This is a genomic window from Streptomyces sp. DvalAA-43 (assembly GCF_900091725.1).
GTDB lineage: Bacteria > Actinomycetota > Actinomycetes > Streptomycetales > Streptomycetaceae > Streptomyces > Streptomyces pulveraceus.
Window position 1 is genome coordinate 277,925 of sequence record NZ_FMBW01000031.1, and the last position, 55,477, is coordinate 333,401.

51 protein-coding genes and 2 pseudogenes (2 of these 53 cut by a window edge) are annotated in these 55,477 nt (G+C 72.4%); 26 read left to right on the forward strand and 27 right to left on the reverse strand.

The features are described from left to right. From GA0115234_RS09335 to GA0115234_RS09345, 3 genes are all read right to left on the reverse strand, one after another. A protein-coding gene (locus tag GA0115234_RS09335) for an RloB family protein (protein WP_093540402.1) crosses the window boundary here: on the reverse strand, nt 1–527 show its 5' portion. Its footprint begins 97 nt before the window's first position; the window shows 527 of its 624 coding nt (coding positions 1–527); the start codon lies at nt 525–527; its stop codon lies beyond the left edge, outside the window. Further along, nucleotides 496–1,686 carry an AAA family ATPase gene (locus GA0115234_RS09340; RefSeq protein WP_256088688.1) on the reverse strand — a complete coding sequence of 397 codons (1,191 nt, stop codon included), beginning with the start codon at nt 1,684–1,686 and terminating at the stop codon, nt 496–498. Before GA0115234_RS09340 ends, GA0115234_RS09335 begins: the two co-directional genes overlap by 32 nt. Before the next feature lie 297 nt (nt 1,687–1,983). Continuing rightward, nucleotides 1,984–3,093: a citrate synthase 2 gene (locus GA0115234_RS09345; protein WP_093540404.1), complete on the reverse strand. Its 1,110-nt coding sequence runs from the start codon at nt 3,091–3,093 to the stop codon at nt 1,984–1,986. Between the two features lie 209 nt (nt 3,094–3,302). On the opposite strand from GA0115234_RS09345, the gene pdxH reads away from it, so the two are divergent. Further along, nucleotides 3,303–3,929, forward strand: a complete 627-nt coding sequence (gene pdxH / locus GA0115234_RS09350) for a pyridoxamine 5'-phosphate oxidase (protein ID WP_093540485.1) — start codon at nt 3,303–3,305, stop codon at nt 3,927–3,929. 370 nt (nt 3,930–4,299) lie between these two features. On the opposite strand, the gene GA0115234_RS09355 is transcribed toward pdxH, so the two are convergent. Genes GA0115234_RS09355 through GA0115234_RS09370 form a run of 4 tightly spaced genes read right to left on the reverse strand, consistent with a single transcriptional unit; the run spans nt 4,300 to nt 7,881 of the window. Continuing rightward, nucleotides 4,300–5,535, reverse strand: coding sequence for an ABC transporter permease (locus GA0115234_RS09355; protein WP_093540405.1), 1,236 nt, complete (start codon nt 5,533–5,535; stop codon nt 4,300–4,302). After that, nucleotides 5,532–6,299: an ABC transporter ATP-binding protein gene (locus GA0115234_RS09360; RefSeq protein ID WP_237541176.1), complete on the reverse strand. Its 768-nt coding sequence runs from the start codon at nt 6,297–6,299 to the stop codon at nt 5,532–5,534. The genes GA0115234_RS09355 and GA0115234_RS09360 overlap by 4 nt, the downstream gene beginning before the upstream one ends. Further along, nucleotides 6,296–7,336, reverse strand: a complete 1,041-nt coding sequence (locus GA0115234_RS09365) for a peptidoglycan-binding protein (RefSeq protein WP_176729116.1) — start codon at nt 7,334–7,336, stop codon at nt 6,296–6,298. The genes GA0115234_RS09360 and GA0115234_RS09365 overlap by 4 nt, the downstream gene beginning before the upstream one ends. A 14-nt stretch (nt 7,337–7,350) precedes the next feature. Continuing rightward, nucleotides 7,351–7,881, reverse strand: a complete 531-nt coding sequence (locus tag GA0115234_RS09370) for a hypothetical protein (RefSeq protein ID WP_093540407.1) — start codon at nt 7,879–7,881, stop codon at nt 7,351–7,353. Between the two features lie 127 nt (nt 7,882–8,008). On the opposite strand from GA0115234_RS09370, the gene GA0115234_RS09375 reads away from it, so the two are divergent. After that, nucleotides 8,009–8,761 (forward strand): response regulator transcription factor, encoded by a 753-nt coding sequence (locus GA0115234_RS09375; RefSeq protein ID WP_093540408.1) that lies wholly within the window; start codon nt 8,009–8,011, stop codon nt 8,759–8,761. Continuing rightward, nucleotides 8,758–9,939, forward strand: a complete 1,182-nt coding sequence (locus tag GA0115234_RS09380) for a sensor histidine kinase (RefSeq protein ID WP_093540409.1) — start codon at nt 8,758–8,760, stop codon at nt 9,937–9,939. The genes GA0115234_RS09375 and GA0115234_RS09380 overlap by 4 nt, the downstream gene beginning before the upstream one ends. A 92-nt stretch (nt 9,940–10,031) precedes the next feature. Here GA0115234_RS09380 and GA0115234_RS09385 read toward each other — a convergent pair whose 3' ends face one another. After that, nucleotides 10,032–10,787 (reverse strand): SIS domain-containing protein, encoded by a 756-nt coding sequence (locus GA0115234_RS09385; protein WP_093540410.1) that lies wholly within the window; start codon nt 10,785–10,787, stop codon nt 10,032–10,034. 217 nt (nt 10,788–11,004) lie between these two features. On the opposite strand from GA0115234_RS09385, the gene GA0115234_RS09390 reads away from it, so the two are divergent. Continuing rightward, entirely contained in the window at nt 11,005–11,697 is a 693-nt protein-coding gene (locus GA0115234_RS09390; RefSeq protein ID WP_093540411.1) for a metal-dependent transcriptional regulator, read from the forward strand. Between the two features lie 928 nt (nt 11,698–12,625). Further along, nucleotides 12,626–13,519: an alpha/beta fold hydrolase gene (locus GA0115234_RS09395; protein WP_093540412.1), complete on the forward strand. Its 894-nt coding sequence runs from the start codon at nt 12,626–12,628 to the stop codon at nt 13,517–13,519. 78 nt (nt 13,520–13,597) lie between these two features. Here GA0115234_RS09395 and GA0115234_RS09400 read toward each other — a convergent pair whose 3' ends face one another. Genes GA0115234_RS09400 through GA0115234_RS09410 form a run of 3 tightly spaced genes read right to left on the reverse strand, consistent with a single transcriptional unit; the run spans nt 13,598 to nt 16,785 of the window. Further along, nucleotides 13,598–15,244 carry a transporter gene (locus GA0115234_RS09400; RefSeq protein WP_093540413.1) on the reverse strand — a complete coding sequence of 549 codons (1,647 nt, stop codon included), beginning with the start codon at nt 15,242–15,244 and terminating at the stop codon, nt 13,598–13,600. Next, a complete protein-coding gene (locus GA0115234_RS09405; protein WP_093540414.1) occupies nt 15,241–16,074 on the reverse strand; it encodes an ABC transporter ATP-binding protein in 834 nt (277 codons plus the stop codon). Before GA0115234_RS09405 ends, GA0115234_RS09400 begins: the two co-directional genes overlap by 4 nt. A 39-nt stretch (nt 16,075–16,113) precedes the next feature. Then, entirely contained in the window at nt 16,114–16,785 is a 672-nt protein-coding gene (locus tag GA0115234_RS09410; protein ID WP_093540486.1) for a bifunctional DNA primase/polymerase, read from the reverse strand. 352 nt (nt 16,786–17,137) lie between these two features. Here GA0115234_RS09410 and GA0115234_RS09415 point away from each other — a divergent pair, with 352 nt between their 5' ends. Further along, nucleotides 17,138–18,520: a transcriptional regulator gene (locus GA0115234_RS09415; RefSeq protein ID WP_093540415.1), complete on the forward strand. Its 1,383-nt coding sequence runs from the start codon at nt 17,138–17,140 to the stop codon at nt 18,518–18,520. A 249-nt stretch (nt 18,521–18,769) separates the two neighbouring features. After that, on the forward strand, nt 18,770–20,290 hold the full coding sequence (locus tag GA0115234_RS09420) for a hypothetical protein (RefSeq protein WP_093540416.1): 1,521 nt from the start codon (nt 18,770–18,772) through the stop codon (nt 20,288–20,290). Nucleotides 20,291–20,347: 57 nt separating this feature from the next. Here the strand turns inward: GA0115234_RS09420 and GA0115234_RS09425 are convergent, their stop codons facing one another. Further along, nucleotides 20,348–21,631, reverse strand: a complete 1,284-nt coding sequence (locus GA0115234_RS09425; protein WP_093540487.1) for an ABC transporter substrate-binding protein — start codon at nt 21,629–21,631, stop codon at nt 20,348–20,350. Nucleotides 21,632–21,748: 117 nt separating this feature from the next. On the opposite strand from GA0115234_RS09425, the gene GA0115234_RS09430 reads away from it, so the two are divergent. Further along, nucleotides 21,749–22,252 carry an SCO4402 family protein gene (locus GA0115234_RS09430; RefSeq protein ID WP_093540417.1) on the forward strand — a complete coding sequence of 168 codons (504 nt, stop codon included), beginning with the start codon at nt 21,749–21,751 and terminating at the stop codon, nt 22,250–22,252. A 28-nt stretch (nt 22,253–22,280) separates the two neighbouring features. Continuing rightward, complete coding sequence (purU, locus tag GA0115234_RS09435) at nt 22,281–23,159, forward strand: formyltetrahydrofolate deformylase (protein ID WP_093540418.1); 879 nt, start codon at nt 22,281–22,283, stop codon at nt 23,157–23,159. Nucleotides 23,160–23,195: 36 nt separating this feature from the next. On the opposite strand, the gene GA0115234_RS09440 is transcribed toward purU, so the two are convergent. Further along, nucleotides 23,196–24,551 (reverse strand): zf-HC2 domain-containing protein, encoded by a 1,356-nt coding sequence (locus GA0115234_RS09440; RefSeq protein ID WP_093540419.1) that lies wholly within the window; start codon nt 24,549–24,551, stop codon nt 23,196–23,198. Next, nucleotides 24,548–25,120, reverse strand: a complete 573-nt coding sequence (locus tag GA0115234_RS09445) for an RNA polymerase sigma factor (RefSeq protein ID WP_093540420.1) — start codon at nt 25,118–25,120, stop codon at nt 24,548–24,550. Before GA0115234_RS09445 ends, GA0115234_RS09440 begins: the two co-directional genes overlap by 4 nt. A 372-nt stretch (nt 25,121–25,492) precedes the next feature. Between GA0115234_RS09445 and GA0115234_RS09450 the strand changes: the two genes are divergently transcribed. Beyond that, complete coding sequence (locus GA0115234_RS09450; protein ID WP_093540421.1) at nt 25,493–25,855, forward strand: STAS domain-containing protein; 363 nt, start codon at nt 25,493–25,495, stop codon at nt 25,853–25,855. A gap of 60 nt (nt 25,856–25,915) precedes the next feature. Here the strand turns inward: GA0115234_RS09450 and GA0115234_RS09455 are convergent, their stop codons facing one another. Further along, nucleotides 25,916–27,370 (reverse strand): glycoside hydrolase family 76 protein, encoded by a 1,455-nt coding sequence (locus GA0115234_RS09455; RefSeq protein WP_093540422.1) that lies wholly within the window; start codon nt 27,368–27,370, stop codon nt 25,916–25,918. A gap of 224 nt (nt 27,371–27,594) precedes the next feature. Here GA0115234_RS09455 and GA0115234_RS09460 point away from each other — a divergent pair, with 224 nt between their 5' ends. Beyond that, on the forward strand, nt 27,595–28,116 hold the full coding sequence (locus GA0115234_RS09460) for an EF-hand domain-containing protein (protein ID WP_093540423.1): 522 nt from the start codon (nt 27,595–27,597) through the stop codon (nt 28,114–28,116). A 55-nt stretch (nt 28,117–28,171) separates the two neighbouring features. On the opposite strand, the gene GA0115234_RS09465 is transcribed toward GA0115234_RS09460, so the two are convergent. Continuing rightward, nucleotides 28,172–29,710: a class I adenylate-forming enzyme family protein gene (locus GA0115234_RS09465; protein WP_093540424.1), complete on the reverse strand. Its 1,539-nt coding sequence runs from the start codon at nt 29,708–29,710 to the stop codon at nt 28,172–28,174. 144 nt (nt 29,711–29,854) lie between these two features. On the opposite strand from GA0115234_RS09465, the gene GA0115234_RS09470 reads away from it, so the two are divergent. From GA0115234_RS09470 to GA0115234_RS09485, 4 genes are all read left to right on the forward strand, one after another. Continuing rightward, nucleotides 29,855–31,060 (forward strand): amidohydrolase family protein, encoded by a 1,206-nt coding sequence (locus GA0115234_RS09470; protein ID WP_093540425.1) that lies wholly within the window; start codon nt 29,855–29,857, stop codon nt 31,058–31,060. Nucleotides 31,061–31,067: 7 nt separating this feature from the next. Next, nucleotides 31,068–32,228, forward strand: a complete 1,161-nt coding sequence (locus GA0115234_RS09475) for an acyl-CoA dehydrogenase family protein (protein ID WP_093540426.1) — start codon at nt 31,068–31,070, stop codon at nt 32,226–32,228. A gap of 7 nt (nt 32,229–32,235) precedes the next feature. Further along, a complete protein-coding gene (locus tag GA0115234_RS09480; RefSeq protein WP_093540427.1) occupies nt 32,236–33,195 on the forward strand; it encodes an acyl-CoA dehydrogenase family protein in 960 nt (319 codons plus the stop codon). Between the two features lie 507 nt (nt 33,196–33,702). Beyond that, a complete protein-coding gene (locus GA0115234_RS09485; protein ID WP_093540428.1) occupies nt 33,703–34,209 on the forward strand; it encodes an ATP-binding protein in 507 nt (168 codons plus the stop codon). 85 nt (nt 34,210–34,294) lie between these two features. Here the strand turns inward: GA0115234_RS09485 and GA0115234_RS09490 are convergent, their stop codons facing one another. Next, nucleotides 34,295–35,221 carry a cyclase family protein gene (locus tag GA0115234_RS09490; RefSeq protein WP_093540429.1) on the reverse strand — a complete coding sequence of 309 codons (927 nt, stop codon included), beginning with the start codon at nt 35,219–35,221 and terminating at the stop codon, nt 34,295–34,297. Nucleotides 35,222–35,304: 83 nt separating this feature from the next. Here GA0115234_RS09490 and GA0115234_RS09495 point away from each other — a divergent pair, with 83 nt between their 5' ends. Both GA0115234_RS09495 and GA0115234_RS09500 read left to right on the forward strand, forming a co-directional pair. Further along, nucleotides 35,305–36,219, forward strand: a complete 915-nt coding sequence (locus tag GA0115234_RS09495) for an SDR family oxidoreductase (protein WP_093540430.1) — start codon at nt 35,305–35,307, stop codon at nt 36,217–36,219. Between the two features lie 144 nt (nt 36,220–36,363). After that, a complete protein-coding gene (locus GA0115234_RS09500; RefSeq protein WP_093540431.1) occupies nt 36,364–37,413 on the forward strand; it encodes a Zn-dependent alcohol dehydrogenase in 1,050 nt (349 codons plus the stop codon). Nucleotides 37,414–37,433: 20 nt separating this feature from the next. On the opposite strand, the gene GA0115234_RS09505 is transcribed toward GA0115234_RS09500, so the two are convergent. After that, the gene (locus GA0115234_RS09505; RefSeq protein WP_093540432.1) at nt 37,434–38,417 is read right to left on the reverse strand and encodes a GlxA family transcriptional regulator; all 984 of its coding nucleotides are present in this window, start codon (nt 38,415–38,417) and stop codon (nt 37,434–37,436) included. Between the two features lie 211 nt (nt 38,418–38,628). On the opposite strand from GA0115234_RS09505, the gene GA0115234_RS09510 reads away from it, so the two are divergent. From GA0115234_RS09510 to GA0115234_RS09520, 3 genes are all read left to right on the forward strand, one after another. Further along, entirely contained in the window at nt 38,629–39,837 is a 1,209-nt protein-coding gene (locus GA0115234_RS09510; protein ID WP_093540488.1) for an MFS transporter, read from the forward strand. Further along, nucleotides 39,834–40,265: a ribosomal maturation YjgA family protein gene (locus tag GA0115234_RS09515; RefSeq protein WP_256088689.1), complete on the forward strand. Its 432-nt coding sequence runs from the start codon at nt 39,834–39,836 to the stop codon at nt 40,263–40,265. The genes GA0115234_RS09510 and GA0115234_RS09515 overlap by 4 nt, the downstream gene beginning before the upstream one ends. A 99-nt stretch (nt 40,266–40,364) precedes the next feature. Continuing rightward, a complete protein-coding gene (locus GA0115234_RS09520; RefSeq protein ID WP_176729118.1) occupies nt 40,365–41,708 on the forward strand; it encodes an MFS transporter in 1,344 nt (447 codons plus the stop codon). 34 nt (nt 41,709–41,742) lie between these two features. On the opposite strand, the gene GA0115234_RS09525 is transcribed toward GA0115234_RS09520, so the two are convergent. Then, nucleotides 41,743–42,486 (reverse strand): DUF6585 family protein, encoded by a 744-nt coding sequence (locus GA0115234_RS09525; RefSeq protein ID WP_093540433.1) that lies wholly within the window; start codon nt 42,484–42,486, stop codon nt 41,743–41,745. 145 nt (nt 42,487–42,631) lie between these two features. Between GA0115234_RS09525 and GA0115234_RS09530 the strand changes: the two genes are divergently transcribed. Further along, on the forward strand, nt 42,632–43,531 hold the full coding sequence (locus GA0115234_RS09530; protein WP_093540434.1) for a LysR family transcriptional regulator: 900 nt from the start codon (nt 42,632–42,634) through the stop codon (nt 43,529–43,531). A 78-nt stretch (nt 43,532–43,609) separates the two neighbouring features. On the opposite strand, the gene GA0115234_RS09535 is transcribed toward GA0115234_RS09530, so the two are convergent. Further along, the gene (locus GA0115234_RS09535) at nt 43,610–44,224 is read right to left on the reverse strand and encodes a flavin reductase family protein (RefSeq protein WP_093540435.1); all 615 of its coding nucleotides are present in this window, start codon (nt 44,222–44,224) and stop codon (nt 43,610–43,612) included. Nucleotides 44,225–44,333: 109 nt separating this feature from the next. Between GA0115234_RS09535 and GA0115234_RS43320 the strand changes: the two are divergent. Further along, nucleotides 44,334–44,468 (forward strand): annotated as a pseudogene (locus tag GA0115234_RS43320) (PadR family transcriptional regulator); the annotation flags it as partial. A gap of 80 nt (nt 44,469–44,548) precedes the next feature. Further along, nucleotides 44,549–45,199, forward strand: coding sequence for a DUF1700 domain-containing protein (locus tag GA0115234_RS09545; protein ID WP_237541212.1), 651 nt, complete (start codon nt 44,549–44,551; stop codon nt 45,197–45,199). A 21-nt stretch (nt 45,200–45,220) separates the two neighbouring features. On the opposite strand, the gene GA0115234_RS09550 is transcribed toward GA0115234_RS09545, so the two are convergent. Beyond that, on the reverse strand, nt 45,221–45,868 hold the full coding sequence (locus tag GA0115234_RS09550; protein ID WP_256088691.1) for a class I SAM-dependent DNA methyltransferase: 648 nt from the start codon (nt 45,866–45,868) through the stop codon (nt 45,221–45,223). 249 nt (nt 45,869–46,117) lie between these two features. Beyond that, entirely contained in the window at nt 46,118–46,666 is a 549-nt protein-coding gene (locus GA0115234_RS44295; protein WP_370804141.1) for a hypothetical protein, read from the reverse strand. Here GA0115234_RS44295 and GA0115234_RS44300 point away from each other — a divergent pair. After that, nucleotides 46,575–46,793 (forward strand): annotated as a pseudogene (locus GA0115234_RS44300) (phosphatase PAP2 family protein); the annotation flags it as partial. The gene GA0115234_RS44295 and the pseudogene GA0115234_RS44300 sit on opposite strands and share 92 nt — an antisense overlap. Before the next feature lie 87 nt (nt 46,794–46,880). Here GA0115234_RS44300 and GA0115234_RS43330 read toward each other — a convergent pair. Further along, nucleotides 46,881–47,567 (reverse strand): response regulator, encoded by a 687-nt coding sequence (locus tag GA0115234_RS43330; protein WP_093540437.1) that lies wholly within the window; start codon nt 47,565–47,567, stop codon nt 46,881–46,883. Nucleotides 47,568–47,751: 184 nt separating this feature from the next. Further along, a complete protein-coding gene (locus GA0115234_RS09565) occupies nt 47,752–49,188 on the reverse strand; it encodes a sensor histidine kinase (protein ID WP_370804117.1) in 1,437 nt (478 codons plus the stop codon). A 182-nt stretch (nt 49,189–49,370) separates the two neighbouring features. Here GA0115234_RS09565 and GA0115234_RS09570 point away from each other — a divergent pair, with 182 nt between their 5' ends. After that, nucleotides 49,371–50,192, forward strand: a complete 822-nt coding sequence (locus GA0115234_RS09570) for an SDR family NAD(P)-dependent oxidoreductase (RefSeq protein WP_093540439.1) — start codon at nt 49,371–49,373, stop codon at nt 50,190–50,192. A gap of 63 nt (nt 50,193–50,255) precedes the next feature. Here the strand turns inward: GA0115234_RS09570 and GA0115234_RS09575 are convergent, their stop codons facing one another. Both GA0115234_RS09575 and GA0115234_RS09580 read right to left on the reverse strand, forming a co-directional pair. After that, nucleotides 50,256–51,104: an enoyl-CoA hydratase/isomerase family protein gene (locus GA0115234_RS09575; protein ID WP_093540440.1), complete on the reverse strand. Its 849-nt coding sequence runs from the start codon at nt 51,102–51,104 to the stop codon at nt 50,256–50,258. Between the two features lie 43 nt (nt 51,105–51,147). Further along, on the reverse strand, nt 51,148–53,379 hold the full coding sequence (locus GA0115234_RS09580; RefSeq protein WP_093540441.1) for an acetate--CoA ligase family protein: 2,232 nt from the start codon (nt 53,377–53,379) through the stop codon (nt 51,148–51,150). Between the two features lie 240 nt (nt 53,380–53,619). On the opposite strand from GA0115234_RS09580, the gene GA0115234_RS09585 reads away from it, so the two are divergent. After that, the gene (locus GA0115234_RS09585; RefSeq protein ID WP_093540442.1) at nt 53,620–54,972 is read left to right on the forward strand and encodes a hypothetical protein; all 1,353 of its coding nucleotides are present in this window, start codon (nt 53,620–53,622) and stop codon (nt 54,970–54,972) included. A gap of 59 nt (nt 54,973–55,031) precedes the next feature. Here GA0115234_RS09585 and GA0115234_RS09590 read toward each other — a convergent pair whose 3' ends face one another. Continuing rightward, nucleotides 55,032–55,477 carry the 3' portion of an FMN-dependent NADH-azoreductase gene (locus tag GA0115234_RS09590; protein WP_176729119.1) on the reverse strand. Its footprint extends 265 nt past the window's final position, so the window shows 446 of its 711 coding nt (coding positions 266–711); its start codon lies off the right edge, out of view — the gene reads right to left on this strand; the stop codon is at nt 55,032–55,034.

Here is a 55,477-nt window from a genome sequence, read left to right on the forward strand (position 1 = left end):
CGGCACACCGCTTCGCGCCAGGTGCCCTCGTAGGAGCGGAAGTCGAGGTCTGTCTTGCTGTACCCGCCTGCTGCATGTCTGTTCAGGTGCGGCACGAGATGGGCGTACGACGGGGCGTGACCGCGGTGGTCGGTGAAGTGCAGCAGCAACCACAGCTCGAAGCACGGATTGGACAGCGCGATCTCAATGCCGTGGCGGCCCGCCTCGGTCACGGCCCGGTCGATGTCGGTGAACTCGTCGACATCGAAAACGCACCACGCCTGGTCGTACTCGTCGGCCGCCGACTCAAGTAACTTCGCTGTGTACGCGACGACTTGGGAAGGCGCCTTGGGGCGTTCGATGATCTTGACCGAAACTGCCGGATTCCGCACAGAGGACGTGAGTCCCTGCACATAGTCCCGTTCCGTCACTTCGGTGCCGCAGACGACCAGCAGTCGCTGTCGGGTGACTCGACGCCCTGTTCTTCTGTCGAGCCGGGACTCGAAGGAGGGACTCCTACGTCCGCTCGGCTTCGGTGTCCTCGCCATCCTGCTCCCCCCGGCCCGCCAGCGCCCTGGCGAAACTGTCGTCGATGAACGGCACGCCGCCATAACTGCCGCCCAGGTAGCGGCGCTCGTGGTTCTCCCCGATGCGGGGCTTGAACTCCGCCAAGGCGAACAGCTCCGTCTCGCCGTACTGATTCTTCTCCAGGAACCACACTTGGTCCCGCTTGAGGATGTCCTCCCCGCCCATGCGACCGAGCAGGCTGGCATCGTGGGTGGTGAAGACCAGTTGGGCTCCGTGCGGGTTGGTGGACGGATCCTGGAAGAGGCCGATGAGCTGCGCGGTGAGCAGCGGGTGGAGACTGGAGTCGATCTCGTCCACGACGAAGGTGCCGCCCCGCCGCAGGACCGACATGAACCGTGGGGCCTGTTCCAGAAGCGCCCGGGTACCGGCGGACTGCTCGTGCAGGTCCATCCGCACCACGCCGGTACGACTGCGATGTCCGAGCCAGGGCCGTAGGTGTTCTTGCGGGCCCTCTTCTTCCAGCCTGGCGAGCAGACGCGCCGGAACGCGTCCGCCGTACCGCTGTCGCAGCGCGTCCTCGTCCAGGAGAAGGCGCTCCGCGCCGCACTCCTCGATACCCAGGTCAGCTGCGCGCAAGAGGGCCATCAGCTCGGGATGACGTTCCGGACTCTCCAGCATCCGGACCATGTCGAGGCCGCCGAGGCGTCCTGGTCCCTGCCGGCCGAACCTCAAGTCCGTCAGGAACCAGTCATAGACCGGGCGGAAGTCCATCTGCTTGGAACGTGCCGCCATGGTCAGGAACAGCACATTGGGTTCGGTGATGTTCTCGACCAGTTCCAGTTCGCGCTTGGCCTGCGAGTCGCCCGGCTGCACGTCGCCGTCCGGCCGCTCGAAGATCTTGCGCTTCTTCCCGTGCGGATAGCTGTAGAGCCATTCGTCCAGAACCCGCTCGTCATCGACGCTGAAACCGTAGGTGAAGCGGACACCGTCGAGCAGCAGATCCACCACGTACCAGGAAGGCTCGTCGAGTGCGGCGGTGTCCAGACGGAAGGGATTGCGAGTGACGCCGCCGTCGGGCTCCGCGTCACGGTGTGAGTTCACCACCATCCGGGCCATGTATTCCAGCGCGCCGAGCAGATTGGACTTGCCGGCCGCGTTGGCGCCGAAGAGGCCCGCCACGGGAACGGCCTGCCAGTCCGTGCCGGGAGGCCGATCCGCGTCGTAGGCGGGGTGAAGTTGAAGTTCTTGTTCTTCCCGGATCGAGCGATGATTCGACACCCTGAAGTTCAGTAGCACGTGAGCCCTCCCCCCCCAGCGATTCAGTGGGACTGTGCGCAAGTGAATCGCGAGTACAGGAAGCTGGCAACCCGTTACGAGGAATACCGGGCGTCACGGGTGGTGATTCCACCCGAACGGGAGCCGAGGCCGAAGAGAGAATCCGTCCCTCAGGCCCCGGCCCCGAGCTGGGCGGATCGCTCAGTTCCCCAGATCCGCCAGCTGCTCGTACCCCGCGATCTCCCGGGGATCCCGCGAACCGGGGCCGACGTACCGCGCCGAAGGACGCACCAGCCGCCCCGTCCGCTTCTGCTCCAGGATGTGCGCCGACCAGCCCGCCGTACGCGCGCAGGTGAACATCGACGTGAACATGTGCGCCGGGACCTCCGCGAAGTCCAGCATGATCGCCGCCCAGAACTCCACGTTCGTCGCCAGCACCCGGTCCGGGCGCCGCGCGTGCAGCTCCTCCAACGCGGCCTTCTCAAGCGCCTGCGCCACCTCGAAGCGCGGCGCGCCCAGCTCCTTCGCCGTACGCCGCAGCACCCGCGCCCGCGGGTCCTCCGCCCGGTAGACCCGGTGCCCGAAGCCCATCAGCCGCTCGCCCCGGTCCAGGGCCTGCTTCACGTACGCGGTGGCGTCGCCGGTCCGCTCGATCTCCTCGATCATGCCGAGCACCCGGGACGGCGCACCGCCGTGCAGCGGCCCCGACATCGCACCCACCGCACCCGACAGGGCCGCCGCCACATCGGCGCCGGTCGACGCGATGACCCGGGCGGTGAACGTGGAGGCGTTCATGCCGTGCTCGGCGGCCGACGTCCAGTACGCGTCGACGGCCTTCACATGCCTGGGGTCCGGCTCACCGCGCCAGCGGATCATGAACCGTTCGACCACGGAACCGGCCTTGTCGATCTCGCTCTGCGGGACCATCGGCAGCCCCTGCCCGCGCGCTGACTGGGCGACGTACGACAGCGCCATCACGGCGGCCCGCGCCAGATCGTTGCGCGCCGTCTCCTCGTCGATGTCGAGCAGCGGCTTCAGCCCCCACACGGGGGCGAGCATCGCCAGCGCGGACTGCACATCGACCCGGATGTCCCCCGAGTGCACCGGGATCGGGAAGGGCTCGGCCGGCGGCAGACCGGGGTTGAACGCCCCGTCGACCAGCAGGCCCCAGACGTTCCCGAACGAGACATGGCCGACGAGATCCTCGATGTCGACCCCCCGGTATCGGAGCGAACCGCCTTCCTTGTCCGGTTCGGCGATCTCCGTCTCGAACGCGACGACTCCCTCTAGTCCCGGTACGAAGTCGGACATGGCGGCTCCCTCGGTCGACGGCTCTGCGGAGGCCACAGCGGCCTGCTCACGATAGTGGCGGGTTCCCCCGACGCGGGGAAGCGTGACATCCGGCACAACACCCGGGCCGCTGCCCGCCCCTCCCTATCGGGTCCGGTCGGCCGCTGCGGCAGGATGACCCCGTGCCCACCTCAGACTCCCCCTCCGATTCCACCACCGATCCGGCCGCGATGCGCGAGCAGTACCGCTCCGAGGGCTTCACCGAGGACACGCTGGCCGCCGACCCGATGCAGCAGTTCGCCCACTGGTTCCGGCAGATCGCCGTGGGCGGGATGCTCCACGAACCCAACGCCATGGTGGTCTCCACCGCCACCCCCGAGGGCCGGCCGTCCTCGCGCACCGTGCTGCTGAAGAAGTACGACGCGCGCGGCTTCGTCTTCTTCACCAACTACGAGTCCCGCAAGGGCCGCGAACTGACCGCCAACCCCTACGTCTCGCTGCTCTTCCCCTGGCACCCGATAGCACGCCAGGTCATCGTCACCGGCCGGGCGGACCGGGTCGGCCGCGAGGAGACGGTCGCCTACTTCCGTACCCGCCCGCACGGCTCCCAGCTCGGCGCCTGGGCGAGCCCCCAGTCCACGGTGATCGGCACCCGCGACGAGCTGCTCGCCCGCTACGAGGAACTGGCGGCCCGCTACCCCGAGGGCGAACACGTCCCCGCGCCCCCGTACTGGGGCGGCTTCCGGGTCGTCCCCGACACGATCGAGTTCTGGCAGGGCCACGAGAACCGGCTGCACGACCGGCTGCGGTACGTACGCGAGGGCGAGCAGTGGCGCGTCGAGCGCCTGTGCCCGTAGCGAATCCTCCCGGGGCAGCCCCGCCCGGACACGCAGAGACCCGCAGGCTCTGGTCCCTCCTTGCGGAGGAGCCGGCCGGACTTACCGGCGAGCCTGCGGGTCGGTGACTGCTTGGGATTGGCCGACGACCGGCCTGCACTGCAAAGAGCGCGACGAACGGGCGTCAGCCCGCAGCCACCTCACGAGTCCGAGAAGAAATCACTTCCGGAACACCTCCTTTCGCGTGTGGTAGCAGCCTAGAAAGGGGGCGGGGGACGCCACAACCCATTTATTCGGCGGTCTCGTGCCGAGGGCCGTACGCGTATCCGTCGGGCCGCCGCACGCGGTCCGGCCAAGGCGCGCCGACCCCGGCACCGGTTCCGGCCCGGCCTCACGCCGCGTGCAGTGCCAGCGTCGGTGAGAGGCGGGACGCCCGCACCGCCGGGTAGAGGCCCGCGATCGTGCCGATCACCAGCGTCGCGCCGAAGCCACCGCCGACCGCCCACGGCGGCACCACCCAGGGCAGCCCGCCGGAGTACGCGTACACCCCGGTCGCCGCCGCACCGAGTGCCACGCCCGCCAGGCCGCCCAGGCCGGAGAGCATCAGCGACTCCGTGACGAACTGGATACGGATCTGGCCCCGGGTCGCGCCGAGCGAGCGGCGCAGCCCGATCTCGTACCGCCGCTCCAGCACCGAGATGATCATGGTGTTGGCGACCCCGACGCCGCCGACGAGCAGCGCGATGCCGCCCAGGCCCAGCAGCAGGCTGCTGAACGCCCCCTCGGTCGCCGCCTTCGCCCGGAGCGCCGACGACGGATCGGTGACCTTCACGTTCTGCGGGTTCCGGGGGTCGACCGTCGCCGCCATGACCTTGCGCACGTCCTGCACCGCCGCGTCGGCCGAGCGCTCGTACACCGATGTCGGGTGGCCCTCGAAGCCCAGCAGGCGCTTCGCACCCTCCCAGCCGACCAGGGCGGAGCGTTCGATCTCCGGCGCGAGCGGCAGCGGGGCGAGAATCCCGATCACCGTGAAGTACCGGCCGCCGATCCACACCTGCCGGCCCGGAGCGGTGATGCCGAGGCGCTCCGCCGAGACATGGCCGAGCACGACGGAGGGGTAGCGTCCGGTCGCGTTGTCGAGCCAGCGGCCGCTGCGGACCTCGCCGCGCAGCACCCGCAGCAGGTCGCCGGTGGTCGCCTTGACGGTGATCCCGCCCGTGTCGTCCTTGTCGATCTTCTCGTTGCGACGTGCGGTCGCGTCGAGGTCGGCGGTCGCGCCCACCTCCTGGACGCCCTCGATGCGGCCCACCATCCCGACCGATTCCTCGGGCAGCTCGACGTCCTGCCCGGCGAACATCGAATCGCCGGGGGAGGCCACGAGCAGGTTGGTGCCCAGTTTGTCGAGCTCCCGGAGCAGCTGGGCCTGGCTGGAGGCGGAGATGCCCACCACCGAGATCATCGTCGCGATGCCGATGGCGATGCCCAGGGCGGAGAGCACGACCCGCACCGGACGGCTGCGCAGCCCCGCCGAGCCGACGTGCAGCACGTCCCGGGGGCGGAGCCGGGCCGCTCTCAGCCGCTCCCGGCCCCGGCCGCCGGCCTCGCGGTCCGCGCGCCGCGCCCTCACTGGTCCGCCCCCGTCGCGGCGGGGGAGCGGCCGTTCCCGTTCCTGGACGGGGTGCGTACGGCTGCGGACGGGTTGGGTACGTTCGTCGACGGGTTGCGTACGTCTGCGACCACCTGGCCGTCCCGGACGCGTACCTCGCGCGGCAGGCCCTGGGCGATCTCGGTGTCGTGCGTGATGACCGCGATGGTGGCGCCCTCCCCGTTGAGGTCGCGCAGCAGCTGCATCACCGCTTCCCCGGACGCCGAGTCGAGCGCCCCGGTCGGTTCGTCGGCCAGCAGCAGCGCGGGTTCCCCCACGACGGCCCGCGCGATGGCCACCCGCTGTCTCTGTCCGCCGGAGAGCTGGTGCGGCTTGTGGTCGAGGCGGTCGGCGAGGCCGACCCGCTCCAGCGCGGCGGCGGCCCTGCGGCGGCGTACGGCACGGGACAGGCCGGAGTACAGCAGGCCCTCCGCGACGTTGTCGCGGGCGCTGACGCCCGGCACCAGGTGGAACGCCTGGAAGACGAAGCCGATGTGCTGGGCACGCAGCGCGGAGAGCCTGCGGTCGGAGAGCGCCGCCACGTCGTGACCGGCGATGTGGACGGACCCGGCGGTGGGGCGGTCCAGGGTGCCGATGATGTGCAGCAGCGTGGACTTGCCGGAGCCGGACGGGCCGACGATGCCGAGGAGTTCGCCCTCCTCGACGGTGAGATCCACCCCGCGCAGGGCGGCGACCGGACCCGGGTACTCCTTGGTGACGGCCCTGAGGCCGACGACCGTGCTCATATCTTCGGCACCCCGACCTTCATGCCCGCGCGCAGCCCGCCGCCGGACACCTCGACCCGGCCCTCGGCGAACATGCCGAGCTCGACCTTCACATCGCGGACCGTGCCGTTCTGGACGACCTGGAGGCCGAAGCCGCCGCCGTCCAGCGCGAGCAGCGCGTTCACCGGGACGCTGAGGACGTTCTTGTGCACGTCGCCGGTCAGGTTGACCGTGACCGGTGCCTGGTCGAAGCCGCCGACCTCGTCCGGCTTGTCGAAGGAGACGGTCAGGGTGACCTTGGGGCTGTCGTCCTGCGGGTCCTTGCCGGGCTTCGCCGTCCGGCCGACCGAGGAGACCGACCCGGCCGCGCTGCTGCCGTCCGGCAGATCGACGGTGACCTCGGTGCCCGCTTCGGCGAGCTCGCTCTCGGCGACGTCGAGTTCGAACGTCACGATGCGCTCGGAGCCGGTCGTGGTGAGGACCGGAGCACCGGGCTGGGCCAGTTCGCCGACGGCCGTCTCGACGCTCTTGATCCGGACCTCCCCCGGGGCGAAGGCGATGTCCTGCGGCCCCACCGTTCCGGTCCGCTCGCTGTCGTGGGACTTCTGCCAGCGCTCGACGGCGGCCGCGGTCAGTTCGGTGTACTCGTCGTCCGGGGTGAAGCCGGTGTAGCCGAGCTCCACGAGATTGCGCTCCAGCTGCTCCACGTCCCGGCCCCGGTCGCCCGGCTTCAGCGTCCGGTACATCGGCCCCGCGCCGTACATCAGCCACACCGCCCGGCCGTCGACCTCGTACAGCCGCTCGTTCCGCTTGACGGTCGAGCCGGTGCGCGGGGTCCAGGTCATGGTGCCCGCCGCGCCCGCGTTGACCTTGCGCTGCTTGTCGTAGCCGAGCGTCCCGTCCGCCTGGGCGCTGTCGCGCAGGTCGCCGCGCTCGACCGCGACGGTGGCCGGGGGCAGCCCGGTGTCCGTCGGGCCGCCCGTCTCCCCGGCGGAGCCGAGCCGGGTGAGAGCCACTGACCCGGCCGCCACGATGAGCACCGCCGCAGTGGCCGCCATGATCCGTCCGCGCCTCACCGCCCGACGCTTTCGCACGCCGCGTTGGCCTTCTCGAACTTCTTCATGTCCTTCGGTTTCATCATGGGCGCCGCCTGCATCGCCCCGCCGTCGAACTTCGGGTCGGGCATGTCGAAGCCGTTCTTGCGCATGCACCGGGCGAAGGCGACCGCCTTGTCCTTCTCGGCCTGGGTGAGCTCCTTGGGCCCGCCGCCGACCGCCTTGTCCTGGCAGGCCTTGAACGCCTTCTCCATCTCCTTCTTGCTCTTGCCGCCGCCGCCGATGGTGATACCGCGGCCGTCCTCGCCCGGCTTCGGCTCCGCGACGTCCAGACCCTGCTCCCGCAGACACTTGCGGTGCTCCAGGGCCTGATCCTCCTCCGTCTTCTTGTTGCCCGAAGCGGATCCGCCGCTCTTGCTGCCGCTTCCGCTGCCGTCCCCCGAGCAGGCGGTGGCCGACAGGACGACGGCGGCGGCGACCAGGCAGGCGGCGACGGCGCCGCGACTCTGTTCGCGGGAGGTGGTCCGGCGGAAAATGGCGGGATTCATGAGGGCTCCTCGTCCGTTGCTGACAGGCCGGGTGGGTACGGCCCGAGCGTGTGCGAGGACGCGGTTTCGTTTCTCTCAGCCCGGATGCTTACACCGACGAAACACCGCTTTCGGCTAAACAGGGCCCATGCGTGTGCTGCTGGTGGAGGACGAGGAATTCCTGGCGGGGATGATCGCCGAGGGGCTGCGCCGTGACGCCGTCACGGTGGACATCGCCCCCGACGGCCGGGCGGCGCTGGACCGGCTCCGGTTCGGCGCGTACGACGTGATGATCCTCGACCGCGATCTGCCGGGGCTGCACGGTGACGAGGTGGCCCGGCGGGTCGTCGGCATGCGCCTGCTGACCCGGATCCTGATGCTCACCGCGTCCGGGACGGTACGGGACCGGGTGGCCGGCCTCGGGCTCGGCGCCGACGACTACCTGACCAAGCCGTTCGCGTACGACGAACTCCTCGCCCGGGTCCTGGCGCTCGGCCGCCGGGCCCGCCCCGCTCTCCCTCCGGTGCTGGAGCGGGCCGGGCTGACGCTCGACACCGCCCGCCGCCAGGTCTGCCGCGACGGCCGCTACCTCTCGCTCTCCCGCAAGGAGTTCGCGGTGCTGGAGGCCCTGCTGCGGGCCGAGGGCGCGGTCGTCAGCGGCGACGACCTGATCGAGGAGGTGTGGGAGGAGGACACCAGCTACCGCACCAACGCGGTCCGGGTCACCCTGTCCAAGCTCCGCGCCAAACTGGGCGCGCCCCCGGTGATCGAGACGGTCCCGGGGGCCGGCTACCGCATCGGGGACGGCCGCGCCGACGGGCCGCGGGACCACGGCCCCGCGACCGGGCCGGCGGAGCAGCCGGACGACGGCTCCGGGGACCGGCCGGGGGAGCGCCGGTGAGCAGCGAGCGCGCCCGGCTCACCGCGCTGTACGGCGGACTGCTGGTGCTGGCCGGAGCCCTGCTGGTGGGGCTGGTCTACCTGCTGGTCAGCGAGGGCCTGTACGCCAGCGTGCTGACCGCGGTGGCCCCGGCGGTCCCCTCCGGGGCCACCGACGTCGCCATCCGGTCGGGCATGGCCGCGCCCGCGCTGCCGTCGTCGGACTGGGCGCAGACCACGATCATGCAACCCGGGCAGTACGCGGTGGCGCGGAAGGTCAGTACCGCCGCCGGGGACGCCGCGCTCAGCCAGCTGCTGACGGTCTCCGGGGTCTCCCTCGCCGTCTACTCGGCGCTCTCCGTCGCGCTCGCCTGGTGGATGGCGGGCCGGGTGCTGCGGCCGGTCGGTGTCATCACCGCCCGCGCCCGCCGGCTCTCCGGCAGCAACCTGCACGAACGCCTCGCGCTGAAGGCCCCGCCCGGCGAGCTCAAGGAACTGGCCGACACCTTCGACGGGATGCTCGACCGGATCGAGGAGCTGGTCGCCGCCCGGCAGCGGTTCGCCGCCAACGCCGCCCACGAGCTGCGCACCCCGCTCGCCGTGCAGAGGGCCGCGGCCGAGATCGGCCTCGCCGACGACCCGTCGCCCGAGAAGGTCGCCTGGATCAGGGACAAGCTCATCGACACCGCCACCGACAGCGAGCAGCTCATCGAGGGGCTGCTGCTCCTCGCGGTTTCGGACGAGGGCCTGCGTCGGCGCGAACGGGTCGGACTGGACGCGACCGCGGCCACGGTGACCGAGGTGCTGGAGCCGGAGGCGAAGAACCGTTCCATCGCCGTCGAGACGGAGGCCCGGCCGGTGTCGGTCGAGGGCGACCCGGTCCTGCTGGACCATCTCGTGCGCAACCTGGTCGCCAACGCGCTGCGCCACAACCACCCCGGCGGGACGGTACGGGTCCGGGTGGGGCCGGGCGGTCTGGAGGTCGCCAACACCGGGCCGGTGGTGGACCCGGCGACCGTGCCGCTGCTGTTCGAGCCGTTCCGCCGGGCGCAGGCCCGCCGCCACGCTCCCGGTGAGGGGGCCGGCCTGGGGCTCTCCATCGTGGCGTCGATCGCGAGGGCGCACGGCGGCGGGGCGAGCGCGACGGCGAACCCGGGCGGCGGACTGACGGTCCGGGTCGTGCTGCCGACGTGCCCGTAGGGCCCCTCGCGGGGCGGCCGGCGGCCCGGACCGATCAGCGGTGGTGCGCGGTCGGCGGTCAGTGCCGGTACGCGGACAGGGGTGGTACGCGATCAGCGGTGGTAGAAGATCCGGTCGCCGTACTCCGTCATGACGCGGTCGTTCCACTCGTAGCCGCCGTCCACGTTCCCCGACCGCAGCAGCGGCGGTTCCACGCCGCGTGCCGCGAGCTGTTCCGCCGCGGCGGCCATCATCGCCTGCATCAACGCGCTGGTGACCACCGTCGACGCGGGGGCGAACGGGGCCTCGATCCCGTCGAGGGTCAGCTCCGCGTCGCCGATGGCGATCTTGCTGTCGAGCACGATGTCGCAGTGGTCCCGCAGGAAGCCGCCCGAGGAGTGCCGGGAGCGGGTGCCGTCCGCGTACGCCACCGACGTCACACCGATGACCGTGAGGCCGAGCGCCCGCGCGTTCTGCGCCATCTCCACCGGGAGCGCGTTGCGGCCGGAGAGCGAGATGATCACGAGGACGTCGCCGGATTTGGCGGGGCTGGAGTCCAGCACGGCGCCCGCCAGCCCGTCGACCCGTTCCAGCGCGGAGCCGAGGGTCGCGGGCATGACATCGACGCCGACCGTCCCCGGTACGGCCAGGAGGTTCATCAGGGCGAGGCCGCCCGCCCGGTAGACGACGTCCTGCGCGGCGAGCGAGGAGTGTCCGGCGCCGAAGGCGAAGAGCCGGCCGCCCGCCGTGACGGTGTCGGCGATCGCGGCGCCGGCGGCCGCGATATTGCCGGACTCCTCGTCGCGTACCCGCTCCAGCAGGCCGATCGCTGCGTCGAAGAACTGACCGGCCAGCTTGCTGTCGCTCATCGAGGAGGCCCTTTCCGGCGGGAGAAAGTGTTCATGGATGTCCGTGCCGCGGATCACGTTGCGGTCTGGACCAGTGACCTGTCAATACCGTCCGTGCGGCTCCGCCGCCCGCCGTACGGCCGGCGCGGCACGGTTGTCGGCGGTATGCGTCAGAATTGGGGGAGGGCCAGCGCACAGCGCTTACGACGTTTTCCTGTCACAGCATCGAGGGGCACGAATGTCCGGACTGATCGACACCACGGAGATGTATCTCCGCACCATCCTCGAACTCGAAGAGGAAGGCGTGGTCCCCATGCGCGCCCGGATTGCGGAACGGCTGGACCAGAGCGGTCCGACGGTCAGCCAGACGGTGGCGCGCATGGAGCGCGACGGCCTGGTGCAGGTCGCGGGCGACCGCCACCTGGAGCTGACCGACGAGGGGCGCCGCCTCGCGACGCGTGTGATGCGCAAGCACCGGCTCGCCGAGTGCCTGCTCGTCGATGTGATCGGCCTGGAGTGGGAGCAGGTCCACGCCGAGGCATGCCGCTGGGAGCATGTGATGAGCGAGGCCGTGGAGCGGCGGGTCCTGGAGCTGCTGCGCCACCCGACGGAGTCCCCGTACGGGAATCCGATCCCGGGCCTGGAGGAGCTGGGCGAGAAGGCCGAGGCCGACCCCTTCCTCGAAGAGGGCATGGTGAGCCTGGCGGAGCTCGAACCGGGCGCCGAGGGCAAGACGGTGGTCGTGCGGCGGATCGGTGAGCCGATCCAGACGGACGCCCAGCTGATGTACACGCTGCGGCGTGCGGGTGTGCAGCCCGGTTCCGTGGTCAGCGTGACCCAGTCGCCCGGTGGCGTGCTGGTCGGCAGCAGCGGTGAGGCGGCGGAGCTGGACTCCGAGGTCGCCTCGCACGTGTTCGTGGGCAAGCGCTGAGAGCTCAGCGCCTTGCCGCCGAGTAACCCCGGCGGCGGGCGGGTACCTCTGGGCGGCGGGTGCCGCTGAGGGGTGCCCGTTCTGGCCGGGCGGCGCCGTCGGCACCGGGATGCCGGTGGCCGGACCGTGTCATCGGGGTACCCGCGACCGGGGTCCTGCGGGCGGAGTGCCCGCGACCGGGGTCCTGCCGTCGGGGTGGCTGCGGCCGGGCGGCGCCGGAATGCCGGTTGGCCGGATGGTGCCGCCGGGGGCGTCGAAGCAGGATGTCCGCTTGACCTTTTCCGTCCGGAAGTGCAGCGCCCGGACGGATCGCGTGCCAGGCTGTCGCTGAGGCATACCTGAGAGTGTCGGCCGATGGGCCGCGCGGTCGGGGAGGGAGCAGGCGCATGCGCCCGTCGTACCGGCGTATCCGGCATGTCCGGCACGCGCACCGGAGAGCCGCTGCCATGGTCCCGGCCGTTCGCGTCTCGCGCGGCGGTGCCCGGGGGAGCGCCTGCGGGCGCACCCGTGCCTCGCACGCCACCGCCCCTGGAACGCGGGCCTCCGTACCTCGGCGCGGACCCGCGCGTGCGGCTTCCCGAACAGCCTCCCGAACAGCCTCCCGGGCGGCTTTCCGAACGGCTTCCCGGACGGCAGAGGGCCCCGGCGCCTCGCGGCGCCGGGGCCTGTCCTCCCCTGCTGTGACCTGGAGCCCCGAGCTCTCAAGGTCGCTCCCCACGGGCCCTCATCCCCGAGTGGCCCGCCTCCCGGAGAAGATCTCCCCTCCGCCGCCGCCATCAATCCTTGGAGGTGGTCACTCGAACGAGCGGTGTTGGGTGGCGGAACCCGGTTTTCGAATACAAGTTCGATAGTCTGGCGTGACGCGAGCACACGGTGATCGAGCGGTGATCGAGCGGTGATCGAGGACCAGAAGGGGGTGCCAGGACATATGGTGCGGCGCATCGATGTGACCGGGACCGGCGGCGTACGCCTCGCGGCCTGGGAGTTCGCCGACCCGCCCAAGGGGTGCGCGGAGGGCGAGCGCGCCCCCGGGGTCTTACTGCTCCATGGCCTGATGGGCCGGGCCGCGCACTGGGCCTCGACCGCGCGCTGGCTCGCCGGGCGGTACCGGGCGGTCGGCCTCGACCAGCGCGGCCACGGCCGCAGCGACAAGTCGGCCGAGGGCCCGTACACCCGTGACGCGTACATCACCGACGCCGAGGCGGCGATCGAACAGCTCGGCCTCGCCCCCGTCACCCTCATCGGGCACGCGATGGGAGCGCTGACGGCCTGGCAGCTCGCCGCGAAGCGCCCCGATCTCGTCCGGGCCCTGGTCATCTGCGACATGCGGGCCTCCGCGCTCGGCGCGGCCTCGCAGCGCGAGTGGGAGGACTGGTTCAAGTCCTGGCCGGTGCCGTTCGCGACGCTCTCCGACGTACGGAAGTGGTTCGGCGAGGACGACCCCTGGGTGGAGCGGCCCAACCCGGCCCGCGGCGAGTTCTTCGCCGAGGTGATGGCCGAGCGGGCCGACGGCTGGCGCCCCGTCTTCTCCCGCCGCCAGATGCTCCGGACCCGTGCGACCTGGGTGTTCGACGCGCACTGGGAGGAGCTGGCACAGGTCCGCTGTCCGACCCTGGTGCTCCGCGGCCTCGACGGCGAGCTGGGCCGGGCCGAGGCCCAGGAGATGGTCCGCGTACTGCCGCGCGGGCAGTACGCGGAGGTGGCCGACGCCGGCCATCTCGTCCACTACGACCGGCCCGAGGGCTGGCGCGCGGCGGTCGAACCCTTCCTGGAGCGGTTCGCCGAGGGCCCCCAGACCGACCGCGAGCCCGTCCCGATGTGACGGAGTGACGTCGCCGGGGGCGTGTCGCAGGCCGTGTCGCGGGGCGGCGCGGTCGGCCCGGTCCCCCGGCGGTGGCCCTCAGCCCTTGCTGACCGCCGCCAGGATCTCCGGGAGCCGGTCCGCCGTGCGGGGCGCGGCGAGCCGCGCCCCCGCCCAGGAGATCAGCGCCCCGTACCCGGCCCCCACGGGCAGCAGCAGCCAGAGCCACTGCTCCAGACCGGCGACATGCAGCCAGATCGTCACCGCGATCACGGGCGCGCAGAGCAGCCCCGCCGAGACCATGCCGCCGAAGATCGAGATCCAGGCGAGCCCGGCCTGTCCCGGCGCCACGTTCTTGAACGCCCCGTCCTGCGGGATCGAGTACGGGAAGTTGGCCGACGCCACCGCGCCCGTCGCCAGCATCCCGCCCAGCAGGGCGAGCGACAGCCCCATGACCTCCGGCAGGTCGCCCCAGTCGCCGAGCACCGCCGCGGTCACCACCGTCACCAGGATCGTGTAGGGCAGCGTGATCAGCAGCAACGCCAGGGCGCGCGCCCGCAGTTCCAGATAGGCGTCCCGGGTGGAGGAGATCGTCAGCGCCACCATCCAGAACGCGGAGGTGTCCTGCCCGAACTGGTTGTACATCTGGATGCCGAGCATCCAGGCGGCGAAGCAGGCGAAGTAGATCGAGCCGCTGCCCTGGAGCGCGTTGACGACCGGCACGATCAGGCCGACCGCCAGCGCCGTGGTCCAGGCGGCCTTGGTCTTCGGATCGCGCGCGATGTACCGGAGGCTGCGCTCCATCACCGCTCCCGTGCGCCCCTGGGGCAGCAGCGCGGTGACCCTCGGGCCGTCCTTGCCGGTCTTCTCGCGGCCCGGCCCGGCGGCGGCCAGGGTCGAACCGTCCGGGGCCGTCATCAGCTTCACCAGGCTCCGCTGCCACAGCCACAGCAGCGCGGCCAGCGCCGCGACGGACAGCAGCAGCTGCGCGAGGGCCTGTCCGTACGAGCCCCGCGAGGCCGAGTCCACCGCCCCGACCGCCGAGGCGGGCGGCAGCCAGCGCACCACGTCCGCGGCCGGATCGAGCGCGGCGAGCCCGCCCGCCTGTCCGAGCCGCTGCGCGCCGAAGTTGACGAACTGGAAGCCCACCGCGATCACCAGCCCACTGAGCACCGCGAGATCGCGGCCCTTGCGGGAGGTCAGCAGACGGGTGTTGGCCGTGGCCACGGCCCGCGCCAGCGCCACGCACAGCAGCAGCGTGAGCGGCGCGGCCACCACGGCGAACACCGCGCCGACCGCCCCGCTCGCCAGCGCGAAGGCGGATCCGGCCGCCAGACAGAGCGTGAACAGCGGACCGATCCCGACCAGCGAGGCCGCCAGCAGCGCCCCGATCAGCGGGCGCGGCCGCAGCGGCAGCATCACCAGCCGGCTCGGGTCGAGCGTCTCGTCGCCGGCGGAGAAGAACAGCGGCATCACCGCCCAGCCGACCGCCACCACCGCCGCCAGCAGCACCACGAGGGTCGCGGCGTGGGCGTAGCCGTGCAGCGCGATCAGCCCGATCAGCACGCCCGCGGCGACCAGCAGGGTGAAGACGACGGAGGCGATGTACGCGGCCCGTCGGCCGGACGACTGCCGCAGCCCGTTGCGCAGCAGGGTCAGCTTCAGCCGTACGAAGACACCGACGAGCCCCTCGCCGGTGCCGGCCGGTCCGGGCGCGGCCCCCACGGGGGCGTCGAGCACGCTCATCGCCTGCCGCCCAGCCAGTCCAGGGACTCGCCCGTGGTGCGGGAGCCCGCGCCGACGAGTTCGAGGAAGGCGTTCTGCAGCGAGGACGCCTCGCCGCGCACCTGCTCCAGGGTGCCCTGGGCCCGGATCGTGCCGGCCGCCATGACGGCCACCCACTCGCAGAGGGACTCGACGAGCTCCATCACATGGCTGGAGAAGACGACGGTCGCCCCGGAGCGGGTGTAGCGCTCCAGGACCTCGCGGATGGTCTGCGCCGAGACCGGGTCGACGCCCTCGAACGGCTCGTCCAGGAACAGCACTTCTGGGTTGTGCAGCAGCGCGGCCGCGAGCCCGATCTTCTTCCGCATGCCGGTCGAGTAGTCGACGACCAGCTTGTGCTGGGCGCCCGCCAGGTCGAGCACATCGAGGAGCTGGGTGGCCCGCTGGTCGACCTCGGTGCCCGGCAGCCCCCGCAATCTGCCGGTGTACGCGAGGAGTTCGCGTCCCGAGAGGCGCTCGAAGAGCCGCAGCCCCTCCGGGAGCACGCCGATCCTGCTCTTCACCTCGACGGGGTCGCGCCACACGTCGTGTCCGGCCACCTCGACGGTGCCGTGGTCGGGCCGGAGCAGCCCGGTGACCATCGACAGCGTGGTGGTCTTGCCCGCGCCGTTGGGCCCGACCAGACCGATGAACTTGCCCGCGGGCAGCTCCAGATCGATCCCGGCCACCGCGGTCTGTTCCCCGAACCGCTTCCACAGCCCCTGTACGCGAACGGCGGGCGGCGGCGTGGCCGGTCCGCCCGCCGCCTCACCCGCCCGCGGCTCTCTGTCGGTCTCTGTCCGGTCCTGCATGATGCACTGCCTTTCGGTGGCCCCGTTTTCGGGACCAGCCTACGAAAGGGTGCTCTGCGGGTGGCGGGTCCGTGCGTCGGCCGCTTCCCTGGCGCAGGCGTAGGCGAGCGGGCTGATGAGCTCCTCCGCGTCCGGCAGCCACCGGTTGGCGGGGGTGGGGCGGCGGGCCCACTGGACCGCCCCGCGTCCGCCGACCCGGGTCGGCGGGGCCGTCACGTAGTGCCCGTCGCCGCGGCCGACCAGGTCGATGGCGGCGGCCCGCCAGCCCAACTTCCTTACCAGTGCGTCCGACTTGGCCGCCGCGCCCGGCAGCACGAAGAAGAACATCCGCCGGTCGGGGCTGTGGGCGACGGGACCGAGCGGCAGGTCCATCCGCTCCATCCGGGCCAGCGCCAGGAAGCCCGCGGACTCCGGTACGTCGATCGCGTCGAAGGCGCGACCGGTGGGCAGCAGGATCGACGCCTTCGGGTGCCTGGACCACATCCGGCGGGCGGCGGCCCCGCTGCCGGTCGCCTGCCCCGCCCAGTCGGGGCCGACGGGATGGGCACCGGGAACGGCGCAGCCGGTGTCGCCGCAGGAGCACCGCTCGGCCCCTTCCGCCGCCTCCAGCCAGGTACCCGGGCACACGTCCCAGTGCCGCTCCTCCGTGTACCGCACCGCCGCGTCGAGCATGTGCTCACCCCGTTGCCGGGGGACCTTCGCGGCTTCCATGACGACGACGGGCTCTTCGACTCCGATGGGCTCTTCCACGCAGAGCACAACTACGGCCAACGCTCGGGGTTACGGGGGTGACGGGTGCGCCATGGCGCATCGATCCCTCACATGGGGCGCATGGATGCATGGGCGGGGGCGCGCGTAAGACCGTGCCCGGCGGGGCGGGTAGTCACATACGGGCAACCGCCCGGCGGCCGACGTACGGGCCCGGAACGGTCGGCCTCTGTCATATGCCGACATGAATGACAAGGAACACGACGCACGTGACGAACACGATGAATCTGTGCATTTTCCGCGTATTCGCCGGGCAGTGATCGGCTCAATGATCACTGCGGCCTCAGGGGGAAACATGGCAGCCAGGCCTCTCGTCGCCCGCCAGCCGAACGAACGGCTCCAGGCGCTCATTCAGGAAGCCGGATGCTCCAACGCCGGCCTCGCCCGCCGCGTCAACATGGTCGGCGCGGAGCGCGGGCTCGACCTGCGTTACGACAAGACGTCCGTGGCCCGTTGGCTGCGTGGACAGCAACCACGCGGCAGGGCACCGGGAATCATCGCCGAGGCACTCGGCCGCAAGCTCGGCCGTACGGTCACGATCGACGAGATCGGCATGGCCAACGGCAAGAACCTGGCGTCCGGCGTCGGTCTCCAGTTCGCCCCGACCGTGATCGGCGCGATCGAGCAGGTCTGCGAGCTGTGGCGCAGCGACGTCGGCCGCCGCGACTTCCTGTCCGGTTCGGCGGTCGCCTCCTCCGCGCTCGTCGAACCCAGCCGCGACTGGCTGATCACCGGCGCCGACCCGCAGGTGGCACGCGCCGCCGGTGCCCGGGTCGGGATGCCGGACGTGGAGGCGGTGCGGGCCATGACGGCCGCGCTGGTCGACCTCGACCACCGGTTCGGCAGCGGACATGTGCGGCCGGTCCTGGTGCACTACCTCAACAGCGTGGTCTCCGGGCTGCTCTCCGGGGCGTACCGCGAATCGGTCGGCCGGCAGCTGTTCGCGGCGGTCGCGCGGCTCACCGAACTCGGCGGGTACATGGCGGTCGACACCGGCCAGCCGGGGCTCGCCCAGCGCTACTACATCCAGGCGCTGCGCCTGGCCCAGGCGGCGGGCGACCGGGCGTACGGCGGTTACGTACTGGCCGCCTCGATGAGCCATCTCGCCGCCCAGCTCGGCAACCCCCGGGAGATCGCCCAGCTGGCCCGCGCCGCGCAGGAGGGCGCGCGCGGGCGCGTCACCCCGAGAGCGGAGGCGATGTTCTACGCGGCGGAGGCCCGTGGACACGCCCTGCTCGGCGACGCCCGCACCTGCCAGGCGGTGACGGGCCGCGCGCTGACGGCCATGGAGCAGGCCGAGGCGGACACGGGCGACGACCCCGACTGGATCGCCCACTTCGACCACGCCTATCTCGCGGACGAGCTGGCGCACTGCCACCGCGACCTCGGCCAGTCGGAGGCCGCCGCGCGCCGGGCGAAGGAGTCGCTGGCCGGTCATCCGGAGTCCCGGACCCGCCGCCGCGGCATCGGCCTGGTGCTCCTGGCCACGGCCCAGGTCCAGATGCGCGAGGTGGAGCAGGCCTGCCACACGGGCACGCGGGCGATGGAGCTGCTGGGGTCGGTCCGCTCCAGCCGGGGAGCGGAGTATCTGGACGATCTCCAGCAGCGGCTGATCCCGTACGGGGACGAGTCGGCGGTGCGCGAGTTCGGTGCGCGGCTGGAACTCCAGGCGGCCTGACCGGGGACGGGGCCGGGCCCGGACGGGAGCTGCGTCCGGGTGCCCCCTTAACTGCGTCCTGAGAGCGCTGAGCGTTACAGCGGCTGTGAAGGGCTGGTGAGTGACCGGACACGCTTGGCGAACGGCGGCGACCACCCGATAGCGTGAGCCGACGATTCCGTAGGTTTACACGTAGGAGTCCCGGTGACGCAGAGCGGACAGGGTGACGAGCAGCAGCTCCCTGCTGTACGGCCCGCGCACGAAGGTGTCGTGCTGCCCGCGGGTGGCGGCGAGCCCTGGATACCAGGGGGCCCGGCGGATCAGGCCGCCCCGGCGGGCGGCCAGCCGTGGGGGCAGCCGTGGGGGCCGCAGGCAGCAAACCAGGACGCCCCGCAGCAGCCCCCGTCGCAGCCCCTGCCGCCGGCGCACGCCCAGGGGCAGGCAGCGTACGGGCAGGGGCAGTACGGTCAGCCGCAGCCGGGACAGGGGCCGTACGGCCGGCCGCAGCAGGGGCAGGGGTACGGGCAGCCGCCCGCCCCGCAGCACGCGCAGATGCCGCAGGCCCAGCCGCTGCCACCCGTACACCCCCAGCAGTCGCAGCACCCTCAGCAGTCCCCGTATCCCCAGCAGGCGCAGCAGTCCCAGCTGCCGCACGGTCAGCAGCCACCGCACGGCGGCCAGCAGCCGCCGCAGTCGTTCGCGCAGCCGCTGCCGCCCGAGGCGGGGATGAGCGGGGGCGGGGACGCGGAGGCCACGCAGTACATCGCGCCGGTGGCCGGTGGGCCCCAGCCCGGCGGGCTGCCGCCGGAGAACCCCGCGGAGTCGACCCAGTACCTCGGCCACGGCGCTCCGCAGCAGGGGTACCCGCAGCAGCCGGGCCAGGGCGGCGACGCCGACGCGACCCAGTACATCCCGCCGGTCCCCGGCGGCGCCCCGTACGGCATCAGGCCCGGGACCCCGGGCGACCGGCAGCCGCCCGCCGAGTTCGACAACCTGTTCCGCAGCGACGAGCCGCCGGGCTCCACCCAGCAGATGCAGATGCCCCGGTTCGACCCCGGGCCGCAGTACCAGGGCGCCCCGCAGGCCCCGCAGTCGCCGCAGGGACCACAGCCCCCGTACCAGCCCGTGGGCGAGGAGCCGCAGGGGCCGGCGCCGCGCAAGAAGCGGGCGCACGTCACGCTGATCGCGGCGGTCGTGGCCGGCTGCGCCGTCGTCGGTCTCGGCGCCGGTGCGCTGCTGAGCGGCGGTGACGACCAGGGCAAGGACGACAAGGAGCCGGTCGCCGCGGCGAGTTCACCCGGCGGGGAGACCAAGAAGCAGGCCCCGGCCGATCCGGCGAAGCCGCAGGCCGAGGCGCTCGACAAGCTGCTGGCGGACAGCAACAACAGCCGTTCCGCGGTCATCGGGGCGGTCGAGAAGACCAAGAACTGCACGGAGCTGGACCAGGCGGTGACCGATCTGAAGGGCGCCGCCCAGCAGCGCCGCGATCTGGTGACCCGGCTCCAGGGGCTGTCCGTCGACAAGCTGCCGGACCACGCGCGGCTGACCGCCTCCCTCACCAGGGCCTGGCAGGCGTCCGCCGCCGCCGACGAGCACTACGCCGCCTGGGCCGGACAGGCCAAGAACGGCAAGAAGGTGTGCAAGCACGGGAAGGCGCGTACGACCTCCGAGACGCAGGCGGCCACCGTGCAGAGCGGTGAGGCGAGCAAGGCGAAGCGGCAGGCGTCGGAGCTGTGGAACTCGATCGCGTCGAAGTACGGTCTGACCCGCCGGGCGGCGACGGAGCTGTGACGGCCGGGCGGGGCGGGGAGCCGCCCCGCCCCCCTGGAGCGGGCGCGGACCCGGCGGTCAGCTCTTCGCGCTCGCGTCGGAGAGCGTCTTCGAGACGTCCATGAAACCCTTCCGGTCCGCGACGAGCCGTCCGTCACGGACCACCTGGAACGTCACCCGGGTGTTGACGATCCGCGGATACGCGGACGAGCCCAGCACGTCCTTGAAGCTCCAGTGCAGCACCGGGGTGAGGCCGCCGGTGTCGGCCGGGGTGCCCCCGTTGAGGGCGGAGGTGAGCTTCCAGGCGGTGATCCGGGGGGAGTCGACCGCCTTCACGATCTCCTTCAGCACGGTGTACGCGATCCAGGTGGTCTGCACGCCCGTGTCGTCCGGGTCGATCCGGTTGTCGCCGAAGGCGTGCTCGCGGATCACGTTCCGCATCCCGTCCCAGCGGGCGTCGCCCGCGTCCGGGTACCAGCCGGTGATGTAGGCCCCCTCGAACGGGCTGTTCCGGCCGCCGGTGCTGTCGATCAGCGGCTGGTCGACGCTGCCGAGCACGGAGGAGATCCGTACGCCGCCCCCGTGCGACGGCTCCAGCCGCCGGAACGAGTCGAAGAAGGTCTCCGTGCGCTTCCCGAGCACCGCGGTCACACAGCCGTCGGCCGCCCCCGCGGCCTGGAGCGCCGCCCCGGCGGCATCGTCGTACGACGTGGCCGACTCCGCCGCCCGGATGTCGGCGGGCGCGGGCCGGCCGGCCTCGGTGAGGCCGGTCCTGAGGAGCCAGGCCTGGCCGTCGCCGCCCAGGGTGTCGGGCCGGACCACGGAGACCCGCGCGCAGCCGCGGGCCAGCTGCCGGGCGTTGCCCGCGAGCAGGGCGGGCTGGCCGCCGTTGACCGGATAGGAGGTGTAGCTGCTGAACTCCTCGTCGGAAGCGCCGTACCCGCCGATGAAGGGGATTCCGGCGGCCTCCAGCGGTGGCATGAACGCCGTCCCGTGCCGGCTGTACGAGCCGACGACCGCGACCGCCTTCTCCTTGACGGCTCGGCGGGCGCAGTTGCCCGCGCCGATCGAGGTGTCCTCCTCGTCGCAGGTGACGACGCGCAGTTGGTGACCGTCCAGCCCGCCGTTGCCGTTGGCCCAGCGGGCGTAGGCGCGCGCCATGGCGGTCATCCCCGCCATGTTCACCGCGTCCGGCCCCGCGACGCCGGCGGGGGCCCACGTCATGACGGTGACGGGCTCCCTGGAGCCCCCCGTGGCCCCAGGGAGTGCGCCGCAACCGGTGACCAGCAACGCCCCGGCCGCCGCCGTACACGCGAGGAGCCTGTAGGGGCGGGGGAAGGTGGGGCGGTGCCGTCCGGTCATGGGCATGAACATTTCCGCCCGTGGGGTAACGCTGCTGTGTGCTCCGCTCAACGCTCGGTGACATCCGGGTGAATTGCGGGGGCCGGTGCGGTGGGCCGAAAAGGGAACGTACGATCGATGACCGTGCAGCAAGGTTCGGAGAACTCTTCCCGTCGCGGCCGTCGCTCCTCCACCATGGGCGGCATGCCGCTGAATGACATGCCTTGGTGGCGCTGGCGCAGCAACGTGCGTTCGGCGCTGCACATGCTCTCCGACCCCGTCTTCCACCACGAGTGCTGGCTGGCCGGCCAGGAAGGGTACGGCGACGTCACCGACGCCGTGTACCGCCTGGTCGAGGACACCTGGCTGGACAGCTGGTCCGCCGACAAGTACATCGGGACGATCTTCCGCGACGCCGACGAGGCCGCTCTCGTCGACGGTGCCGTGCTCCGGGTGCTGCGCATCATGCACCAGGTCGGCGCGGACGCCCCGGTCTCGGCCTACCTGGAGCACCACGGCTGGCCGGAGGCCGTACGGGCCGCCCGCGAGGCCCATGTGCTGCTGGCCGGAAACGACGGCGAGGACCCCGACACGCCGCCGCGCTCCCTCGACGTGCTCCGCATCATGACCAGATCGGCCTGAGACCGGGCCGGTGTGGCACGCTACGGGGATGACCGCGCCGCAGCTCGCCGAAACCGCCTCCGAGCAGTACGTCCTCACCCTGTCGTGCCCCGACAGACACGGCATCGTGCACGCCGTGTCGAGCTACCTCTTCATGACCGGCTGCAACATCGAGGACAGCCAGCAGTTCGGCGATCACGACACGGGCCTGTTCTTCATGCGCGTGCACTTCTCGGCGGACGCCACGGTGACCCAGGAGAAGCTGCGGGCCAGTTTCGCCGCGGTCGGCGACTCCTTCCGGATGGACTGGCAGATCCACCGCTCCTCGGACCGGATGCGGATCGTGCTGATGGTCAGCAAGTTCGGGCACTGCCTCAACGACCTGCTGTTCCGTTCCCGGATCGGGGCGCTGCCGGTCGAGATCGCCGCGGTCGTCTCCAACCACACGGACTTCGCCGAGCTCGTCGCCTCGTACAACGTCCCGTTCCGGCACATCCCGGTGACCAAGGAGACCAAGGCCGACGCGGAGGCGCAGCTGCTGGCGCTGGTCCGTGAGGAGAACGTCGAGCTGGTGGTCCTCGCCCGCTACATGCAGGTCCTCTCGGACGACCTCTGCAAGCAGCTGAGCGGCCGGATCATCAACATCCACCACTCCTTCCTGCCGAGCTTCAAGGGCGCGAAGCCGTACCACCAGGCGCACGCCCGGGGTGTGAAGCTGATCGGTGCGACGGCGCACTATGTGACCGCGGATCTCGACGAGGGGCCGATCATCGAGCAGGAGGTCGCGCGGGTGGGCCACGGCGTCACGCCGGACCAGCTGGTCGCCGTCGGGCGTGATGTGGAGTGCCAGGCGCTGGCGCGGGCCGTGAAGTGGCACGCGGAGCGCCGCATCCTGCTCAACGGCCACCGTACGGTGATCTTCGCGTAGCGGTTTCGCCGTACGGTGATCTTCGCATAGCGGCTTCTACAGGCGGCTCAGCGAGGCGGCGGTGAAGAGCACGTCGCGGATCGCCTCGCGGTCGCCCTCCTGACCGGCCGCCGCCTCCACCGGTGGCACATGCCCGGCCACCAGCCGGCAGAACTCCACGCCGTCCAGCGCGACCTGGGCCACGGCGTGCGCGGGCGAGCCGAGCGCGGCCGGGGAGTCCAGCGGGATGTACCAGTCGCCGCCGCCCGAGCCCTCGACCTCCAGATGCAGCGAACGGCCCGGGGACCCGGCCGTCACCAGATGGCGGGCGGGCCCGGCGAGACCGGTCCTGCGGCGCTCGGCGAGGGCGGCGGGCAGCAGCCGGGCCGCCAGGTCGATCATCCGGTGGAGATGGGAGGGGGACGGCGGCTCGTACGGGTAGTCCACCGCGTCCGCGATGTCGCCGCCGTGCACCCAGCACTCGAAGGCCCGGTCCAGCAGGGCGTCGTGCAGCGGAAGGGCGAAGTCCCCGTACGAGACGGAGAGTTCGGAGACCCCGCGGCCGGCGAAGGACACGGTGCGGATGAGGGTGTGGCTCTGCGCGCGCCACGGCTCGTGGACCGCACGGGTGGGCGGGAGCCGGGTGGCGGACCAGTACTTCTCGGTGCGGGCGGTGGGGGAGAGCGGCCAGTCGGCGCCCCGGCCGAGGACGCCGTCGCCGAGCGGCACTTCGAGGTCGAGGGCGGTGCCGAGCAGTCCGTCGACGGTCATGAGGTGGCCGACGACGCCCGCGACCGTGGTCTTGCGGCGGACCTCCTGCTCGCCCTCGAACCACTTCAGCCGCACCGGGGCGTGCCACTCCGGGCCGCCGATGTCACGGAGCAGCGCATCGAGCCGCGCGGTCTCCGCGTCGTACGGCGCGGCCCAGTCCGGCACCGGGATATTGGCCGGGCGGCGGCTCAGACAGGCGTCGATCACCCGGGTGCGCAGCGTCGGATCGAGGTCCAGGCTGCGGTCGGTGTGCAGCAGCCCGACCGCGTCGCGCAGCCGCAGCGCCTCGTCCGCGCAGGCGGCGCACTCGGTCAGATGTGCCTCGACGGCCTCGGACTCCTGCGCCGAGCAGGCCGCCAGGGCCCATGCGCCGAGGAGCGCCTTGAGGACCTGGTGCGGCAGCACCAGCGGGTCCGATGGGTCCGATGGGTCCACGGCGGCTTCCGGTTCCGGTGCGGTCGGCCGCGGGGTCGGCCGCGGTTCCTCGGGCGGGTCCGAGGGGACGGGCGGCGGCAGCGGCAGCGGTACGGCGGCGAGGTCGAGGTCGTCCGCGGCGGACCGGGGTCCCGGTATGCGCCGCGCGCCCCGCACCTCGTCGTCGCGTCCGCCGTCCTCGCGCCCGTGCGCGTCGTCGCCGGTCACAGGGGCCGTCCGTATCCGGGCGGTGACGTCCCTTCCAGCGGACGGGTGTGGGCGGTGGAGAGCAGTTGCAGCCCGAGCCGGAGCCGACGGCGGGCCTCGTCCTCGGTGACCCCGAGGTCGGCCGCGGTCTGCCGGTAGTCCCGGCGCTGGATGTACGCGAGCTCCAGCGCGGCCCGCAACGGGGCGGGCATGGACGCGACGATGTAGTCGGCCCGCGCCGAGGCCGTGGCCCGGTGCACCCGCTCCTCCAGCGCGCCGCCGTCGTCGTCCGCGCCGCCCCGGCCGTACTCCTCGCGCAGCCGCCGCACGGACTGGCGGTGCGTGAGCCGGGCCACCCAGGAGCGCATCGAGCCCTGCTTGGGGTCGTACGCGTCCGGGTTCTCCCACACGTAGCCGAAGACCTCGCGGGTCACCAGGTCGGCGGCGGTCTCGTCGTCCAGCATCCGGTGGGCCTGGCTGTGCACGAGCGAGGCGAACCGGTCGTAGAGCTCGCCGAGGGCGGCCGCCTCACCGCGTGTCAGCCGCTGCTGCATCCTGCGGTCCCAGCGGGGTGGTGCGTTTTTCGCCATGAGACCCCCAGCCCTGTTCCCCTCGTCACACAGAATGTAGTCGGCGGTGCCGACGACACGCGTCCCTTTGTGGCAAGTACGCCCCTGAAGAGGCCCGGGATGGTAGGGAATGCGTCGTCGGGCGGCGGCGGAGCGCGGAGCCGAAACGATCATTTCTGCCCGAATCCGACTGTGTCCTGACAGGCCCTCGGTGTTTCGCGGGGGAGCGTCGGGGGCAGCCGCGAGAAGGAACGGAAACGTCCGGATCGTCGGAATCCCCGGAACGAGAGGCCCAGTCGCGTGAGGAAACCCTGTCCTCCTGGAAACCGCCCCCGGGTCGCGACCTCCCACGTCCCCCGGCCCGCCCAGGAAAACTCCCGTAACACGCTCACCGTGGCCGAGACCGTGCGGGGCAAATGGACCGTACTGCACATACACGGCGAACTGGATCTGGTGACCTCGCCCGCGGTGCGCCAGTCCGTCCATGACGCCGTGGCGGTCGGCCGCCACGATGTGGTGCTCGATCTCTCCGAGGTCCTGTTCTGCGATTCCAGCGGCGTCGGCGTGCTGATCGCCGCCCGCCGTCTGATGCGCTCCTGCGGGGGCCGGCTGCGGCTGATCCTGCCGGCCCGGGGCGCGGAGGAGGGTTCCCACGTCAACCGGGTGCTGGCCGCCCTCGGTGTACGCCGTCTCTTCGAGGTCTACCCCGACTGGGACGCGGCCGTCGACGAACGGTCCCGGCCGCTCTCCGCGTGAGAGCCCGCCCGGGGCGCCGTGCACGAAGCACGCGGCGCCCCGGCGAGCGGGGGGCGGTCCTCAGGCCCGTGACGCCGCGTTGAGCAGGTCGAGGGCGCTGTGCTGGCAGCCGTTCCCGGTGGCGGAGAGCGGCCCGGCCCAGTGCGGTCCGTACTGGTCCAGCGCGTTGCGGTCCTTGGCGCGGGCGGTGTCCGCCTGCCGGTGCAGGTACGCGCTGTAGGGGTGGCCGTCCAGCTGCGCGTTCAGGATGCCGAGCCCCCTGGCGTAGGCGCCCTTGAACGAGTCGCCGTCGGTGGTGCAGTCGCTGTCCGGCTCGTAGGGCTCGTGCAGTGTTCCCCCGGGGTTGAGATAGCCGGACGACGTGGACGCGTCGGCCAGGGCGCGGGCCTCGTCCAGCAGCCCGCCGTCACCGGTGGCCCGGTACAGCTCGGTCAGCCCGGCCAGCATGACGCCCTGGTTGTACGTCCAGGTCACCTGGCCGTTGTTCGCGCAGGTGTCGCCCAGCCCGTCGTTGATCAGCCGGGACCCGTTGATCATGCCGCTGCCGCGGAACCACGACCATTCGTCCTTCGCCCGTTGCAGATAGCCGGTGTCGCCCGCGATCCGGTTGTGCAGGGCGGCGTTGAGGTGGAGGTAGAGCTCGTTGGTGATGGCGTTCTTGTACGGCTTGTCCTCGGCCCACTGGACGCCGCCCCCGCACCGCGAGGTCCAGTACGCGTGCATGTGGTCGGCGTCGGCGCGCGCGGTGTCGAGATAGCGGCGCTCACCGGTGGCGTCGTAGGCGGCCACCCAGGCCAGCCCCCACCAGCCGGTGTCGTCCAGGTACTCGTTGGTGAAGTTCCCGCCGTGCGACCCGATGTTCTTCTCGTATGTCCGGGAGATGGCGTACTTGTAGCTGGGCATCCCGCTGATGCGGATGTTGTCGATGAGGGACGTGAGCGAGGTCGCCGCGGTCCACCAGCCGGGGAACATCCCGGTGTCGCGGTTGTAGCGCATCATCAGGGCGGTGGCGGCCGCGGTGCTCGGGCTCCAGGCGTTCCGGTCGACCCGGGCCCAGCCCGTGCAGGCGATCTCGGGGCGGTCGCCCGCCTTGCCGCAGGCGCGCAGGGCGCCGACGCCCGCGTTGTTCCAGTCGTCGACGTTGTACATCTGGCTGCGCCAGCCGCTGCGGCCCGAAGGGGTCCGGGTGTCCCCCAGCTTGCTGCCCGAGGCCCAGCTCGCGCCCCCGTCGAAGGAGCGGTCCAGCCAGACCTCGTCACCGGCGGCGCCGTCGTCGATCGACGCCCAGCCCATGACATCGTTGTCGGAGAGATGGAGTCCGATGGTCCGGGAGTGGACCGTGGCGCTGACCGGCACCCGGTCTCCCGTCGCGTACTGCGGGTCGCGGGCGTCGCAGTACGTGTCGCAGAGCGCCGTGCCCGCCGCCTCGGCCGGGGCCGACGACAGCGCCGGCAGCAGGGCGAGCAGACAGGGCAGGACGGCCAGTGGCCGGAGGCGGTTCGTACCTCTGAGCATCTTCGACTCCTGGGGGATCGGCGGTGGCCCGTGCCGGATGTCGGCCACCCGGCGGGGATGGCGGTGCCCGCGCCCGAGCCTAGGAACGGACGCGGCCCCGCGACAGGGCCCGGGGGCCCAGAGCGGCCGGGCGGGAAGGGGCATCGGTGACGGGTTGTCGCTCGGGCGGAGCGCGTAAGCGCGTAAGTGACACGTGGCGCCCTCCGGCGTCGTACGCTCCCCGCATGGACAGCGCAGAGTATGAGCGCAAGATCGCCTTCCGCTTCGCCGCCTTCGACCAGGACGGCAACGGATGCATCGATCGCGCGGATTTCAGTGCCGCCGCCGCCCGACTGCTCGCCGAATTCGGTACGACGGCGCGCTGCGACAAGGGCCAGGCGCTCTACACCGGGGCCGAGGCGCTCTGGCAGGGCATGGCGGGCATCGCCGATGTCGACGGGGACCAGCGCGTCACCCGTGAGGAGTTCGTGGGCGGGGCCGTGAAACGGCTGCGCGACAACCCGGAGCGCTTCGCGGAGATCGCCCGGCCCTTCCTGCGCGCGGCGATCGCCGTGGCGGACCAGGACGACCTGGGCGCGGCTCCCGTACCGGCCGTGGTGCGGGCCCTCAAGGTGCTGGGCGCGGACGCCGGGACGGCGGAGCTCGCGGCACGGAGCCTGGACGCGGACGAGGACGGTGTGATCACGGAGGACGAGGCGGTGTCGGCGTTCGCCGCGTACTTCACGGTGATCGCCCCGGACACGTAGGGCCACGGGACCACGGGGGCGCGGGTGCCCGCCCGGCGCCCGCACCCCCGCCCCCTCAGGCGAACCGCTCCCGCAGCCGGTACTTCAGCACCTTCCGCAGGGCCTCGTTGCGCGGCAGGGCGTCCACCACCTCCAGCCGCTCCGGCAGCTTGTGCACGGAGAGCCCCTCGGCGCGCAGATACGCCGTGACCTCCGCCAGCGTCAGCGGCCCGGCGCCCGCCGGCTGTTCCACGACCGCGCAGACCAGCTCGCCCCGCTCGCGGTCCGGGAGCCCGATCACCGCCGTGTCCCCGACGTCCGGATGCCGGTGCAGCAGGTCCTCTATCTCCTTGGCGGAGATGTTCTCGCCCTTGCGGATGATGATGTCCTTCAGCCGCCCGGTGAGTACCAGATGGCCGCTCTCCCGGACATGGCCGACATCGCCGGTGATCAGGAAGCCCTCGGCGTCGAACACCGCCGCCGACGCCACCGGGTCCAGATAGCCCGCGCAGACGGCCTCCCCGCGCAGCCGCACCTCGCCGTCCGTGCCGCGCGGCAGCGGCTTGCCGCCCTCGTCGGTGATCCGGATCTCCATGCCCGCGGGCGGCCGCCCCTCCGTCCCGGCGAGGTGCTCCGCCGTGTCCTCGGGGTCGCCCATCGTGATCATGGGGACCTCGGTCATCCCGTACCCGTGGGTGAGCTGGACGCCCATCTCCCGCACCACCGCGTGGTAGAGCTCCGGCGGTTTCGGCGCCCCGCCGCCCGCCAGCAGCCGCAGGGTGGGGACCGGCTTCCGGTCCGGCGCCCTGCGCTGCTCGGCCAGGAACATCGAGTAGAAGGCCGTGGACCCGCCCGCGACCGTCACCCCGTGGCGCCGGTACTCCGCCAGCGCGCCGGGTATCGCGAAGTGCTCGAACAGCACCGCGGGGAACCCGTACAGCAGCAGCATCACCGCGTAGTCCGGCCCGCCGACATGGGCGAACGGGAAGGCCACCGAACCGATGTCGTCCGCCGACAGCCGCAGCGCGTGGGCCAGGCAGGAGCCGCCCGCGATCAGGCTGCGGTCGGTGTGCAGCACCCCCTTCGGGTCGGAGGTGGTGCCCGAGGTCCAGTAGATCCAGCGCACCGCCGTACCGTCGGCGGGCGGCGGCGGGAGCACCGACGGATCGCCGTCCGGCAGCGAGTCGTACGCCTCGAAGACCACCGGCGGCCGGTCCGTGGTCAGCCGCGCGGCCATCGCCGTGTGGTCGAAGCCGCGCCAGGTGCCCGGTACGGCGAAGAACTCCGCCTTCGACCCGCGCAGCGCGAACCCCACCTCGCGGTCCCGGTAGAACGGGATGACCGGCGACTGCACGGCCCCGATCCGGGTCAGCGCGAACGACAGCAGCACCGTCTCGATCCGGGTCGGCAGCTGCCAGGCGACGACGGTGCCGGGGCGCACACCCATGCCCCAGAGCCCGGCCGCGACCCGTTCGCCACGGTCGCGCAGCTCGCCGAAGGTCAGGGTGCGGTCGTCCTGGATCAGGAACGGGCGGTCCGGGGTCAGGCCGGCCCGGCGTTCGACGAGTTCCCAGAAGGTGCCCGATGCACCCAGGGCGTGCGCGGTCTCGGTCACGGCGTACCCCTCACAGCTGACGGATAGTCAGATAGTGCGGAGAGCGTAGAGCGCCGCGCCTTGTCGGTCCAGGGGTGCGGGGCTAGCCTGGGGGCGACGTCAATCTGACGGACCATCAGAAATGCGTGCGCCGAAGGGGACACCATGACGGAACTGCCTCGGATCGTCAGCGTCGACGACCATGTGATCGAGCCGCCGCACCTCTTCTCGACCTGGCTGCCCGCCAAATACCGCGAGCGCGGCCCGCAGCCGCTGACCGCGGGCATCGGAGAGCTGGCGTACACCGGCGGCAAGTACGTCATCACGATGGACCCGGACGGCCCGCCCACCGACTGGTGGATCTACGAGGACCTGAAGTTCCCGTACAAGCGCAATATCGCGGCCGTCGGCTTCGACCGCGACGACATGACGCTGGAGGGGATCACCCGGGCGGAGATGCGGCCCGGCTGCTGGGACCCGGCCGAGCGGCTCAAGGACATGGACCTCAACCACGTCGAGGCGAGCCTCTGCTTCCCCACCTTCCCGCGCTTCTGCGGCCAGACCTTCGCCGAGGCGCACGACAAGGAGGTCGCGCTCGCCTGCGTCCGCGCCTACAACGACTGGATGGTGGAGGAGTGGTGCGGCGACAGCGGCGGCCGGCTCATCCCGCTCTGCATCATCCCGCTCTGGGACATCGACCTGGCCGTCGCCGAGATCCGGCGCAACGCGGCCCGGGGCGTGCGGGCGGTGACCTTCTCCGAGATCCCCACCTACCTCGGCCTGCCGTCCATCCACAGCGGCTACTGGGACCCGTTCTTCGCCGTCTGCCAGGAGACCGGCACGGTCGTCAACATGCACATCGGGTCCAGCTCGCAGATGCCCGCCGCGTCACCGGACGCCCCGCCCGCCGTCCAGGCCAGCCTCTCCTTCAACAACGCCATGGCCTCGATGATGGACTTCCTGTTCAGCGGGGTCCTGGTGAAGTTCCCCCGGCTGAAGCTCGCCTACAGCGAGGGCCAGATGGGCTGGATCCCGTACGCCCTGGAGCGTGCCGACGACGTCTGGGAGGAGCACCGGGCCTGGGGCGGGGTGCGCGATCTGATCCCCGAGCCGCCGTCCACGTACTACTACCGGCAGATCTTCTGCTGCTTCTTCCGCGACAAGCACGGCGTCGCCTCGCTCGACGTCGTCGGACGCGACAACGCCACCTTCGAGACCGACTACCCGCACGTCGACTCGACCTTCCCGCACACCAAGGAGGTCGCCCTCGACCACGTCAAGGGGCTGGACGACGAGACCGTCTACAAACTGATGCGCGGAAACGCGATCAGGATGCTCGGCCTCGACCTGGACCGGGACCGGGCGAAGTAGGCGCGCGATGGACCTCGCGTACACGGAGGAGGAGCAGGAGTTCCGGGCGCGGCTGCGCGCGTGGCTGGCCACCGTGCTCCCCGCACTGCCCGCGAAGCCCGCCCCCGACGACTGGCCGGGGCGCCGCGCGTACGACACGGCCTGGCAGCGGGCGCTGTACGACGCGGGCTACGCGGGTCTGCACTGGCCCGTCGACGCGGGCGGCCGGGGCGCCACCCCGACCCAGCACCTGATCTTCCTGGAGGAGACGGAACGGGCCGGGGCCCCGTACGTCGGCGCGAACTTCGTCGGGCTGCTGCACGCCGGCCCGACGATCGCCGCCGAGGGCACCGCGGAACAGCGGGCCCGCTGGCTGCCGCCGGTGCTGCGCGGCGACGAGATCTGGTGCCAGGGGTTCAGCGAGCCGGAGGCGGGGTCGGACCTCGCCGCGCTGCGGACCAGGGCGGTGCGCGACGGCGACCACTACGTGGTGAGCGGCAGCAAGATCTGGACCTCGCACGCCGAGGTCGCCGACTGGTGCGAACTCCTGGTGCGCACCGACCCGGCGGCGCCCAGGCACCGCGGGATCAGCTGGCTCGCGATGGAGATGGACGCGCCGGGGGTCACCGTCCGCCCGCTGCGCACCCTCGCCGGGTCCACCGAGTTCGCCGAGATGTTCCTCGACGAGGTGCGGGTGCCGGTCTCCCACCGCGTCGGCGCGGAGAACGACGGCTGGCGGGTCACCATGGTCACCCTCTCCTTCGAGCGCGGCACGGCGTTCGTCGGCGAGGTGGTCGCCTGCCGCCGCACCCTGGCGGCACTCGCGGCCGAGGCCCGGCGCAACGGGCGCTGGGACGACCCGGTACTGCGGCGCGGCCTCGGCAGGCTGAACGCCGAATTCCGGGCGCTGTGGCGGCTCACCCAGTGGAACGTCAGCGAGGCGCAGCGGGCCGGGTCCGGCGGCGTGCCCGGAACCGGCGGCTCGGTCTTCAAGCTGCGCTACTCGCACGCCCGCCAGGAGCTGTACGAGGCGGCTGCCGAGGTGCTCGGCGCGGACAGCGCGGACCTGGACCGGGAGTGGGCCCTGGACCGGCTCTCCTCGCTCTCGTACACCATCGCCGCGGGCACCTCGCAGATCCAGCGGAACATCGTCGCCGAACGCATACTCGGCCTGCCGAAGGGGCGCTGACGCACTCATGGACTTCCAGCTCTCGGACGACCAGCGGGCCCTGCGGGCGGGGGTGCGGGAACTCCTCGCCGGGCGCTTCGGCAGGGACCGGATGCGGGCCGCGCTGGACGCCGGTACCGGTGTGGACCGGGCCCTGTGGCGGGAGCTCGGCGAGGCCGGGTTCTTCGCGCTGCGGCTGCCGGAGGCGGAGGGGGGCGTCGGCCTGGGGCTGCCCGAGGCGGTCCTGCTCTTCGAGGAGGCGGGGCGCTCGCTGCTGCCGGGGCCGCTGATCGCCACCCATCTCGCGGCCGGTCCGGTGAAGGGCGCGGCCCAGGGCGAGGCGGTGGTGGCCGTGCTCGACGCGGGGCAGCCGGTGGCCCACCTGGGGGAGGCGGACGCGCTGCTCGTACTCGGCCCCGGGGACGGGCGGGGGGTGCCGGAGGAGTCCGCGACGGTACGGGAGGCCGCGACGGTACGGGAGGCCGCCGACCCCGTACGTTCGATCGACCCGTTCACGCCCCTGTGGCGGGTCGCGGAGCCGGCGGAGGCGGGCGAACCGCTGCCCCGGGACGGGCGGCTGCGTACGGAGGGCGCCCTGCTCGCCGCCGCCGAACAGCTCGGCAGCGCGGCCAGGACGACCGAGATGGCCGTCCAACACGCCGGTGCGCGCGAACAGTTCGGCGCGCCGATCGGGTCCTTCCAGGCGGTCAAACACCTGTGCGCCGGGATGCTGGTCCGCGCCGAACTGGCCCGCTGCGCGGTGTACGCGGCGGCCGTGACCGCGGACCCGGTCGAGATCGCGGGCGCCAAACTGCTCGCCGACGACGCGGCGGTCCGTAACGCGCGGGACTGCCTCCAGGTACACGGCGGCATGGGATTCACCTGGGAATCAGATGTTCACCTGCACCTCAAACGGGCCTGGCTGCGGTCCGGGCAGTGGCTGACCGCGGCGGCGGCGGAGGAGGTGCTTGCGGGGAACCTGTGCTGAAGCCGGACGGGTTCCGTGCAGACTTCGGGCGCCCGGACGCCCGCCGCACACAGGTGACGGACAGAGGCAGGAGCCTCACGCTGCGGAGTTACGCAGTGCAGTCGAAGGGCGCGGGCTCCGGTCCGCGCCCTTCACGTCTTCCGTCACGGGGTGGAGTCGGCGCCGGGCTCGGGTACGCTCCGTGGGATGCGACAGGAACTGGAACCGGGTGATCCGGGCGTTGCCCCCGCGGTGACTCCGGCCCGGAAGAGGTGCCCTGCTCGCGTTCCAGGCAGAAGCGCCGGGCGTGCCCGGGAGGCGGCTCCCGCGGCCTCTACGTGCTTCTGTTCGACTCCCCGCAACGTGCGTCGCACAGTATGCACCACGGGTACTCCTTCGCGCTGGAATATGCCCGAAGCGCTTGTTGCGGTGACTGTACGTCAACCATGCTGTCTCGCAGGGGAATCACGTTCCGTGACCCCGAGGAGGCGCGAGGCGATGTGTCCGCCGGTTCGGATGGTGTGAGCGGTGCAGGTGCTTCAGGTTCAGCTGGAGGTCGGGCCGGATCCCGCGGAGGTCGGGCGGGCCCGTAGATGGGCCCGGTCGAGACTGGTCGGGTCCGGGATAAGGGACGACGAGCCGCTGGCCGAGACGCTCATCCTGCTGATCTCGGAGCTGGTCACCAACGCGGTGGTGCACACCGGGTGCCCGGCCGTGCTGCGCATGCTCTTCGGCCTGACCGGCACGGCCGGTGGGTCCGGGACCGTGCGGGTCGAGGTGGCCGATGCCAGCTGCCGCCCGCCGCAGCAGCGCCACGCGGCCGGTGAGGACACCAACGGCCGGGGCCTGGAGCTGGTCGACGGCCTCGCCGACCGCTGGGGCTGGCAGCCGGAGGGCGCGGGCAAGCGCATCTGGTGCGAGGTCGACCGGGGCGCGCCGCTGATCCAGCTGCCGCTGCACTCCGGCGCGCAGGGCGCGGGGGACGCGGACCGCGATGCGCGCAAGGTTTCGCGCGCCGTGACGAAACTTGCATAAAGGTTAAAGCAGTCGGTCCAAGCCGCCCGCCGGACCGCCCGCCGGGCTACTCTCCGGGCCGTCTTCCGGGCTGCCGTCCGGGCCCTCAGAGGATCGCGACCGGTGCGACCGGGGTGCCGGTCGCACCGACGAACGGCTCGGGCATCGCGGAGAGCAGGAAGGCGTACCGCTTCTCCTGCGCACAGGCTGTGGACAAGCCCTCCAGGTTCCAGTTCTGGCCCTGGAGCATGCCCATCTCGACCAGGTCCAGCGCGTGCACCCCCAGCCAGAGGTCCTCGATCTCCGGCGGGAAGATCTCGAAGGTCAGGGTGTCGTTGGCGACCGCCGCGACATCGCGCGCGCGGAACCACTCGGGCGTCCGGACCGACAGGCCGGGCGAGGGATAGCCGTACGCGTGCTTGTCGCCCGCCAGGTAGACCTGCACCTGCCCGGTCCGTACGAGCACGATGTCGCCGGACCGGACGCGTACCCCCGCCAGCTCCTCGGCCGCCTCCAGGTCCTCCGGGGTGACCGCGTGGCCGCCGGGCAGCCTGTCCTGGCCCAGGGCGCGCGCCACGTCGAGCAGCACTCCGCGCGAGACGATGTGCGGCGCCTTCTCGATCCCGCTGAACTCCGCGCCGCCGTGGGCCGTGATCGTCGCGGCCGGGCGGCCGTTGTAGATCCTCCCCGAGTGCGAGGCATGGGTCAGGGCGTCCCAGTGGGTGGCCGTCTGCAGGCTCAGGACCGCCGTGTCGTCGCTGGTGGCGACGGTGCCGGGGCCGAAGAGCTCCTGGTTGATCTGGACCATGGTGTGCAGCGGATTGATCCGCCCGGGGATCAGTCCGCTCTGGACGCCGTCCTGCCGGAGGGGGAGCGCGAGCGGTATCCGCAGACCGCTGCGGACGGTGGCGGCCGCCTCGCGCACCACGGCGTCGGTGATCAGATTGAGGGTCCCGATCTCGTCGTCGGCGCCCCAGCGGCCCCAGTTGTTGACCCGCTTCGCGATGTCGTGGAACTCGGCCGGCAGTGACATGGCGCCTCCTGGGGCTTGTGCTCGTGGACCTGATGGCCCATAAAATCTAACGGTCCGTCAGAAACCGCGGGAAGGGGCCGGGCATGGGGAACTTCTTGGCAGGCAAGGTGGTGGCCGTGACGGGTGCCGGGCGCGGCATCGGTCGGGCGGTGGCGCTCGCGGCGGCCGCCGAGGGGGCGCGGGTCGTCGTCAACGACTACGGCGTCTCCATCGAGGGCGGAGAGCCGGGCAGCGAGGTCGCCGAGTCGGTCGTCAAGGAGATCGTGGCGGCGGGCGGCGAGGCGGTGGCGGTCGCCGACGACATCTCCACGATGGCGGGCGGGCAGCGGATCGTGGACACGGCGCTCGCCCGGTTCGGGCGGATCGACGGGGTCGTCTGCGTGGCCGGGATCCTGCGCGAGCGGATGCTGTTCAACATGTCCGAGGAGGAGTGGGACCCGGTGGTCGCCACCCATCTCAAGGGCACCTTCACCGTCTTCCGGGCCGCGTCGGCGGTGATGCGCAAGCAGGAGGGCGGCGGCACCCTGATCGGCTTCACCAGCGGCAACCACCAGGGCAGCGTCGCCCAGGCCAACTACAGCGCGGCCAAGGGCGGGATCATCTCGCTGGTCCGGAGCGCGGCACTCGGCCTGCACAAGTACGGCGTCACGGCCAACGCCGTCGCCCCGGTCGCCCGTACCCGGATGTCCGCCAACGTGCCCATGGAGCTCAAGGAGATCGGCGAGCCGGAGGACGTGGCGGCGCTCGTCGTCTACCTGCTCAGCGAACGGGCCCGCCAGGAGAAGATCACCGGCCAGGTCTACACGGTCGCGGGGCCGAAGATCGCGGTCTGGGCCCAGCCGAGGGAGCTGCGGGCCGGTTACGTCGAGGGGGCGTGGACCCCGGAACGGATCGCGGACTTCCTGCCGGGGACGGTGGGCACCGACCCGATGCCGATGCTGGCACGGCTGGAGGAGATGGCCGCGGCGGCCGCGGCGAAGGCACGGCCGAACGCGTAGGGCCTTGCGTTCGGATCGGGCCGGATCGGGGAGCGGGGGCCGGGTCGCGCCGGGCGCGCGAACCCGGCGCGATCCGGACGAGAGGCCCTGGACCCAGCGGAACACCATTGCCGAGCGGCTGCTCGGCCTACCGAGGGAGCCGGGATGAGAGGCGTCGTCTTCGACGGCAAGCGGACCGAGGTCGTCGACGATCTGGAGATACGTGATCCGGGGCCCGGCGAGGTGCTGGTGGCGGTGGCCGCGGCCGGGCTGTGCCACAGCGACCTCTCGGTGATCGACGGGACGATCCCGTTCCCGTCGCCGGTGGTGCTCGGGCACGAGGGCGCGGGCGTGGTGGAGGCGGTCGGCGCGGGGGTGGCCCATGTGGCGCCCGGCGACCACGTCTCGCTGTCCACGCTGGCCAGCTGCGGGGCGTGCGCCCAGTGCGACCGGGGGCGCCCGACCATGTGCCGCAAGGCGATCGGGATGCCGGGGAAGCCGTTCACGCGGCGCGGGAAGCCGCTGTACCAGTTCGCGTCCAACTCGGCCTTCGCCGAACGGACCCTGGTCAAGGCCGTGCAGGCGGTGAAGATCCCGGCGGACATCCCGATGGCCTCCGCGGCCCTGATCGGCTGCGGGGTGCTGACGGGCGTCGGGGCCGTGCTCAACCGGGCGAAGGTCGACCGGGGGGACACGGTCGTGGTGATCGGCACGGGCGGCATCGGTCTCAACGTGATCCAGGGCGCCCGGATCGCGGGCGCGCTGACGATCGTCGCCGTCGACGCCAACCCCGCGAAGGAGGCGGCGGCCCGGCAGTTCGGCGCTACACACTTCCTGACCTCGGCGGACGGTGTGCGCGAGATCCTGCCGGGCGGCGCCGACCACGCCTTCGAGTGCGTGGGCCGTACGGAGCTGATCCGTACCGCGATCGACCTGCTGGACCGTCGCGGCCAGGCGATCCTGCTGGGCGTCCCGGCCGTGACGGCGGAGGCCTCGTTCCTCGTCTCGTCGATGTACCTGGACAAGTCGATCCTGGGCTGCCGCTACGGCTCCTCGCGCCCGCAGCGCGACATCGCGCTCTACGCGGAGCTGTACCGGGAGGGCCGGCTGCTGCTGGACGAACTCGTCACCACCACCTACCCGGTGGAGGACTTCGACAGGGCGGCGGACGACGCGCACCACGGCCGGGTGGCCCGGGGCGTGCTGGTGTTCTGACTTCCGCCCGGGAGTGTGCTTCAGACCCTCCCGGTGCGGAAGGTGCGCCGGTAGACCGTCGGGGAGACCCCCAGCGCCGCCTGGAGGTGCTGCCGCAGCGATGTGGGCGTCCCGAAGCCCGCGTCCCTGGCCACCTGGTCGATCGACAGGTCCGTCGACTCCAGCAGGTGCCGGGCCCGCTCGATCCGCTGCCGGGTCAGCCACTGGACGGGGCTGACCCCGACCTCCTCCCGGAACCGGCGGGTGAAGGTCCGTACGCTCATCGACTCCTGCTGCGCCATGTCGCGCAGCAGGATCGGCCGCTCCAGCCGCCCGAGCGCCCAGGTGCGCGCGGTGGTCGTGGTCGCGAACCGGTTCTCGGGCACGGGGCGTCGGATGTACTGCGCCTGCCCGCCGTCCCGGTGCGGGGGCACGACCGTGCGGCGGGCGACGTCATTGGCGACGGCGGTGCCGTGGTCGCGGCGCACGATGTGCAGGCAGAGATCGATCCCGGCGGCGACCCCGGCGGAGGTCAGGACGTCCCCGTCGTCGATGAACAGGACGTCCGGGTCGACCCGGACCCCGGGGAAGAGCTGCTGGAAGTGGTCGGCGTGCCACCAGTGGGTGGTGGCGGGGCGCCCGTCGAGATAGCCGGCGGCGGCCAGTACGTAGCTGCCCGTGCAGATGGACACCATCCGGGTCCCCGGCCTGATGTGGGCGAACGCGGCGGCCAGTTCGTCGGTGAGCCTGCCCTCCGTGTAGACGGGGCCGAGTTCGTAACTGGCGGGGATCACCACCGTGTCGGCGGTGGCCAGGGTCTCGGGGCCGCGCTCGACGGTGATCGTGAAGTCCGCGTCGGTGCGGACCGGGCCCGGCGGGCGGACGGAACAGGTCACGACTTCGTACAGACTGCGACCCTCGTCGTGCGGTTCGACGCCGAAGGACCGGCCGAAGATCCTTTGGGGGATGCCCAGTTCGAAGGGGAGCAGCCCGTCGAGGGCCAGGACGGCGATGCGGTGGGGCATGGGCGGACTCCCTTCGACCCTAGTGGTATAGACCTCAACCCTGATACATGTCACTCCTGTGAAGGAAAAGTCAGCGGAGCATCCGCGCATTCCCGCCGTCGAACACGACGGCGTACAGACCCTTTTGCCCGGTTCCTCCGGTGTGCGCCCGACGAGTGACGGTCTCGGTGACGGACTTGGCGGTGGCTTCGGCGGCGGCCTCGGTGACGGCCTGGGCGGCGGCCGGTCGGAGGGGCTCTGGAACCGGAATTTCCGGCTCTTCTTCGTCGCCCGTACCGCCGCGCTCTTCGGCGACGGCATGATCCCGGTGGCGCTCACCGCCGGTCTGCTGGGGGCCGGCCGGCCGCACTCCTCGGTGGGCTACGCGCTCGCGGCGTGGATGGGGCCGCTGGCGCTCTTCGTACTCTTCGGAGGCGTACTGGCGGACCGGTTCACCCCCCGCCGGATGATGATCATCGCGGATGCGCTGCGACTGGTCGGGGCCTCCGTGCTGGCGTTCTCCTTCGCCACCGGGAACCCGCCGCTGTGGGCGGTGTACACGCTCAGTTCGGTGGCCGGGGTGGGCGCCGCGCTCTTCCAGCCGGGCGTCGCCTCGACCGTGCCCCGCGTCTCCTCGGACGTGCAGCGGGCCAACGCGGTGCTGAGGGTCTCCGAGGCGCTGATGACCATGGCGGGCCCGGCCTTCGCGGGCATGCTCGTCGGGCTGGCCAGCGCCGGGGCGGTCTACGCGGCGAACGCGTCGACGTTCCTGGTCTCCGGCATCTGCCTGTTCCTGCTGCGCCTCGCCCCGGCCCCCTCGGACGACGCGCAGCGCGGTGGATTCGTCGCCGAACTGGTCGACGGCTGGCGGGAGTTCCGGGCCCGCAGCTGGCTGTGGGGCGTGATCGCGATCTGGACGGTGTACGGCTTCACGGTGCTCGGCCCGATGCTCCCGCTCACCGCGGTCGAGGTCACCGAGGCGCACGGCTCGGGCACGTACGGCGTGATGATGGCGGTGAACGGCGCGGGCAGCGTCGTCGGCGGGCTGCTCGCCCTGCGGCTGAGACCCCGCCGCCCGCTCGCGGCGGGGGCCGTCGCGCTCACCGGGGTCTGTGTGAACCTGCTGGTGCTGGGCCTCGGGCTGTCGGTGCCCGCGCTCGGGGCGGGGCAGTTCGTGGCGGGTGCGGCGTTCGCGTTCTGGCTGGTGATGTGGTCGACGACGGTCCAGACCCATGTGCCGCCGGAGGCGCTGAACCGCCTGCACGCCTACGACGTGGCGGGCTCGCTGCTGATGCTGGCGGCGGGCCGGGCGCTGGCGGGGCCGGTCGCGGACCGGGTGGGGGCGCCCGAGGTGCTGCTGGCCGGGGCGGTGATCAACATACTGGTGGTGGCGGTGCTGCTGGTGGCCCGGCCGATCAGCCGGCTGGAGCGGATCGCGTGACCGGGGCGGGCCGGCCGGGGGCCGCGCGCACCCGTGCGGTCGCGGCCGGGGCCGCGGTGCTGACCGTCCTCGCCGGGCTCGGGGTCAGGGCGTCGATGGACGGCGCCTTCGCCAAGTACGCCGGGGACGCGCTCTACACGGTGCTGATCTGCGCCCTGGTCGCCGTGATAGCGCCCGGCGCGCGCCCGGTCGTCGGAGCGGGGGCGGGGCTGGCGTTCAGCTGGGCGGTGGAGCTGCTGCAACTGACCGGGGTGCCCGCCGACCTCTCCCGGCACAGCACGGCGGCCCGGCTGGTGCTCGGTTCGACCTTCGGCGCACCCGATCTGTTCTGGTACGCGGTGGGGGCGGGGTTCGCCTGGGCGGTGATGGTCCTGGCGGCCTCCGCCCCACCGGCGGCCTCCGCCTCGCACCGCGACCGGAGGCGGTAGCGGTACGCCGCCCCGGGCCGGAAGGGGGCGGCGCCCGGTGGCCCGATTCCTGCGAAGGGTGTCTCTCCGGCCACTCGTGAGGGAGTGGGCCACGGCCCGATGCTGAGTGACGTGACCCAGACAACCGCAAGCGCCGCCCGGGACGACGACCGGCAGGCCGTCCCCGCAGCCCCCGGGCGCCCGTCCCGCCGACGTGTCCACCGCGCCTGGATCGTCGCCGCCGTCACCTTCGTGACGATCATCGGCGGTGCCGCCTTCAACTCGCTCCCCGGCCTCCTCATCGACCCCCTCAACACGGAGTTCGGCTGGTCGCGCGGCGAGATCGGGCTGGCTGTCTCCATCGACATGGCGCTGTACGGGCTCACCGCGCCCTTCGCCGCCGCGCTGATGGACCGTTTCGGCATCCGCCGGGTCGTCGTCGTGGCCCTGAGCACCGTGGCGGCCGGGGCGCTGGCCGGCGTATGGATGACGGCCGCCTGGCAGCTGATGATCTACTGGGGCCTGCTCGTCGGCCTCGGCACCGGCGCGATGGCGATGTCCTTCTCCGCGACGGTCACCAACCGCTGGTTCGTGGCCCGGCGCGGCCTGGTCACCGGCATCCTCACCGCGGCGGGCGCGTCCGGGCAGCTGGTCTTCCTGCCGCTGTGCGCCTGGATCGTCGACCGGCACGGCTGGCGCCCGGCGTCGGTGACCGTCGCCCTCGCCGCCCTGGTCGTCGTCCCGTTCGTCTGGCTGCTGCTCCGCGACCACCCGGCCGATGTGGGGCTGGCCCCGTACGGCGGGGAGTACGCGGAGAAGCCCGCGCCCGCGCGCGGGGCGGCGCGGCGGACCGTACGCGTACTGGCCGACGCGGCGCGCACCGGACCCTTCTGGCTGCTGGCCGGTACGTTCGCGATCTGCGGGGCCTCCACCAACGGCCTGATCCGTACGCACTTCGTGCCCTCGGCCCACGACCACGGCATGCCCATCACCGCCGCGGCCTCGCTGCTCGCCGTCATCGGGGTCTTCGACATCATCGGCACCGTCTTCTCCGGCTGGCTCACCGACCGCTTCGACGCCCGCCGGCTCCTCGCCGTCTACTACGCGCTGCGCGGCGTCTCGCTGCTCTTCCTGCCGATGCTGATGGCGCCCACGGTCCACCCGCCGATGGTGTTCTTCATCGTCTTCTACGGTCTGGACTGGGTCGCCACCGTCCCGCCGACGCTGGCCCTGTGCCGCGAGCAGTACGGCGAGGACAGCGCCATCGTCTTCGGCTGGGTGCTGGCCTCCCATCAGGTGGGGGCGGCGCTGGTGGCGTTCCTGGGCGGAGTGGCGCGGGACGTGTTCGGCTCGTACGACATGGTCTGGTACGCCTCCGGGGCGCTCTGCGCGACGGCGGCGCTGATGGCGCTGGTGATCCGGCGGGTCCGGGAGCCTTCGGACGCCGTCGCCGGGCTCGGCTGAACCCGCGGGTGTCCGCCGCCCGGTGCTCGGCGCCTCAGGCCGCCGTGCTGTCGGCGGAGAGGTGCTGGGCGACGGCCAGGAAGACGTGCAGGTTGGCGATGTCGCTGACCGCGGCGCTGCACCGGCGGCCGGAGCCGCCGCTCCCCATGGCGCTGACCCGGCCCGCCGACACCTGGATCTCCTGCACGCCGGACCAGGGGAAGTGGCCCTTCCCCCGGGCGGTCAGGCCGGTGCGGGAGAGCGAGAACTCCCCGAAATCGACCGTCTCGCCCGCCAGGACCGATTCCAGGACCGCCGCGCCCTGGGCCTGGAGGACGGCCTGCTGCATATGGGGTCCCCAGGTCTCGGGGCCCTCGTAGAAGTGCGTGATCCTCGCATGGTCCCGGCCCGGACCCACCGCGGAGTAGACGTACTCGGTGGTCGTCGGGATGCCGTTGATGATCTTCTGCGTGATCTCCTGGTAGAGCCGTACGGAGTCCCAGCGGATGGCGACCCTGCCGTCGCCGGACTCCGGGTGCACGACCAGTCCGTGCTCGAACAGATGGAGACGCTTGGCGGCCTGTCTTCGGCTGAAGTCCGGATACCGGCGCAGCCACCAGAAGAACAGCAGGCCGGGTATCACGAGCATCGCCAGGAGGTAGAGCGTCGTGAAGATGTAGAGGGCGAAGAGCGCCTTGTTCAGGCGCTTGGGGGCGAACGTGCCCTGCAGGGCGCCGAGTCGGTGGGTGGCGGCCAGCTCGGCGGCCTCGGGCGGGAGAGTGTTCGGTACGGCTGCCATGGACGTGTCCCTCGTCTCGAAGCTCGCGAACTCGTCTTGAAGCTCGCGGGCTCGTCTCGAAGCTCGCGGGCTCGTCTTGAAGCTAGGGCCGGACGAGGCATTCCACCAGCGACTACATTGCATGTGAGCCATGCTTGGGGGGAATGTGTTCGAGATCGACGCGCTGCGTCTGCTGGTGACCGTGGCCGAAACCGGATCGTTCACGAAGGCAGCGGTCCGGCTCGACTACACGCAGTCCGCGGTGTCCCGGCGCATCGCCTCGCTGGAGAAGCGGGCGGGCGGCCCGCTCTTCGAACGGCTCGCCCGGGGCGTGCGGCTGACCCCGGCCGGGCGGGCCCTGCACCGGCACGCCGTGGAGGTGCTCGCGCGGCTGGCGGGCGCGGCGGACGAGATGGCGGCGATCCACGCCGGGCAGGGCGGGAGGCTGCGCGTGGGGGCGTTCGCCACGGCCAACATCTCACTGGTGCCTGCCGCGCTGCGGGCGTTCGCGCGGTCCCGGCCGGACGTCGAGGTCGTCGCGGCCGAGGGCCGGACCGGTGAGCTGATGCGGCGCCTGGCGGAGGGGGCGCTGGACCTGGCCGTGGTCAGCGACTACCCGTCCGGTCTGCCGTCGGTCGACGCCGTCACGACCGAAGTGCTGCTGGAGGACGAACTGTTCGTCGTCCTTCCCCGCGACCACCGTCTGGCCGGCGCGGGGACGATCGACCTGCGGGAACTGCGCGACGAGACCTGGCTCCAGGACGTCTCCGCCGACCGGCCCATGATGCTCGCCGAGGTGTGCGGCCGGGCCGGCTTCGCGCCGAAGCGGATCACCAGGATCGCCGAGTGGACCGGCAAGTTCGGCTATGCGGCCGCCGGGCTGGGGGTCGCGCTGGTGCCCTCGCTGGCCACCTGGGCGGTCCCCGACGAACTCGCCGTCTGCCGGCTCGGCGACCTCGCCCCGCGCCGGACCGTGCACGTAGCCCTGCCCGCCGCCCCGCTTCCGGCGGCACGGGAACTGCGGGAACTGCTGCGCGCGGCCGTGCCACGCACCACCGCCGGCTGAACGGCCACCCGCCGGGACGGGACGGGGCGGAGCGGGGCGTACGGCGCCGCGCTCACCCGTCGAGCGGGCCGACCGCGCTCACCCGTCGAGCGGGCCGAACCGCCCGAACACCCCCCGGTGGAAGAGCAGCGGATCGGTCCCGTCCGCCGCCCCGAGCGCCTCCACCCGGCCGACCACGATCAGATGGTCGCCCCCGGTGTGGACGGCCTGGATGCGGCAGTCGACCCAGGCCGCCACGGAGTCCAGCAGCGGCGACCCGGTCACCGGGGCGGCCTCGTACGCCACCCCCGCGAACTTGTCCGCGCCGCTCACCGCGAAGCTCCGGCACAGGGCGCCCTGGTGCGCGCCGAGGATGTTGACGCAGAAGGCCCCGGCGCGCGCGATGCGCGGCCAGGTCGTCGACGTACGGGCGACCATGAACGTGACCAGCGGCGGATCGAGGGAGAGCGAGGCGAACGACTGGCAGGCGAAGCCCGCCGGGGCCGCCGCGCCGTCCGGGTCGCGCGCCGTGACGACGGTGACGCCGCTGGCGAAGCTCCCCAGGACGCGGCGGAATTCGCCCGGGTCGACGGGGGGCCGCTCGCCGTCCGTGACGGCCCGCAGATGCGGGCGCGGCAACGGATCGACCGATGCCGGCCCGGCGGTGGTGGCGGCGCCGACGGACCTGAGGTACCGGACGGCGATGGCGGCCATGCCTGCGTGTCCCATCACCCTTCGATTAGAGCTGACGGTCCATCAGATGGGAAGGGCCGGGGACCGGCAGCTTGGACATGCCTGTGCGCGGCAAGGTGCATTGCATTGCCTGGAACCAGGTGATCCGATCAACCGCACCGCGAGCAAGGCCGAGAGCCAGCTCCGCAAGGGCGTGCTGGAGTACTGCGTACTCGCCCTGATGCGTGACGGGGCGCGGTACGGGGGCGAGCTGCTGCGGGAGCTGGGTCGCAGAGCGTCGGAAACGCCAAGAACGCCAAGAACGCCGAGAATGCGGGGAACGCCGGGAACGGTGCCGGGGGCGAACTGGTCCGGGAGTACCTCGCGGCGGTCGAGCGCGAGGCGTCCGCGCTTCCCGCGGAGCGCCGTCAGGAGCTCGTGGCCGATCTCGCCGAACACATCGAGGTCGCGCTCACCGAGCGGCCCGAGAGCTGCCGGGACATCCTGCGCGAACTGGGCGACCCACGCACCATAGCCGCCACCGCGCTCCAGGAGTCCGGCTTCGGCCCCGGGGCAGCCCCCGGCGCCTTCGCCACTCCCGGCGCCGGTACGGGGCAGGCGCCCGGACGCCGCTCGCCCGCGTGGCTCGTGGTGCTGCTGCCGGTGCTCGCCTTCGGCCTCGGCTACCTCTGGATTCCGCTCGGCTTCGCGCTGAAGGTCGCCGGAGCCGTCGTGCTGTTCAGGTCCCGCCACTGGACGTCGGGGCAGAAGTGGACCGGCTTCGCACTGACCGTCCTCGCGCCCTCGCTGATGAACGTCGCCTGGTTCCTCTTCAGTTACCCCAACGATCCGTCGCAGACCGAGTACTGGACCGCGATCGCGGCGACGGCCGTCGTGACGGTCGCCGGTGCGGGGTGGCTCTGGCGGGTGCGGAGCGGTACGGACGTCGCGGCTGGGCAGTTCCCGGGTTCCGGATGGTGGTCCTGGGCGGGGCTCGTCCTGAGGGCTGTCCCGTGATCGGCCGAGTGGCGCCTCGGTCTACGCCTTGCGTGCGAGGAGCTGGATTTCCTGGAACTGCCGCAGGTCGGTGGGGGCCGGCTCGGCCACCAGACGGGCCGACTCCGCCAATCCATGATCACGCAGGAGCTCGGCGAAGCGATCGGGGGACCAGCGGTAGGCCGTCACCACCGCGTGGTCGTAGGCCTGTGTCGCGTCGTGGGGGCCGTCAGTGGCGTAGAACGCGATCAACAGGTGCCCGCCGGGAGCCAGGACACGGGCGAACTCGGCCAGGACGGCGGGCAGGTCCTGCGGCGGGGTGTGGATGACGGACCACCGCGAGAGCACCCCGCCGAGCGCGCCGTCCCCGATATCCAGCGCGGCCATCGAGCCGACCTCGAACCGCAGCCCGGGGTTGGCTTCGCGAGCGAGCCCGACCATCGCGGGGGAGGCATCGACGCCGAAGGCATTCAGCCCCAGCCCGTGGAGGTGAGCTGTGAAGTCGCCCGGTCCGCAGCCGAGGTCCGCGACCGAGCCGTCGCCGTTCGTCCGTACCAGCTCGGCGAAGGCACCCAGGAGGGCGCGCTCCAAAGGACGCTCGCGCAGGGGGTCCTGGAACATCTGCGCGTAGGTGGGAGCGATGGCGTCGTAGGCCTCGCGGGTGGTGCGGAAGGTGTCGAGTCCGGTCACCCGGAGACCGTAGCGGGAGAAGAGGGCCGGTGTTCCGAGAACGTTCGACCGAGCGGCTGCGCGAGCGATCCGACGGGACGTCGCGGCGGCTGTGCGACCCGATCCGACGGGGCATCACGGCAGCTGCGTGACCGATCCGACGGGCCCTCGCACTGATCGCGTCCTACGCCCGGACCGGCGAGCCACGGACCGGCCGGCCGCATGACCGCCCGGACCGTGGTCCCGGGAAGGGCCCACCCCCGACGATCGTCAGGGGTGGGCCCTGCCGTTCGGCCCGGGTGCGCCGCTCCCGCCGCTTCTAGGTTCACGTCCCATGAGACGAGAAAGACGAGAAACCGGCAGCAGAACCCGGCCCCGACGGACCATGAGTCCGCTGCTCGCTTGCGTCGTCCTGGGCTCGGGGGCGGCGGCCGTCGTGGCGCTCGCCCCCGGCGGCCTGGGCACCGACCGCGCCGTGGAGGTGACGGACGGCGCCTCGGCGTCCATGTACCGCTCGGTGACCGGGGCGGTGGCCGACGCGCCCTCCTGGACGGGACCGCTGCTGGAAGCGGCCACCGACGGCACCCTGGTGATCCTCGGGCTGTTGCTCCTGTGGGCCTGGTGGAGCTCCGTACGCCGTGGCGACACCCGGATGTCCGCGGGGACGGTGCTCACCGGCATCGGCACCGTGGCCGCGTACGCCCTCAGCGAGGCGGCGAAACTGGTGGTGGACGAGGAACGCCCCTGCCGGGCCCTGCACGGCATCGCGGAGACGGCCGCCGCATGCCCGCCGCCCGGCGACTGGTCCTTCCCGAGCAACCACGCCACCCTGGCCGCCGGCCTCGCGGTCGGCCTGGCCGTGCTGCGCCCGCGCCTGGCGGCCGTCACCCTGCCGGTGGGCGCGGCGGCGGCGCTGCTGCGGGTCGCGGTGGGGGCGCACTACCCGCACGACGTGCTGGCCGGCGCGGTTCTCGGGGCCTGCGTGGTGGCGGCCGTCCTGCTCGCGTTCCTGCCGCTCGCCCGGACCGCGGCGTCAGCGCTCGGGAGGCGGCTGCGGCGGCGCGACGATCCCGGCCTCGTGGGCGACGACGGCCGCGGCGGCCCGGTTGTCCACGCCCAGCCGGGCCAGGATGGAGCTCACATGGGCCTTGACCGTCCCTTCCACCAGGTGCAGCCGCCGGGCGATCTGCCCGTTGGACAGCCCGCTACCGAGGAAGGCCAGTACGTCGCGTTCCCGGGCGGTGAGCGCATCGACCCGTTCCCTGGCGGCGGTGCGGCGCCCGGCCAGGGCGCCCGCGCCCGTCGCCGAGAGATGGGCGACGACCCGCGCCGCGACCTTCGGTGACAGATAGGCGGCCCCGTCGGCCACCGCGCGGACCCCCGCGATCAGCTCCTCGGGCTCGCCCGACTTGATCAGGAAACCGGCGGCGCCGCCTCCGAGCGCCTGGAGGATGTAGTCGTCCTCGCCGAAGGTCGTGAGCATCACGACCCCCGTCCCCGGCACGGTGCGCCGGATCTCGGCCGCCGCCTCGATGCCGTTCGTCCCGGGCATCCGGATGTCGAGCACGGCGACGGCCGGGCGGTGGCGGCGGACCAGCTCCACGGCGTCGCGCCCGTCGGCGGCCTCGGCGACGACGTCGATCTCCGGATCGGTGGACAGCACGGCACGTACCCCCGCGCGGATCATCGGCTCGTCGTCCGCGATCAGCACCCGGATCACCGGCCGCTCACCGCCCCTTCTCCGCGCGGCGCGCTCATGGGAGTCCCTTCTCCGTGTGGTGCGTTCATGGGAGTCCCTTCTCCGAGTGGTGCGTTCACGGGAGTCCCCTCTCCGTGTGGTGCGTTCACGGGAGTCCCCTCTCCGTGTGGTGCGTTCACGGGGGTCCCCTCTCCAAGTGGCGTGTTCATGGGGCCAGGGCCTCCTTGGACATCAGCCTGCCGTCCCGGAAACAGAGCCGGTAGGCGTCCCCGGACCGGTCGTCGAAGCGGTCCGCCGTCATCGCGTAGTACGCGCATGAGATGCCCTCTCCCCTCGGTTCCCCGGCCACCGGCCGCTGTCTGGTCTCGCGGTCGGGCAGCAGCCGCCGGACCGTCTCCCGATCCTGTCCGACCCGCAGCCGGGCGTAGTCGCCCGGGTCCAGTACGGACTGCCGGGCCGAGCGGATGTCCCAGGCCATCAGCGCGGCACTCAGCACCGCCCAGGCCACCAGGGGCAGCACGACCGCGAGGGCCAGCGCCCGGCGGGCCCGGCCGCGGGCGTGCCGGTGCTCCGGGGGCAGGGCAGGGGGAGCGGTCCGGGGCGCGGCAGGCGGCCGGTGGGCGGGCGGGGTGTGCGGAATCCGCGCGGTGATCGCGAAGCCGTCCTCGTACGGGCCGTACGCGAAGGTGCCGCCCGTCAGCCGTACCCGTTCGTCGAGCCCGATCAGCCCCCGCCCGGTGCCCGGGACGTCCTCGGCGCGGGCAGGTGCGGGCGCGGGCCCGTTCGCCACCCGGACCACCGTCTCCCCGGCCGTGTGTGTCACCCGCACCTCCACCCGCGCCCCCGGCGCGTGCTTGGCCGCGTTGGTCAGGGACTCCTGGACCACCCGGTGGGCGGCCCGCGCGGCCGACGGGGGCAGGGCGCCGGCGTCCCCCTCGACCCGCAGGCCGACCGCGAGCCCGGCGGCCGCGGCCTCCTCGACCAGCCGCGCAATGCCGGTGCCGGGCGGCCGCGGCGGTACGTCGTCCGCCTCCTCCGCCTCCTCGCGCAGCAGACCGATCACCTCGCCGAGCCGCTCCACCGACGCGGCCGCGCGGGCCCGGATCTCCCCGGCGGCGGCCCGGTGCGCCTCGTCGAGGCCGGGCGCCAGCTTGAGGGCACCGGCCGACAGGGCGATGAGGCTGAGGTCGTGCCCGAGGACGTCGTGCATGTCCTGGGCGATCCTGGCCCGTTCGCGGGAGCGCGCCTGCTCGGCGACGAGCCGCTGCTCGCGCTCCAGCCGGCCCGCCCGCTCCCAGCCCGCCCGGACGAGCTCCTGGTACTGGCGCCAGAAGCGCCCCACGAACCACGGCAGCATCGCGGCCACCGCCACCACCGCGACGAACCGCCCCGCCATCAGCAGCCAGGAGGGCACCAGGGCGACCGCCACCACCCCGCCGGCCAGCACCGCGACGAGCACGAGGACCGTGGGCCCGGTCCGCCCCGGCTCCCGGCCCGCGAAGAACGCCGCGACGGCCGCGGGCAGGGCCCACCACAGGCTGACCGCGCTCAGCCCGACACAGACCGCCGCGCCGACGGCCAGCGGATTCCCCGGTGCGCCGACGGCCCGCCGGACCGCACGGCTGATCATCACTCTGTCCACCCGGACGACCGTACGCAGCCGGTGAGCGCTCCGGCACTGCCGAAAGTCACAGGTGCCGAATTCCCTCGCGCCGGGCGCGCCCGGTCGGCTAGGGTCACTAGCGAGACGGAGCGGTCCGTCTCATCAGAGCGGGGAAGCCGCCGTGAACGCGGCGTTCCCCAGGACCGAAGGAGTGGGATTCCGTGCCCGAAACCAGGACGTGGTTCATCACCGGTGCCTCCCGCGGTCTGGGGCGCGCCTTCACCGAGGCCGCCCTGTCCGCAGGGGAGCGGGTCGTGGCGGTCGCCCGCGATGTCGGGCCGCTCGCCGAACTGGAGGAGAAGTACCCGGACGCACTCCGGCGGCTCTCCCTGGACGTCTCCGACCGCAGCGCCGTGTTCGAGACCGTGGACCGGGCGGCGGAGGCATTCGGCGGCCTCGACGTCGTGGTCAACAACGCCGGCGGTCTGCTGTACGGCATGGTCGAGGAGGCCACCGAGCAACAGATCCGCGACCACCTCGACGTCAACTTCTTCGGCGCCGTCTGGGTCGCCCAGGCCGTGATCCCCCACCTGCGCGCGCGGGGTTCCGGGCGCCTCCTCCAGATCACGTCGATGGGCAGCGGCGGCGGTATGGCCTCGGTCGGGTTCTACGGGGCCGGGAAGGCGGCGCTCGGCTCGGTCAGCGAGGCGCTGGCGATGGAGGTCGAGCAGTTCGGGATCAAGGTCACCATCGTGCAGATGGGCGGCTACGCCACGGGCCTGTTCACCTCCGGCACGACGGCGACCACCCCCGACCCCGCCTACGAGGAGCTGCGCACCCGCCTGACGGAGATGTGGGGCGACGACGCGGGCCCGGACCCGAGCGAGGCGGCCCCCGTGCTCCTGGAACTGGCCGCCCTGCCCGACCCGCCGCGCCGCCTGATCCTCGGTGACCGGTCGTTCGACATCGTTCTGGAGCTGGACCGCGCCCGCGAGGAGCAGTACCGCGCCTGGGAATCCCTCAGCCGCATGGCCCCGGGGTGAGCGGGAGGGGGGCCGGGCTCGGGTGTCCCGCCCCCGGCCCACCCCCGTCGCGGATGAAAGACCCTAAATCCCGCGGTACTTGGGCGCCCGCCGCTCCACGAAGCTCGCCACGCCCTCGTTGGCGTCCCGCGTCGTCATATTGATCTCCTGGGCCATGGCCTCGGCGGCGAACGCCGTCGACCGGTCCGCGTCCATCGACGCGTTGACGAGCTGTTTGGTGAGGGCGATCGCACGGGTCGGCCCCTCGGCCAGCCGCTGCGCCCACGCCCGCGCCGTCGCCGCCAGCTCCCCGTCCGGCACGGTGCGGTTGACCAGCCCCAGCCGTTCCGCCTCCGCCGCAGGCAGCGAGTCGCCGAAGAACATCAGCTCCTTGGCGCGCTGCGGGCCGATCAGTCGCGGCAGCAGATAGGCGCCGCCACCGTCCGGCACGAGGCCGCGGCGTACGAACACCTCGATGAACTTCGCCGATTCGGCGGCCAGCACCAGATCGCAGGCGAACGCGAGGTGGGCGCCGATGCCGGCCGCCGTGCCGTTGACGGCCGCGACGACGGGCTTCTCGCAGTCCAGGACCGCGGCGATCAGACGCTGCGCGCCGAGCCGGATCGTACGGGCCACGTCGCCCGGCACCCGCTCGCCGGCCGCCGGGGCGCCGCGCAGGTCGGCGCCCGCGCAGAAACCGCGGCCGGTGGCGGTGAGGACGACGGCCCGGACCGCCGGGTCGGCGGACGCCTCGGCGAGCAGGCCGATGACGCGTTCCCGCTGCTCCCAGGTGACGGCGTTCATCGCCTCGGGCCGGTTGAGCGTGATCCAGCAGACGCCGTTGTCAGTGGTGTGCAGTACCAATGAATGGAGCGGGTCGGCGGCTTCCGCGGACTCGGTGGACTCGGTGATGTCTTCGGGGGAGGACGGCATGGGGCAGCTCCTGGGTAGGTGGTTCGGTCGGCGGGGTGACCGGTCAGCGGCAGACGGCGAGCGCGTCCAGCGCCACCGCGCCCTGCCCCCGCCCGAGCACCATCAGCGGGTTGATGTCCAGCTCGGTGAGGTCGTCGTCCAGTTCCAGCGCCATCCGCTGCACCCGCAGCACGACCTCGACGAGCGCGTCCACATCCACCGGCGGACCGCCGCGCACGCCCTCCAGCAGGGCCCGGCCGCGCAGTTCGCCCAGCATCGACCGCGCCTGGTCCTCGCCGAACGGCGGCACCCGCACCGCCGCGTCGTGCAGCACCTCGACCAGCACACCGCCGAGCCCGACCGTCACCGTCGGCCCGAACAGCGCGTCCTGGGTGACGCCGACCATCATCTCGACACCCCGCTCGACCATCTGGCAGACCAGGATCCCGTCCAGCTCGATGCCTTCGTAGCGCGCGATGTCGGTCAGCTCGCGGTAGGCGTCCCGCACCTGGCTCGCGGAGGTGAGCCCGACCTTGACCAGGCCCAGTTCGGTCTTGTGGGCGAGCTGGGCGCCCGACGCCTTCATGACCACGGGGTAGCCGACCAGCCCCGCGGCCCGGACGGACGCCGCGGCGCTGGTCACCAACTGCTCGCGCGGTACGCGGATTCCGTACGCCCGCAGCAACTGCTTCGCCGCGTGCTCGCTCAGCTGGTGTCCCGGGCGCATCAGTGCCTGCGCCTTGCGGAAGGAGGGCGACGGCGTGCGGGGCGCCTCGTCGAAGGGGGAGCGGTAGGAGGCGGCGAACCGGTGGTGGTCCAGATAGGCCTTCACGGCGGTGATGCAGTTGCCGAAGGTACGGAAGGTGGCGACGCGGGACGAGCCGAGCAGCGTCGTGCGGTACGCCTCCTCCGTACCGACGGGCGAGCCCCACACCACGCACACCAGCTTGTCCGTGGTCTCCGCCGCGTCCACCAGGTCCTGCGCGAGCTTGTCGCTCATCGGGGGGAAGGGGCCGGTGATCGGACAGATCAGCACCCCGACATCGGGGTCGGCGAGTATCGCGTCGATGATCTTCCGGCCGCGCCAGTCGCCGACCGGATGGCCCCCGTTGTCGACCGGGTTGGCCACGTTCAGATAGCCGGGAATCCACTCGTGCAGCTCGCGCTGCTTCGCCTCGGACAGGGTGGGCAGGCTCAGCCCCGCGCCGGTCGCCAGATCGGAGAAGTGCGCCCCCGTGCCGCCCGAGATCGAATACACGACGACCCCCTCGGCCTGCGGCTTCCGTGCCCGCGCGAGCAGCGTCGCGGTGTCCTGGAGCTCATCGAGCCCGTCCACCCGGATCACACCGAACTGCCGCATCGCCGCGTCCACCACCTGGTCGGCGCCGGTCAGCTTGCCGGTGTGTGACGCGGCCATCCTGGCCCCCGTCTCCGTACGCCCCACCTTGACCGCCACGACCGGCACCCCGGCCCGCGCCGCCCGGTCCGCGGCGAGCAGAAAGGAGCGCCCGTCCTTGAGCCCCTCCACGTAGCAGGCGATGGCCCCCACCTCGGGGCGCTGCGAGAAGTACGAGATGAAGTCGGCGGTCTCCAGATCCGCTTCGTTGCCCGTGGGTGCCCAGTGCGAGAGCCGTACCCCCAGTTCCTGGAGGGTGTAGACGGGGCGGCCCTGGTGGCCGGACTGGGTGATCAGCGCGATGGCCGGCCCGTCCAGATCGTCCCGGAACCTCTCGAAGGCGTTGAGGTTGGTGTTCGGCCCGAGCAGCCGCAGCCCGGACCGCTCCACCGCCGCGGCCAGCCGCGCCTGGGCGGCGGCACCCTCCTCGCCCGTCTCGGCGAACCCGGAGGCGAAGGCGACGGCGAACCGCACCTTGGCCTGCGCGAGTTCCTCGATCACCGGCAGCGGATCGCCGACCAGCAGCACGGCCAGATCGACCTGCTCCGGCAGCTCCGCCACGGAAGGAGAACAGGCCCGCCCGAACACGGACTCCCGGGTGGGATGCACGGGATACAGCCGCGCCCCGACCCGCTCGGCCCAGCCGATCAGCTGCCGGGTGATGCCGGTATTGGGCCGCCCCTCGGCGTCGGACGCGCCGATGACGGCCACGGAGGCGGGCCGGAAGAACCGGTCCAGATCCGGCACGGCGGCGTGCAGCGGCCGGCCGCTGACGTCCAGGACGCACTCGGCGGCGGCGTCGACCGTCATGCTGTGGACGGCGGCATGCGACTCTTCGCCGCAGGCCACCACTCTGGCGCGGAAGTCGGTGGTGAGGGTGCCGTGAGTCGATCCAAGCATCGTTCCGCCCACTTCTGCTCGGGGTCCGTCGGGTGATCGTGCCCGGCCAGCCCAAAAGCTGACGCTCTGTCAGGTTACTGAACTGACGCGCCGTCAGGAATGGGTGTGCACGCAAAGCCTGAGAGAGGGAGGGCGGCGGCGGCCGGAGCCGTACAACCTACGGGTGATCTTGAAGGTCGAACGGTCGGGCCGGGCACACTGGCCGTCGTACGCCAGCAATGGCCCACCCCTGGGAGAAACATGAGACCCGTCTCCGCCCGGCGCACCGTGCGCCTCGGTGTCTGTGTCGTCGCGACCGCCGGACTGCTGACCGCCGGACTCGCGGCTCCCGCGTTCGCGCAGGAGCAGTCCGACCAGCTCTGGATACAGGCACCCAGCGAGCAGAAGCTGACGCCCGGCGGCAGCACGTCGGAAGGCAGCCCGCTGGACATCGGGCTCTACCACGACAACGACAACTTCGCCGTCACCGACGGACGGCTCTCGGTCGACATCTCCGGTGTCGCCGGGGTGGCCGATGTGACCTGGCCCGACAACTGCGCCCCGGCCGGGACCACGGCCGTGTGCACCGTCCCCGAGGTCCCCGTCATCGGCGAGGCCTACAGCCCGCAAATCCACCTCACGGTCCGCGCCGCCGATGGTGCCGAGCTCGGGGCCAAGGGGCGGATCACCTACGCCGCCGTGGCCACCGGCGGTCCCGACGGCACGCTGGAAGCCCCGCACGACTCGTTCGACACCACGGTCTCGGTCGGTTCGGGTCCCGACCTGTCCCTCGGGGAGATCGCTCCGGTGAAGAACCTCCAGCCGGGCGCCGTGCGGACCGTGCCGTTCGCGGTGACCAACAAGGGCAGCGAGCGGTCCGAGGGACTCACCGCCACCTTCACCGCCTCGTACGGGCTCGACTTCCTGACCGAGTACGCCGAGTGCACCTACGGGACGACCGGCGGCGACGACTACGCCCCGATGTCCCACGCCACCTGCTCCTTCGACCAGGTCATCGAGCCGGGTGACTCCTTCACCCTGCCGACGCCGCTGCGGGTCGCCCTCACCGCGCACGCGTACACCGAGCGGCTGGACATCAGCGTCGCCCCCGGCAACGGAGCCGCCGACCTCTCGGACGAGGACAACTACACCATCGCTGCCTTCGGCGCGGTGAACACGGCCGACTTCGCGGCACAGGGCGCCCGGGTCACGGGTGGCGCCGGGGAGACCGTCACCGCCGGACTCGGCTTCCGCAACGACGGACCGGCCTGGATCGGCAACCTCGGCTCCGGCGACCCGGTCGCGGCCGTCGACTTCACCGTCCCCGAGGGCGTCACCGTCACCTCGGCCCCCGCCGACTGCGCACCGCGCACCCTGAGCGGCGGCTACTACCCGCAGCGGACCGGCGCCCCGCGCTACAGCTGCGAGATGCCGTACTGGGCCCTGCCGGACACCACGCGCACCCTCCCGTTCCAGCTGCGCATCGACCGAGTGGTTCCCGACGCGACCGGCCGCGTCATGCTCACCACCGGCGGCTCCACCCCCGCGACCTTCCCGTTCGACCCCCAGCCGGCCAACAACACGGCCCAGCTCGTGGTGAACGCCACGGCCTGACCGGGCCCCGGCGTACGGGACGCGGTGCGCGGCCGGGAGAGCCGGCCGCGCACCGCGTCCTACGAAGTCGCCCGGATCGCCGGCTGAACCGGCTGAACCGAGGCCAGCGCGGTCACCTCGGCTCGTGCCGAGGCCAGCGAGCTCGCCGCCAACGGCCGGAAGGAGGCGAGGTGCGGGGCGAGGCCGGCCATGGTCATCTCGGCGCTGATGAAACGCATGTTGTCCGCTGCCACGCCCTGCCTGTTGAAGTACGCCCGCAGGTAGGGGATCTGGAAGTCACATGCCTCCTGTGGCGTTCCCGGGGCGTAGGCGCCGCCCCGCGTGCTGATCACCACCAGTTTCGTATCCCGCAGCGCGTTGTCCCCGGTGCCCGGTGCGGTGAACGCTCCGGGGAAGCTGACCCGGTCGATCCATGCCTTCAGCGCGGCGGATACCGAGTAGTTGTACATCGGGGCGCCGATCAGCACGGTGTCGGCCTCCAGCAGTTCGGTGATCAGCGGGCGGG

Bases quoted from the DNA above. Each gene is read 5' to 3' on its own strand.
- GA0115234_RS09345 (WP_093540404.1), bottom strand. From the start codon at position 3,093: ATGTCCGACTTCGTACCGGGACTAGAGGGAGTCGTCGCGTTCGAGACG.
- pdxH (WP_093540485.1), top strand. From the start codon at position 3,303: ATGCGCGAGCAGTACCGCTCCGAGGGCTTCACCGAGGACACGCTGGCC.
- GA0115234_RS09360 (WP_237541176.1), bottom strand. From the start codon at position 6,299: ATGAGCACGGTCGTCGGCCTCAGGGCCGTCACCAAGGAGTACCCGGGT.
- GA0115234_RS09365 (WP_176729116.1), bottom strand. From the start codon at position 7,336: ATGGCGGCCACTGCGGCGGTGCTCATCGTGGCGGCCGGGTCAGTGGCT.
- GA0115234_RS09370 (WP_093540407.1), bottom strand. From the start codon at position 7,881: ATGAATCCCGCCATTTTCCGCCGGACCACCTCCCGCGAACAGAGTCGC.
- GA0115234_RS09375 (WP_093540408.1), top strand. From the start codon at position 8,009: ATGCGTGTGCTGCTGGTGGAGGACGAGGAATTCCTGGCGGGGATGATC.
- GA0115234_RS09385 (WP_093540410.1), bottom strand. From the start codon at position 10,787: ATGAGCGACAGCAAGCTGGCCGGTCAGTTCTTCGACGCAGCGATCGGC.
- GA0115234_RS09390 (WP_093540411.1), top strand. From the start codon at position 11,005: ATGTCCGGACTGATCGACACCACGGAGATGTATCTCCGCACCATCCTC.
- GA0115234_RS09395 (WP_093540412.1), top strand. From the start codon at position 12,626: ATGGTGCGGCGCATCGATGTGACCGGGACCGGCGGCGTACGCCTCGCG.
- GA0115234_RS09400 (WP_093540413.1), bottom strand. From the start codon at position 15,244: ATGAGCGTGCTCGACGCCCCCGTGGGGGCCGCGCCCGGACCGGCCGGC.
- GA0115234_RS09405 (WP_093540414.1), bottom strand. From the start codon at position 16,074: ATGCAGGACCGGACAGAGACCGACAGAGAGCCGCGGGCGGGTGAGGCG.
- GA0115234_RS09410 (WP_093540486.1), bottom strand. From the start codon at position 16,785: ATGGAAGCCGCGAAGGTCCCCCGGCAACGGGGTGAGCACATGCTCGAC.
- GA0115234_RS09415 (WP_093540415.1), top strand. From the start codon at position 17,138: ATGGCAGCCAGGCCTCTCGTCGCCCGCCAGCCGAACGAACGGCTCCAG.
- GA0115234_RS09425 (WP_093540487.1), bottom strand. From the start codon at position 21,631: ATGACCGGACGGCACCGCCCCACCTTCCCCCGCCCCTACAGGCTCCTC.
- GA0115234_RS09430 (WP_093540417.1), top strand. From the start codon at position 21,749: ATGACCGTGCAGCAAGGTTCGGAGAACTCTTCCCGTCGCGGCCGTCGC.
- purU (WP_093540418.1), top strand. From the start codon at position 22,281: ATGACCGCGCCGCAGCTCGCCGAAACCGCCTCCGAGCAGTACGTCCTC.
- GA0115234_RS09445 (WP_093540420.1), bottom strand. From the start codon at position 25,120: ATGGCGAAAAACGCACCACCCCGCTGGGACCGCAGGATGCAGCAGCGG.
- GA0115234_RS09455 (WP_093540422.1), bottom strand. From the start codon at position 27,370: ATGCTCAGAGGTACGAACCGCCTCCGGCCACTGGCCGTCCTGCCCTGT.
- GA0115234_RS09460 (WP_093540423.1), top strand. From the start codon at position 27,595: ATGGACAGCGCAGAGTATGAGCGCAAGATCGCCTTCCGCTTCGCCGCC.
- GA0115234_RS09470 (WP_093540425.1), top strand. From the start codon at position 29,855: ATGACGGAACTGCCTCGGATCGTCAGCGTCGACGACCATGTGATCGAG.
- GA0115234_RS09475 (WP_093540426.1), top strand. From the start codon at position 31,068: ATGGACCTCGCGTACACGGAGGAGGAGCAGGAGTTCCGGGCGCGGCTG.
- GA0115234_RS09480 (WP_093540427.1), top strand. From the start codon at position 32,236: ATGGACTTCCAGCTCTCGGACGACCAGCGGGCCCTGCGGGCGGGGGTG.
- GA0115234_RS09490 (WP_093540429.1), bottom strand. From the start codon at position 35,221: ATGTCACTGCCGGCCGAGTTCCACGACATCGCGAAGCGGGTCAACAAC.
- GA0115234_RS09495 (WP_093540430.1), top strand. From the start codon at position 35,305: ATGGGGAACTTCTTGGCAGGCAAGGTGGTGGCCGTGACGGGTGCCGGG.
- GA0115234_RS09500 (WP_093540431.1), top strand. From the start codon at position 36,364: ATGAGAGGCGTCGTCTTCGACGGCAAGCGGACCGAGGTCGTCGACGAT.
- GA0115234_RS09505 (WP_093540432.1), bottom strand. From the start codon at position 38,417: ATGCCCCACCGCATCGCCGTCCTGGCCCTCGACGGGCTGCTCCCCTTC.
- GA0115234_RS09520 (WP_176729118.1), top strand. From the start codon at position 40,365: ATGCTGAGTGACGTGACCCAGACAACCGCAAGCGCCGCCCGGGACGAC.
- GA0115234_RS09525 (WP_093540433.1), bottom strand. From the start codon at position 42,486: ATGGCAGCCGTACCGAACACTCTCCCGCCCGAGGCCGCCGAGCTGGCC.
- GA0115234_RS09535 (WP_093540435.1), bottom strand. From the start codon at position 44,224: ATGGCCGCCATCGCCGTCCGGTACCTCAGGTCCGTCGGCGCCGCCACC.
- GA0115234_RS09575 (WP_093540440.1), bottom strand. From the start codon at position 51,104: ATGCCGTCCTCCCCCGAAGACATCACCGAGTCCACCGAGTCCGCGGAA.
- GA0115234_RS09580 (WP_093540441.1), bottom strand. From the start codon at position 53,379: ATGCTTGGATCGACTCACGGCACCCTCACCACCGACTTCCGCGCCAGA.
- GA0115234_RS09585 (WP_093540442.1), top strand. From the start codon at position 53,620: ATGAGACCCGTCTCCGCCCGGCGCACCGTGCGCCTCGGTGTCTGTGTC.